Annotated in this window: 49 protein-coding genes and 1 pseudogene (1 of these 50 running past the window's edge); 19 read left to right on the top strand and 31 right to left on the bottom strand. The window is 62.4% G+C overall.

The features are described from left to right. Positions 1-857 precede the first annotated feature (857 nt). The 4 genes from guaA to AB5Y50_RS06565 form a co-directional block, all read right to left on the bottom strand. A complete protein-coding gene (guaA, locus tag AB5Y50_RS06550) occupies positions 858-2,447 on the bottom strand; it encodes a glutamine-hydrolyzing GMP synthase (RefSeq protein ID WP_010674550.1) in 1,590 nt (529 codons plus the stop codon). An 84-nt stretch (positions 2,448-2,531) separates the two neighbouring features. Next, positions 2,532-3,995, bottom strand: coding sequence for an IMP dehydrogenase (gene guaB / locus AB5Y50_RS06555; RefSeq protein WP_010674549.1), 1,464 nt, complete (start codon positions 3,993-3,995; stop codon positions 2,532-2,534). A 265-nt stretch (positions 3,996-4,260) separates the two neighbouring features. Further along, on the bottom strand, positions 4,261-4,896 hold the full coding sequence (locus tag AB5Y50_RS06560; protein ID WP_010674548.1) for a YitT family protein: 636 nt from the start codon (positions 4,894-4,896) through the stop codon (positions 4,261-4,263). A 799-nt stretch (positions 4,897-5,695) separates the two neighbouring features. Beyond that, positions 5,696-8,902 (bottom strand): alpha-amylase family glycosyl hydrolase, encoded by a 3,207-nt coding sequence (locus tag AB5Y50_RS06565; RefSeq protein ID WP_223918102.1) that lies wholly within the window; start codon positions 8,900-8,902, stop codon positions 5,696-5,698. A gap of 376 nt (positions 8,903-9,278) precedes the next feature. Between AB5Y50_RS06565 and AB5Y50_RS06570 the strand changes: the two genes are divergently transcribed. Both AB5Y50_RS06570 and xseA read left to right on the top strand, forming a co-directional pair. Further along, positions 9,279-10,187, top strand: a complete 909-nt coding sequence (locus AB5Y50_RS06570; RefSeq protein ID WP_029314444.1) for a DMT family transporter — start codon at positions 9,279-9,281, stop codon at positions 10,185-10,187. Positions 10,188-10,293: 106 nt separating this feature from the next. Next, a complete protein-coding gene (xseA, locus tag AB5Y50_RS06575; protein ID WP_010674545.1) occupies positions 10,294-11,658 on the top strand; it encodes an exodeoxyribonuclease VII large subunit in 1,365 nt (454 codons plus the stop codon). A 56-nt stretch (positions 11,659-11,714) separates the two neighbouring features. Here xseA and hutW read toward each other — a convergent pair whose 3' ends face one another. The 12 genes from hutW to pspA form a co-directional block, all read right to left on the bottom strand. After that, entirely contained in the window at positions 11,715-13,070 is a 1,356-nt protein-coding gene (gene hutW, locus AB5Y50_RS06580) for a heme anaerobic degradation radical SAM methyltransferase ChuW/HutW (RefSeq protein WP_010674544.1), read from the bottom strand. 276 nt (positions 13,071-13,346) lie between these two features. After that, the gene (locus tag AB5Y50_RS06585; protein ID WP_043156206.1) at positions 13,347-13,835 is read right to left on the bottom strand and encodes an OmpA family protein; all 489 of its coding nucleotides are present in this window, start codon (positions 13,833-13,835) and stop codon (positions 13,347-13,349) included. Between the two features lie 33 nt (positions 13,836-13,868). After that, positions 13,869-15,110, bottom strand: coding sequence for a diguanylate cyclase (locus AB5Y50_RS06590; protein ID WP_043156205.1), 1,242 nt, complete (start codon positions 15,108-15,110; stop codon positions 13,869-13,871). Then, positions 15,107-15,649: a YfiR family protein gene (locus AB5Y50_RS06595; protein ID WP_272865644.1), complete on the bottom strand. Its 543-nt coding sequence runs from the start codon at positions 15,647-15,649 to the stop codon at positions 15,107-15,109. The genes AB5Y50_RS06590 and AB5Y50_RS06595 overlap by 4 nt, the downstream gene beginning before the upstream one ends. A gap of 198 nt (positions 15,650-15,847) precedes the next feature. Continuing rightward, positions 15,848-17,395, bottom strand: a complete 1,548-nt coding sequence (gene tyrR, locus AB5Y50_RS06600; RefSeq protein ID WP_043156202.1) for a transcriptional regulator TyrR — start codon at positions 17,393-17,395, stop codon at positions 15,848-15,850. A gap of 142 nt (positions 17,396-17,537) precedes the next feature. After that, positions 17,538-17,876 (bottom strand): 4a-hydroxytetrahydrobiopterin dehydratase, encoded by a 339-nt coding sequence (locus AB5Y50_RS06605; RefSeq protein WP_010674539.1) that lies wholly within the window; start codon positions 17,874-17,876, stop codon positions 17,538-17,540. Positions 17,877-17,917: 41 nt separating this feature from the next. Beyond that, entirely contained in the window at positions 17,918-18,712 is a 795-nt protein-coding gene (gene phhA, locus AB5Y50_RS06610) for a phenylalanine 4-monooxygenase (RefSeq protein ID WP_010674538.1), read from the bottom strand. Positions 18,713-18,878: 166 nt separating this feature from the next. After that, positions 18,879-19,922: a YcjF family protein gene (locus tag AB5Y50_RS06615; RefSeq protein ID WP_010674537.1), complete on the bottom strand. Its 1,044-nt coding sequence runs from the start codon at positions 19,920-19,922 to the stop codon at positions 18,879-18,881. A 49-nt stretch (positions 19,923-19,971) separates the two neighbouring features. Then, positions 19,972-21,378: a YcjX family protein gene (locus AB5Y50_RS06620; RefSeq protein WP_010674536.1), complete on the bottom strand. Its 1,407-nt coding sequence runs from the start codon at positions 21,376-21,378 to the stop codon at positions 19,972-19,974. A 72-nt stretch (positions 21,379-21,450) separates the two neighbouring features. Further along, on the bottom strand, positions 21,451-21,855 hold the full coding sequence (gene pspC / locus AB5Y50_RS06625; protein WP_010674535.1) for an envelope stress response membrane protein PspC: 405 nt from the start codon (positions 21,853-21,855) through the stop codon (positions 21,451-21,453). Between the two features lie 106 nt (positions 21,856-21,961). Beyond that, positions 21,962-22,198, bottom strand: a complete 237-nt coding sequence (pspB, locus tag AB5Y50_RS06630; RefSeq protein WP_005300084.1) for an envelope stress response membrane protein PspB — start codon at positions 22,196-22,198, stop codon at positions 21,962-21,964. A 3-nt stretch (positions 22,199-22,201) separates the two neighbouring features. Next, positions 22,202-22,882 carry a phage shock protein PspA gene (pspA, locus tag AB5Y50_RS06635; protein ID WP_010674534.1) on the bottom strand — a complete coding sequence of 227 codons (681 nt, stop codon included), beginning with the start codon at positions 22,880-22,882 and terminating at the stop codon, positions 22,202-22,204. A gap of 196 nt (positions 22,883-23,078) precedes the next feature. Here pspA and pspF point away from each other — a divergent pair, with 196 nt between their 5' ends. The 6 genes from pspF (at position 23,079) to AB5Y50_RS06665 (ending at position 29,801) form a co-directional block, all read left to right on the top strand. Continuing rightward, positions 23,079-24,119, top strand: a complete 1,041-nt coding sequence (gene pspF / locus AB5Y50_RS06640) for a phage shock protein operon transcriptional activator (RefSeq protein WP_010674533.1) — start codon at positions 23,079-23,081, stop codon at positions 24,117-24,119. A 136-nt stretch (positions 24,120-24,255) separates the two neighbouring features. After that, complete coding sequence (gene sapA / locus AB5Y50_RS06645; protein WP_010674532.1) at positions 24,256-25,851, top strand: ABC transporter substrate-binding protein SapA; 1,596 nt, start codon at positions 24,256-24,258, stop codon at positions 25,849-25,851. A 61-nt stretch (positions 25,852-25,912) separates the two neighbouring features. Beyond that, positions 25,913-26,872: an ABC transporter permease subunit gene (locus tag AB5Y50_RS06650; protein ID WP_010674531.1), complete on the top strand. Its 960-nt coding sequence runs from the start codon at positions 25,913-25,915 to the stop codon at positions 26,870-26,872. 89 nt (positions 26,873-26,961) lie between these two features. Further along, entirely contained in the window at positions 26,962-27,855 is an 894-nt protein-coding gene (locus AB5Y50_RS06655; protein ID WP_010674530.1) for an ABC transporter permease subunit, read from the top strand. 79 nt (positions 27,856-27,934) lie between these two features. Beyond that, a complete protein-coding gene (locus AB5Y50_RS06660; protein ID WP_010674529.1) occupies positions 27,935-28,933 on the top strand; it encodes an oligopeptide/dipeptide ABC transporter ATP-binding protein in 999 nt (332 codons plus the stop codon). Positions 28,934-29,015: 82 nt separating this feature from the next. Further along, positions 29,016-29,801: an ABC transporter ATP-binding protein gene (locus AB5Y50_RS06665; protein ID WP_010674528.1), complete on the top strand. Its 786-nt coding sequence runs from the start codon at positions 29,016-29,018 to the stop codon at positions 29,799-29,801. 138 nt (positions 29,802-29,939) lie between these two features. Here the strand turns inward: AB5Y50_RS06665 and miaE are convergent, their stop codons facing one another. Next, positions 29,940-30,698 carry a tRNA-(ms[2]io[6]A)-hydroxylase gene (miaE, locus tag AB5Y50_RS06670; protein WP_010674527.1) on the bottom strand — a complete coding sequence of 253 codons (759 nt, stop codon included), beginning with the start codon at positions 30,696-30,698 and terminating at the stop codon, positions 29,940-29,942. Between the two features lie 93 nt (positions 30,699-30,791). Further along, positions 30,792-31,802 carry a LacI family DNA-binding transcriptional regulator gene (locus AB5Y50_RS06675; protein ID WP_029314441.1) on the bottom strand — a complete coding sequence of 337 codons (1,011 nt, stop codon included), beginning with the start codon at positions 31,800-31,802 and terminating at the stop codon, positions 30,792-30,794. 253 nt (positions 31,803-32,055) lie between these two features. Between AB5Y50_RS06675 and ascF the strand changes: the two genes are divergently transcribed. Together ascF and AB5Y50_RS06685 are read left to right on the top strand one after the other, a co-directional pair. Next, a complete protein-coding gene (ascF, locus tag AB5Y50_RS06680) occupies positions 32,056-33,510 on the top strand; it encodes a PTS cellobiose/arbutin/salicin transporter subunit IIBC (RefSeq protein WP_010674525.1) in 1,455 nt (484 codons plus the stop codon). A 31-nt stretch (positions 33,511-33,541) separates the two neighbouring features. Then, positions 33,542-34,972 (top strand): 6-phospho-beta-glucosidase, encoded by a 1,431-nt coding sequence (locus AB5Y50_RS06685; protein WP_319882287.1) that lies wholly within the window; start codon positions 33,542-33,544, stop codon positions 34,970-34,972. Between the two features lie 105 nt (positions 34,973-35,077). Here the strand turns inward: AB5Y50_RS06685 and purF are convergent, their stop codons facing one another. The 7 genes from purF to lrp form a co-directional block, all read right to left on the bottom strand. Then, entirely contained in the window at positions 35,078-36,598 is a 1,521-nt protein-coding gene (gene purF, locus AB5Y50_RS06690) for an amidophosphoribosyltransferase (protein WP_236273504.1), read from the bottom strand. An 18-nt stretch (positions 36,599-36,616) separates the two neighbouring features. Further along, a complete protein-coding gene (locus AB5Y50_RS06695) occupies positions 36,617-37,108 on the bottom strand; it encodes a CvpA family protein (protein WP_010674522.1) in 492 nt (163 codons plus the stop codon). A gap of 175 nt (positions 37,109-37,283) precedes the next feature. Continuing rightward, positions 37,284-38,579, bottom strand: a complete 1,296-nt coding sequence (gene serS, locus AB5Y50_RS06700; protein WP_010674521.1) for a serine--tRNA ligase — start codon at positions 38,577-38,579, stop codon at positions 37,284-37,286. A gap of 280 nt (positions 38,580-38,859) precedes the next feature. Next, positions 38,860-40,197, bottom strand: coding sequence for a replication-associated recombination protein A (locus AB5Y50_RS06705; protein WP_041201597.1), 1,338 nt, complete (start codon positions 40,195-40,197; stop codon positions 38,860-38,862). Between the two features lie 67 nt (positions 40,198-40,264). Next, positions 40,265-40,873, bottom strand: coding sequence for an outer membrane lipoprotein chaperone LolA (gene lolA, locus AB5Y50_RS06710; protein ID WP_039039163.1), 609 nt, complete (start codon positions 40,871-40,873; stop codon positions 40,265-40,267). A 77-nt stretch (positions 40,874-40,950) separates the two neighbouring features. Further along, positions 40,951-43,455 (bottom strand): DNA translocase FtsK, encoded by a 2,505-nt coding sequence (locus AB5Y50_RS06715; RefSeq protein WP_029314440.1) that lies wholly within the window; start codon positions 43,453-43,455, stop codon positions 40,951-40,953. Between the two features lie 189 nt (positions 43,456-43,644). Then, positions 43,645-44,136: a leucine-responsive transcriptional regulator Lrp gene (gene lrp / locus AB5Y50_RS06720; RefSeq protein ID WP_005300047.1), complete on the bottom strand. Its 492-nt coding sequence runs from the start codon at positions 44,134-44,136 to the stop codon at positions 43,645-43,647. Positions 44,137-44,286: 150 nt separating this feature from the next. On the opposite strand from lrp, the gene ald reads away from it, so the two are divergent. The 3 genes from ald (at position 44,287) to AB5Y50_RS06735 (ending at position 47,836) form a co-directional block, all read left to right on the top strand. Next, complete coding sequence (gene ald, locus AB5Y50_RS06725) at positions 44,287-45,402, top strand: alanine dehydrogenase (protein WP_010674517.1); 1,116 nt, start codon at positions 44,287-44,289, stop codon at positions 45,400-45,402. Positions 45,403-45,585: 183 nt separating this feature from the next. After that, entirely contained in the window at positions 45,586-46,536 is a 951-nt protein-coding gene (gene trxB / locus AB5Y50_RS06730; protein WP_010674516.1) for a thioredoxin-disulfide reductase, read from the top strand. A gap of 58 nt (positions 46,537-46,594) precedes the next feature. Next, entirely contained in the window at positions 46,595-47,836 is a 1,242-nt protein-coding gene (locus tag AB5Y50_RS06735) for a diguanylate cyclase (protein WP_029314438.1), read from the top strand. A gap of 83 nt (positions 47,837-47,919) precedes the next feature. On the opposite strand, the gene AB5Y50_RS06740 is transcribed toward AB5Y50_RS06735, so the two are convergent. Further along, entirely contained in the window at positions 47,920-48,390 is a 471-nt protein-coding gene (locus AB5Y50_RS06740; protein ID WP_010674514.1) for a glycine zipper 2TM domain-containing protein, read from the bottom strand. A gap of 17 nt (positions 48,391-48,407) precedes the next feature. On the opposite strand from AB5Y50_RS06740, the gene aat reads away from it, so the two are divergent. From aat to infA, 3 genes are all read left to right on the top strand, one after another. After that, the gene (gene aat / locus AB5Y50_RS06745) at positions 48,408-49,115 is read left to right on the top strand and encodes a leucyl/phenylalanyl-tRNA--protein transferase (protein ID WP_029314435.1); all 708 of its coding nucleotides are present in this window, start codon (positions 48,408-48,410) and stop codon (positions 49,113-49,115) included. Further along, positions 49,112-49,828: an arginyltransferase gene (locus AB5Y50_RS06750; RefSeq protein ID WP_010674512.1), complete on the top strand. Its 717-nt coding sequence runs from the start codon at positions 49,112-49,114 to the stop codon at positions 49,826-49,828. The genes aat and AB5Y50_RS06750 overlap by 4 nt, the downstream gene beginning before the upstream one ends. 68 nt (positions 49,829-49,896) lie before the next feature. Continuing rightward, a complete protein-coding gene (gene infA / locus AB5Y50_RS06755) occupies positions 49,897-50,115 on the top strand; it encodes a translation initiation factor IF-1 (RefSeq protein ID WP_005300033.1) in 219 nt (72 codons plus the stop codon). 69 nt (positions 50,116-50,184) lie between these two features. Here infA and clpA read toward each other — a convergent pair whose 3' ends face one another. Then, positions 50,185-52,437 (bottom strand): ATP-dependent Clp protease ATP-binding subunit ClpA, encoded by a 2,253-nt coding sequence (clpA, locus tag AB5Y50_RS06760; protein WP_010674511.1) that lies wholly within the window; start codon positions 52,435-52,437, stop codon positions 50,185-50,187. A gap of 60 nt (positions 52,438-52,497) precedes the next feature. After that, positions 52,498-52,815, bottom strand: a complete 318-nt coding sequence (gene clpS / locus AB5Y50_RS06765) for an ATP-dependent Clp protease adapter ClpS (RefSeq protein WP_005325410.1) — start codon at positions 52,813-52,815, stop codon at positions 52,498-52,500. Positions 52,816-53,043: 228 nt separating this feature from the next. Between clpS and cspD the strand changes: the two genes are divergently transcribed. Then, positions 53,044-53,262 (top strand): cold shock-like protein CspD, encoded by a 219-nt coding sequence (gene cspD / locus AB5Y50_RS06770; protein WP_010674510.1) that lies wholly within the window; start codon positions 53,044-53,046, stop codon positions 53,260-53,262. A 116-nt stretch (positions 53,263-53,378) separates the two neighbouring features. Here the strand turns inward: cspD and asd are convergent, their stop codons facing one another. Beyond that, positions 53,379-54,491 carry an aspartate-semialdehyde dehydrogenase gene (asd, locus tag AB5Y50_RS06775; RefSeq protein WP_010674509.1) on the bottom strand — a complete coding sequence of 371 codons (1,113 nt, stop codon included), beginning with the start codon at positions 54,489-54,491 and terminating at the stop codon, positions 53,379-53,381. Positions 54,492-54,830: 339 nt separating this feature from the next. Here asd and sugE point away from each other — a divergent pair, with 339 nt between their 5' ends. Next, positions 54,831-55,145, top strand: a complete 315-nt coding sequence (gene sugE, locus AB5Y50_RS06780; protein ID WP_010674508.1) for a quaternary ammonium compound efflux SMR transporter SugE — start codon at positions 54,831-54,833, stop codon at positions 55,143-55,145. 216 nt (positions 55,146-55,361) lie between these two features. Here the strand turns inward: sugE and AB5Y50_RS06785 are convergent, their stop codons facing one another. Further along, a complete protein-coding gene (locus AB5Y50_RS06785; RefSeq protein WP_223918103.1) occupies positions 55,362-55,649 on the bottom strand; it encodes a hypothetical protein in 288 nt (95 codons plus the stop codon). Positions 55,650-55,686: 37 nt separating this feature from the next. Then, positions 55,687-56,046: pseudogene (locus AB5Y50_RS06790) on the bottom strand (phenylalanine--tRNA ligase beta subunit-related protein); the annotation flags it as partial. A gap of 335 nt (positions 56,047-56,381) precedes the next feature. Here AB5Y50_RS06790 and ycaO point away from each other — a divergent pair. After that, on the top strand, positions 56,382-57,671 hold the 5' portion of the coding sequence (gene ycaO, locus AB5Y50_RS06795) for a 30S ribosomal protein S12 methylthiotransferase accessory factor YcaO (protein ID WP_010674506.1). It continues 471 nt past the right edge of the window; 1,290 of the gene's 1,761 nt are visible here — the first part of the coding sequence; the start codon lies at positions 56,382-56,384; its stop codon lies off the right edge, out of view.

The following is a 57,671-nucleotide window of genomic DNA, read 5'->3' on the forward strand; positions in this document are numbered from 1 at the left end:
AACGATAACCAACTGGCGATGTTATTCACGCTGGCCAACCTGTTTCGGGCGGACCAAATGATACGTCAGTGGGAGAGATCTCACTAAAAACTGGGGATAACGCCTTAAATGGCGAAGAAACGGTCTAAATAGGCTGATTCAAGGCATTTACGGGAGAAAAAATCGGCTCAAACATGAAGAAATGAAATGACTGAGTCAGCCGAGAAGAATTTCCCCGCTTATTCGCACCTTCCTTAGGAAATCTACTTTACCACGCAAACGATATGAAAATGAAAAGACACTACTCGGGTGTCTTTCTTATTGTTGGGTGTTGGAGCCAACTGGTTGGAGGCTATGACCCCTCCCCGCTTTGCCCCGTAGCCAAATCAGATCGGGGTGATGGCGGTGATATGGGCCGAACCATCCAGGGATTGGAAGATCTGCACCACGGCTTCCCCGTGGATCGGGTTGGGCAGCGGCACCATGGTTTTGCATTTGAAACGGTAACTGGTACGCCTGCTATCACTTGGGGGGATTTTGAAGGAGTGCTCCCTTCCCATCTTTTGATGCTGGACACAGTGGCACTTAACTTTCTGGGCATAACACTCGTGGATGGCCTTCAGAGGCTATGCAGCAAAGCCTTTCCTCTGCCCGGAGAAACCACAACCTGCCGCCGTGTGTGGATGCGATAGATGAGGTTCTGCCGATCGACTCGGGCACTCACCACGACAACATTGGTAACAGAGCCCTCACCCCTTCGCCAGGAGCAAAATTTTCTCGCAAACGATTGGAAAAAGAAAAGGCGCCTCAAGGGCGCCTTTTTGACAGTTTTGCGTTACCGCTGGGAGAGAGGCGTTAGCCGCTTATTCCCACGCCTTTTATTCCCACTCAATGGTTGCGGGCGGCTTGCCGGAGACGTCGTACACCACGCGAGAGATGCCGTTGATCTCGTTGATGATGCGGTTCGACACGTGGCCGAGGAAGTCGTACGGCAGGTGGGCCCAGTGGGCGGTCATGAAGTCGATGGTCTCGACGGCGCGCAGCGCAATGACCCAGTCGTACTTGCGGCCATCGCCCATGACGCCGACGGAGCGCACCGGCAGGAAGACGGCGAACGCCTGGCTGACCTGGTTGTAGAGGTCGGCCTTGCGCAGCTCTTCGATGAAGATGGCGTCAGCCTTGCGCAGCAGGTCGCAGTACTCTTTCTTCACTTCGCCAAGCACACGCACGCCCAGGCCAGGACCCGGGAAGGGGTGACGGTAGAGCATGTCGTAGGGCAGGCCGAGTTCGAGGCCGACACGGCGCACTTCGTCCTTGAACAGCTCGCGCAGCGGCTCCACCAGACCCATCTTCATCTCTTCCGGCAGGCCGCCGACGTTGTGGTGGGACTTGATGACGTGGGCCTTGCCGGTCTTGCTGGCAGCGGATTCGATGACGTCCGGGTAGATGGTGCCCTGGGCCAGCCACTTGGCGTTCTTGAGCTTCTTGGACTCGTCGTCGAACACTTCGACGAAGACGCGGCCGATGGTCTTGCGTTTGGCTTCCGGCTCGTCAATGCCCGCGAGGGCGGAGAGGAAGCGCTCTTCGGCGTCGACCTTGATGATGTTCAGGCCGAAGTGATCGCCGAACATGTCCATCACCTGCTGGCCTTCGTTCAGGCGCAGCAGGCCGTTGTCGACGAAGACGCAGGTCAGGCGATCGCCGATGGCGCGGTGCACCAGCATGGCGACCACGGAGGAGTCCACGCCGCCGGAGAGGCCCAGGATCACCTCGTCGTCACCCACCTGCTCGCGGATGCGGGCAACGGCGTCGTCGATGATGGTGGCCGGGGTCCAGAGGCATTCGCAGCCGCAGATGTCCTTGACGAAGTGTTCCAGCATACGGGCACCCTGACGGGTGTGGGTCACTTCCGGGTGGAACTGCACGCCGTAGAAGCGCTTGGCCTCGTCGGCCATGGCGGCATGGGGGCAGGTGGCGGTCTGGGCGATGGTGGTGAAGCCGGCGGGGATCTCGGTGACCTTGTCGCCGTGGCTCATCCAGACGTCCAGCAGGGCATTGCCGTTGTCGGCAATGGCGTCTTCGATGTTGCGCAAGAGGGCGCTGGTCTTGCCGGACTGGCCCAGCACTTCGACCTGGGCGTAGCCGAATTCACGCAGGTTGGAGGACTGCACCTTGCCGCCGAGCTGCTCGGACATGGTCTGCATGCCGTAGCAGATACCGAACACCGGCACACCGGCGTTGAACACGTACTCGGGGGCGCGCGGGCTGCCCGCCTCGGTCACTGATTCCGGGCCGCCGGAGAGGATGATGCCGCTCGGATTGAACTCGCGGATCTGCTCTTCGGTTACGTCCCAGGCCCACAGCTCGCAGTAGACGCCGATTTCACGGACGCGACGGGCGATGAGCTGGGTGTACTGGGAACCGAAATCCAGGATAAGGATACGGTGGGCGTGAATGTCTTTAGTCATTTTATTCCTGCATCAGGCTGATGTTGTCACAAAAAGCACGGGATAAAAAAAGGGTGGAAAAACGGGGCGCAGAGCCCCGTTTCATCAGCCCATCCGGTAGTTGGGGGCTTCTTTGGTAATGGTCACGTCGTGAACGTGGGACTCTTTCATCCCGGCGCCCGAGATGCGCACGAACTCGGCCTTGGTGCGCATGTCGTCGATGGTCGCGCTGCCGGTCAGACCCATGGAGGAGCGCAGGCCGCCCATCTGCTGGTGGATGATCTCTTTGAGGCGGCCCTTGTACGGCACGCGCCCTTCGATCCCTTCCGGCACCAGCTTGTCGGCGGCGTTGTCGGTCTGGAAGTAACGGTCGCTGGAGCCCTTGGACATGGCACCCAGAGAGCCCATGCCGCGGTAGGACTTGAAGGAGCGGCCCTGATAGAGCTCGATCTCGCCCGGCGCCTCTTCGGTACCGGCAAACATGGAGCCCACCATGACGCAGCTTGCGCCCGCGGCGATGGCCTTGGCCACGTCGCCGGAGAAGCGGATGCCGCCATCGGCAATCACCGGCACGCCGGTGCCTTCCAGGGCGTCGACGGCGTCGGAGATGGCGGTGATCTGGGGCACGCCCACGCCGGTCACGATACGGGTAGTACAGATGGAGCCCGGGCCGATACCGACCTTGACGGCGTTGACACCCGCTTCCACCAGCGCCTTGGCGCCAGCGGCGGTGGCGACGTTGCCGCCGATGATCTGCAGGTCAGGATAGGCTTCACGGGTCGCCTTGATGCGATCCAGCACGCCCTGGGAGTGGCCGTGGGAGGAGTCAATCAGCAGCACGTCCACACCGGCTTCCACCAGGGCGGCGACGCGCTCTTCGTTGCCGGCACCGGCACCGACGGCGGCACCGACCCGCAGACGGCCACGCTCGTCTTTACAGGCGTTGGGCTTGCGCTCGGCTTTCTGGAAGTCCTTCACGGTGATCATGCCCTTGAGCTTGAAGTCGCCGTTGACCACCAGCACCTTCTCGATGCGGTGCTTTTGCATCAGAGCCACCACCTCTTCACGAGGGGCCCCTTCACGCACGGTCACCAGACGATCTTTCTGGGTCATGATCTGTTCGACGGTCTGGGAGAGATCGATGACGAAGCGCACGTCACGGCCGGTGATGATACCCACCAGCTGGTTGCCGTCAGTCACCACGGGGTAACCGGCGAAACCGTTCTTGTGGCTCAGCTCCTTGATCTGGGCGATGGTCATGTCAGGGCGCACGGTAACGGGGTCGCTGACCACGCCGCTCTCGTACTTCTTGACCTTGCGCACTTCGGCAGCCTGCTGCTCGATGGACATGTTCTTGTGAATGAAGCCGATGCCGCCTTCCTGGGCCAGTGCGATAGCCAGACGGGCTTCGGTCACTGTGTCCATGGCAGCGGAGATCATCGGAATATTCAGCGTTATCGCAGACGTGAGCTTGGTACGCAGGTCGGCGGTATTGGGGAGAACAGTGGAGTGGGCTGGAACCAACAGTACATCGTCGAAGGTCAGCGCTTCTTTGGCAATCCTGAGCATGGCAATATCTCACCGTTGAGGAGTGGGGGTGTAAAATATTGCCGACAAATTTTACTCATGCATTGGGCAGTGGTAAAGAAGTTTTTTGAATTTTTTATGGCGTAGCCCGATTTAACGCCACCAACAGGGCAAAAAACCAATAAATTCAGCCGTAACCATGCCGTTTTTCCCGACAAGATGATCTTTTTTGCCGTTGAGCCCCTTTCTGCCGCCAGTCTCCCGGAACGGCCTTTTTTCCACTCACAGCCGTCAGCCAGACCGGCGGTCAGTTCCCCTGATAGCGGCCCGGCTTGTGCCAGTTCATCAGCATGGCGTTCATGGCCAGCGCACTCAGGGTTGACCAGAGCAGCAGGGGAAGCGGCAGGGTGAGCAGAGAGAGCGCAAACACCAGCACATCCAGCACCATCTGGCTCTTTCCTGCATTGATGCCGGTGCGCCGTTGCAGCCAGAGCGTCACCACGCCGGTGCCCCCCACGGAGGCATTGTGGCGCGCCAGAGACAAGACCCCCATGCCGAGGAAGGTTCCCCCCACCAGGGCGGCAAACAGGGGATGGACATAGCTCACCGTCAGCAGCAGCGGCACCGCCTGGGTGGCCGCCGAGAGGGCGACGTTGACGATCAGCGTCTTGAGGGTGAAGGCGCGCCCCATGGTGACGTAGCAGAACACCATGAAGGGCAGGTTCACCAGGAAGAAGAGCACGCCGATGGGCAGGGTGCTGACATGGGCGATCAGCAGGGCGATGCCCGCGATGCCGCCGGTGATCATGCCGGAACACTTGAGCAGATTGAGCCCCACGGCGATAAACATGACCCCGAGCACCATGCCGTAGACATCGTCCTTGAGGGTATGGGCCAGCCCCCTGCCCGCGGCCGCTGGCTGCATGGTCATTTCACCTTCCATATGACTCCTTAGATCCGATTTGATGGTGGCATCCGTTGCCCGACAACCAGGCCGCATTGGGGCTGATGGCGGCGACCCATTCACCTTGCCGTCCCAACCCCCAATCTTGCGCTCCCCCGCCCCCTGATGTCGCCATCATGGGGATGACAAGGCACAGCAAAAAGAGCGCCAATCAAAACAAGAGTCCGCGACACCATAAATAATCGGATTTAAATTCTGATAAATACGCAATGTGCAGACCGAATGCACTACTTCAGTGATCGGCCATCATGGTGGCGCAGCATGTTTACCCGAGTCACCGAGAAAGGCCTCGTGGTATCCCCTTCACAGTCCGGTTTTTCGGCAGATCATGTCGATACGATGCCGCTTTTCAGCATGGATGATGCCTGTCATGGGGTAAGCCCGAGGGCTATACGGCGTGTTTCTTCGGGGCGGGCTCCAGGGGCGGATGTGGATGGATCGCACCAATAAAGTGCAATTGCACCAATATAGATCAACCGAGTGGCACAGTTTGCCTTGCACCGCGGCGCAAAGGCGGTATGGGCACCGCTTTGCTCACTGCCATGAGCACTGCAATATGCAGAGCATGGAGTGACTCGGGCGGCGGATGCACCACTCCCCTTCCCTCTAGCCCCCTGCCCATGAGCGTGCTGGTCGCGAGTCCACAGGTCTGCCCATTCACCAGCCCCTCCGCAGCCAGAGTCCCATCAGGATGGGGCATCCATTCAGGCATAGGCAGAAGGCAGAATAAAAAAGTCGGCCCGAAGGCCGACTCGCTGCTCCCTGTGACAGGGCTTCCTTACTTGAGGTATTTGCCGTCCGCGCCCACCTTGCCCGGGCCGTTCAGTACCCAGACCCGCGCCGAATAGGCGGGCACCGCAAAGCTCAGGCTGCCGTTGCTGACGCTCTGGCTCGCACCGGTTACCGCGTCCGTGTAGGTGCCGTTCTTCAGGCCACTCAGGTTTATCTGCTGGGCCGAGTTGGCCGCAAGGCCCACGGCAGCGTAGCTCCCTTGGGCGCTCAGATCACGCACGAAGCTGATGCCGCTCCCCCACTCGTTCACCTGGCTCATGGGCGCCTTTTGCAGGGCGGGCACCGCCTTGCGGATCTGGTTCAGGCGCTTGATGTGCTGATAGAGCGGGTGGCTCGGGGTGGCGGGGTTGTCCAGCACCTCCCCGTAGTAGGCACGACCGGTCTGATCCACCGTCATGGTGGCCCCGTCGATGTCCTGGGGCTTGCCCGCCTGGAACATCACCTCCTCCCCGTAGTAGAGGGTCGGGATCCCCCGCGCCGTCCAGAGCAGGTTGTAGGTCATGGCCGCATTCCCCTCTTCCCCGCCGTAGCGGTACTTGAAGTCATTGTCCGGCCCCACGTCGTGGTTCTGGAAGAAGGTGATGAGCTTGGTGGCATCCCCATAGACCCAGTCCATGGCGAAGATCCCCCCTACCCCGCCAAAGTTCCCCCGGGTGACGTTGTCACGGAAGGTGGAGAAGAGGGAGAAGTCCAGCACCGAGAGGCCGGAATCACCCCCTGCACGGGGATTGGCCGGGTTCGGCGTGGTGCGGGTATACCACCAGGGGCGGATCACCGCCGAGGCATTGTCGTTGGCGAGCTCAGAGCCCCAGCCGGTGCCCTTGACCAGGTTTTCGCCAAAGACGAACAGCCCCGGCTTGTGGGCCTGCCAGTCATGGACATAGGTCAGCAGTTCGTCCCGCTCGATGTGCTTCAAGGTATCGATACGGATGGCATCGACCCCCATGTCGAGGTACTGACGAATGGCGCCGTTGAGGTAGTCCTTGACGTTCTGGTTGCCGGTGGCGAGATCGATGCAGTCCCCCGCCATGTGCTTGCGCTGCAGGGCGAGCGGGCTCTCCCAGTCACCGCCTGACATGAAACCGTCCAGGTGATACCAGGCGGGATCCAGGGTCTGGGCGTCGATGCCGAAGAAGCGGTTTGGGTTGTAGCCTGCGCTCGGCACGGTGGCGCCGGTCTTGGGGTCTACCAGGGGCTGGGTGCCCGCCGGATCGGACTGGCAGCGGGCCTTGTACCAGTCGGGCGCCGCCGGGTTGTCGTCGTCACAGCGATTGGCGCTGGCGTAATCCCCGAGATTGCCCTGATAGGGACCATTGTTGATGAGCCCCTGGCTCGACCCCGCCGGTACGTAGTATTTGACGGGCAGGCGATCGATCCAGGTCTTGCCGCGCAGGCCGTACTGGCTCGAGTGGTTGAGCACCACATCCTGGATCACCTTGAGCCCCTTGGCGTGAGCCGCCTGGATGAACTCCCGGTAACCCGCCCCCGGCGACTCCAGACGGGGATCGACCCGGTAGAAGTCGTAGGCATGGTAGCCGTGGTAGTCGAGGCCGGAGCGGTTCTCCACCGGCGGCGTCACCCAGATGGCGGTGAAGCCGAGATCCTTGATGTAGTCGAGCTTGGCGATCAACCCCTTGAAGTCGCCACGCCACTGGGGATCCCCCGCTTTGTAGCGATCCCGGTTGTAGTAGTTGTTGCTGGCATCGCCATCATAGAAGCGGGCAGTCAGCAGGAAGTAGATGCTCTCGGCGCGAAAATCGCCGCTCGCCACCCCCTGCTCGCCGATACGGTACTCGAAGCGCTGCTCGCGCTGATTGCCGCTGGCGTCGATGGCAAAGGTGCGGATCACCAGATCGGTGCCGCTCCCCTTGTCACTCGCCACCAGGGGCTGGCCTGCATAGCGGGCCGATGCCGTGGTGGGCTGGCTGCCGTCCGTCGTGAAATGCACGGCGGGGGCGCTGTCCTGATCGTCGCTCACTCCCAGGGTGATGGACTGACTGTCCACATAACTCCCCGGAGACGGGGTGGCCGTCACCGTGGGGGCCTGCAGATCGGCCCCGGCCAGCGTCTCCACCTCGATGGCCTTGCGCAGGCTGTCAAAGCAGATGCGATAACTGGTGTTGGCGCTGACCAGGTAATCCTGGGCCGGATACGCCTCGCTCCAGTCCCCCTTGTGGTCAATCTTGAAGCGGGGGTTGTTGCTGCCAAAGGCCTGCTCGGTGCAGAAGGTGGTGCCATCCTCGCTGGTCATGGGGGTGAGCCCCCAGTTGTTGGCCGTGCCCCGGAAGTACCAGCTGTCGCTGCTCTGTCCTGCCCCGACCACCACACTCACGCTGCTGCTGCCCTTGGCGCCCTGATCGTCGGTGACAGTGAGGCCATAGGTGAAGGTGCCGGTCTGGGTGGTGTTGACGACGATGCTCTCCGTGGTCTCGCCGCTGCTCCACAGATAGCTCGCGATCTGGCCGTCGGGATCCGTGGAGTCGCTGCCGCTCAAGGTGAGCGACGCCCCCTGGGTCACGTTCACCGTCCCCCCCGGGGTGATGACCGCGAGCGGCGGCTGGTTGTCATCCCCGAGGGGGGTGATGCTGTAGGCCAGGGTCTGATCGTTGACCTGGATGCGCACCGTGCCCACGGCGCTCCAGAAGATGTCGCCGCCACTTTTCTCCAGCACGCCGTCGCCGTTGCTGTCGCCAAAGTTGACGGCCCAGTCGCCAGCCTGATCAAACTTGAGGCGCTGGCTCGCCTTGCCATCCAGGTAGGCTTCCACCTGCCACAGGTGATCCCCTACCAGGGTCATGGGGAGGCTGGCCCAGCCGTTGAAGGTGCCGCGCACGTTGAGCTGCGGCAAGGTGCTGGCAAACCCCGAAGCCTCGCAACTGGCCACCGCCGTCACGCTCACCGCCTGGGTGCTCGCGTTGATGCGGATCTGGTACGCCGTGTTGGCATTGACCCCGTAGTCGGCCGCCGGGTAGCTCTGCTGCCAGTTGCCGTACCTGTCTATCTTGAAGCGCGGGCCGCCGCTGGCATCCCCGCTCACGAAGCGCTGACAGGTATCAAAATTGACGCCGTCCGTCGACGTCATGGCGGTCGCCGCCCATCCATTCGCGGTGCCCCGGAAGAACCACTCCGCCGCCGTGCTCGGCGCCGTGATCAGGGTTCCCAACAATCCGGCCGCGAGTATCCATCTAGCCATTGATAGTCCTTTATTTTCATTGTTTGTGTGTGATGCCGGTGTGTCCCGGCATTCCCCCATCCGCAACGTCCCGCCTTCAGATGAGCCCGACCAGTCTAGAGTCCCCCATGGCCAATTAATGGCCAGCACGCGCAAAATGTGACCACTGTCGACCTCGTCATGGGCTGTATGTGATTGATAGCGCTTTCATTTCCTGGCGCAGAAGTGAGGGGCACCCCCATCGGGGAGAGCAAGATGGCCGCCCTCCGCGACCACCTCGGGCACAGGGTCAGCCCCTGCCTCCTGCACGGCGCCGTTGCCACCGGGGACACTTGCCCCCATGATGCAATCCCCCTTGCCATCTCGGGCAACAGGGCGGTTCATTCAGGGAGAAACGATGAGACCATCGGATTACGGGAGATTGCTCGCGCTGGCAGCCATCTGGGGTGCCAGCTTTTTGTTCATGCGCATCGCGGCGCCGGCGTTCGGCTCGGTCAACACCACCTTCCTGCGGGTCTTCTTCGCCCTCGTCGGGCTCGCCGCCATGCTCCTGCTGCTGCGCACCCCCATGCAGTTTCAGGGCAAGCTCAAATCCATCATGGTGCTTGGCATCATCAACTCCGGCGTCCCCTTCCTGATGTATGCCGTGGCGGCCCTCTGGCTGCCCGCAGGGTATTCCGCCATCCTCAACGCCACCACGCCCCTGATGGGCGCCCTCATCGGCTTCTCCTTCTTTCACGAGACGCTGACCTTGCGAAAGTGGGCCGGGGTCATGCTGGGGCTGGTGGGCATCGGGCTCATCACCACCACCGGGGAGGTCGACCTGAGCGGCCAACTGGCCATCGGGGTGCTGGCCTGCCTCATCGCCACCGCCTGCTATGGCTGCGCCGGCTTCCTGACGAGACGCTGGGTCACCGAGCGGGGAGGCCTGGACGCCAAACTGGTGGCCTTTGGCAGCCAGATAGGGGCCGTCCTCTTCCTGCTTCCCTTCTTCGGCTACACCCTGGCGACCGGCCCCGCCGTCGACTGGGCCCAGCCTGGGGTCTGGGCCAGCGTGCTGGCGGTCGGCTTCCTCTGTACCGCCTTCGCCTATCTTCTCTATTTCAGGCTGATCGCCGACATCAGCCCCCTGCGAAGCCTCACTGTCACCTTCCTCATTCCGCCCTTCGGCATCCTGTGGGGCTATCTGGTGCTGGGGGAAACCCTCACCGGCGGCTTCGTGTTCGGCGGCGCCGTGGTCTGCCTCGCGGTCTGGCTGGTGACCAGCCCCGCCAGAGCCGTCAAGTCGGCCAAGGCACAAGCCTAGGCTCCGCGTCATCTGCCGGGCCCATGGCTCGGCAGATGGGCGCAACTGGGGTAAGATGACCCCCATCGTTTCTCCCGCCCCGGCGGACACCACAGCAGGGCCAGCCTTGAATCACCTCGAACCCGCCAGTCAGAGCAGACAACAGCAGATCTTCACCGTCACCCGCCTCAACAGCGCCGTGCGCATGATCCTGGAGCAGGATCTGGGGCTGGTGTGGCTCACCGGCGAGCTCTCCAACCTGGCGATGCCAAGTTCCGGCCACTGGTACTTCTCCCTCAAGGACATGTCGGCCCAGGTGCGCTGCGCCATGTTCAAGGGCAACAACCGCCGGGTGCCGTTCCGTCCCCAGGATGGCATGCAGGTGCTGGTGCAGGCGCGAGTCTCCCTCTATGAACCCCGGGGCGACTACCAGCTCATCATCGAGTCCATGCAGCCCGCCGGGGATGGCATGCTGGCCCTGCGCTTCGAGGAGCTCAAGCGCCGCCTCGGGGCCGAAGGGCTCTTTGACGAAGGGCGCAAGCGCCCCTTGCCCCGGGAACCCCGCGCCGTCGGGCTGGTCACCTCCGCCACAGGCGCCGCCCTGCACGACATGCTGACGGTGCTTGAACGCCGCGCCCCGGACTTGCCCGTTTTCATCTACCCGACCCAGGTGCAGGGGAGCGCCGCCACCGCCCAGATCGTCTCGGCCATCATGCTTGCCAACCGCCGCGCCGAGGTGGATGTGCTCATCGTCGGACGCGGCGGCGGTTCCCTTGAAGATCTCTGGTGCTTCAACGAAGAGGCGGTGGCACGGGCCATCGCAGGCTCCGCCATCCCCGTGGTGAGCGCCGTAGGACATGAGGTGGACGTCACCATCAGCGACTTTGCCGCCGACCTTCGTGCCCCCACCCCCTCTGCCGCCGCCGAGCTGGTCGCGCCGGACAGGAGCACCCGCGCCCAGCGCCTCGTGCACCTGCGCCAGCGGCTCACCCAGGCCATGAGCCGTCACCAGGTCGCCGCCCGCCATGGCTTCGTCCTGCTGCAGAAGCGGCTCGATCATCAGGATCCCAAGCGACGGCTGGAGCAGCAGTCCCAGCGCCTCGACGAGCTCGACCGCCGCTTGCAGCAGCACCTGCGTGATCGCCTGCACCAGGGGGAGCGGCGCCTCGCGGGCCTCGCCATGCGCCTGCAGGCCAGAAGCCCCGAAAAGCGGCTGGCCATCGGCAAACGTCGTCACCAGCTGGCCGAGGAGCGCCTCCATGCCCTCATCGCAAAACGCCAGGATCTCGCCCGCCACAGCCTCGCCATGCTGGGAGCCCGCCTCGACGGCATCAGCCCGCTGGCCACCCTGGGGCGCGGTTACGCCATCGTGCGCACCCCCTCCGGGGAGGTGATCCGCCGCGCATCCCAGGTCAATGCAGGCCAGACCCTGATCACCACCCTCGCAGAGGGAGCGCTGCGGGTACGGGTGGACGAGGTCGACAACCGCTGACAAAAAGCGGGGGCCTGCACCAGGCCCCCGCCTCCTTTCTGTGCTCCGATAGCCCGTTATACCAGGGCATGACCGGCCATCTTGCCCGGGTGGCCGGATGGTTTCTCGCCCCCCTTGATCCCCCCCGGTGGATTGCACCTCAGATACTCGAACAACCCGGCCTGCAAATTCACGTTCCAGAAACGCCCCGCCAGGGTGAGGGCGAGACGCTCGGCCGAGAGCCGTGCCAGCCCGTGTCGCTGCCAGGCCTCAAAGAGCGGCATCAGGTGGGAGACCAGCCCCTGTGGCAATTGCGACAACGCCAGCCATCCGGTATCGAGCCCCCCTCGCAGCAGCCCGTCGAGACGGGCATCGGGATTGGGCCTCATCACCATGCCGGGAGCACGCACGCCCCCCGCCTGCGCCTCATGCCAGGGCGCCAGATCCCGGCCATACATGAGGCCGTGGCCGTGAATGTTGCCCCCCGCCCCTGCGCCGAAGGGCAGGATCTCGGCGCCCCACTTGGCCATCTGGTTGTAGCGGCTCTGCTCGGCATCGATGCGCCGCCAGTGGCTGCAGGAGAGCCGCTCCCAGCCCCCCGCCTCCAGCGTCCGTGCCCCGTCGGCATACATGACTGCCCGCTGCTGGCCATCGGCGGCCCAGCCCTGGGTGCCTTTCTCGTCGGCGCGCGCCAGGTTGGTGCCCGCCATGGAGAAGAGTTGATAGAGATCAACCCCGTGCACCCCGCTCGCCATCACATCCGCGATATCCTGGCGCCACACGGCCTCATCCTGCCCCGGCAGACCGAAGATGAGATCCGCCACGATCACCGCCTCGTTGTGGCGGGTCAGCGCCGCCAGCCGGGACAGCAAGGTCTCCCTGTCATCGAAGCGGGCCGCCTGCTGGCGCACGCGGGTATCAAAACTCTGCACGCCGAACGAGAAGCGGTTGAAACCGCCCGCCAGGGCCGTCTGCCACTTCTCGTCATCAAAGCCGTTGAGTCGCCCCTCCAGGGTCAGTTCCGCATCCACGGTCAGGGGAAAACGGCGGATGACGCTGGCCAGGCGGGCGAGATCGCCCGCCGCCATGTCGGTTGGCGTACCGCCCCCCACATAGACCGCCGAGAAAGGCCGGCTCTGGACAAGCGGCGTCTCGGCTGCCTGGCGCAGCGACCCGCAGAGTGCCTCCATGTAGCGGCTCATGCGCGCCGGATTGGCGCCGTTTTCGAAGAAGTTGCAAAAACTGCAGCGCTTGCGGCAAAACGGGATATGGATATAGAGCGCTCGGGCCTTGGCCTCGCTCTCCTGCTGCCACCAGGCTTGCCAGCCGGCATCGTCCAGCATCAGGGGGGCGGTCCCTCCCCGGCTGGCATGGGCCGACGTCTTGGCGGTGAAGGCGAATTTGAGGGGATCCGGGGTACAAAGCCCCGTCATGGTCGAAGAAAGCTGGAGAGTCGTCACTGGGGTTACCCTGCTCAAATAACGCAAATGATAACCAATATCAGTTGCAGGTATTTGTGCTGGATCAAGTCGGGAAGGATTGAGCCGTCACTCTGTCACCATCAGGGCAACAGCGCGTCAGGCAAGGAAGGCGTGAAACAACAAGGGAAGAGAGCCACTCTCCCACTGGAGAGTGGTGGCACACACAGGATCAGGCGGTTGATTCAAGGCTCCTGACGGGAGCGCCGCGCCGATACCGGCTGACGGGGGTCAGCCATTGCCGATGATGATGGCAACCCGGCGATTTTCCGCTCGCCCGGCAGCGGTCGCGTTGTCGGCGATGGGCGCCTCTTCTCCGCGGCCGCGGATATCCAGGTTCCCCTGTGGCATACCCACCGACACCAGGACATCGGCCACCGACCGTGCCCGCTTGAGGGAGAGTTGCTGGTTGTAGGCCTCATCACCGTTGGAGTCGGTATGACCGTCCACCCGGGCCCGGTTCAGTCCTACCTCAATCAGGGCCTTGCCGAGTTTTTCCACCACCTGGCGGGTCTCGGGGTTGAGGGCCCCCACATTGTTGGCGAACAGCACCTTGTTGGAGATATCCAGGGTCCATCCTTCGTCGGTCAGGTGAAATCCCTGCTCCTTCAAGGCGGCGATCTGCTCCGCCGTGAGCCCCTGGGGAGGGCTCTGGCACGCCGCCAGCACACTCAGCAACAGTACCACCAGGCCCGCTTTGATCGGGTTCAACATGCGCATTCTTATCATCCTTTCACTATTTCCGGTTCAACTTCACGTGCTCGTTTTTCGTGTTTCTCTCTCCTCCCTGCGTTGTCGTTTGGCTTGATACATGGCGTCGTCTGCCCATTGCAGCAGGGCATCCGCCGTCTTCCCCTGCTCGGGATAGCGGGCAGAGCCGATGCTGATCCCCACCCCGAGATGGCGACCGTCACTCAATACCACGGGGGTGTTCATGGCCTGCTGCACTCGCCCTATCACCTCGCGCACCTCGTCCTCCCCCTGGATCGGGGTCAGGAGGATGACGAACTCATCTCCCCCCAGCCGGCAGACCAGATCCAGGGGCCTGAGCTGATGCTGCACCCGCCGCGCCACGGCGATCAGCACTTCGTCGCCGATGCTGTGGCCCAGGTTGTCATTGATCTGCTTGAAACGATCGCAATCCAGATAGAGCAGGGCAAAACCTTCATGCCCCTTGTTGCCTGCCAGGATGGCCTGCTCCATGCGAGCCTCGAACAGAGCGCGGTTGGGCAGACCGGTCAGGGGATCATGGGTTGCCTGATGCAGCAGGCTGGCGTTCTCCCGCTTCTGGTGGGCCTGCCAGGCTTCCAGCTCATCGAGCAGCGAATTGAAATCCTCGCCCAGCTCGTGCAGCTCGGCGATATTGGCCGCCGGCACCCGCTCCTTGAGGGCCCGCTGGCGGCTGACGTTGTAAGCCACCTCGGTCAGGGCCTTGAGGGGTGCCGTGATGGAGCGTTGCATCCGGCGCGCCACATGGAGTGCCCCGAGAATACTGATGAGCAGGCACACCAGGGTAGCCAGCAAGGTCTGCAACAGGAATCGCAACAGGTACTGGCCGTGACCGACCAGATGCACCCTGGCTATCTCCTTGTGCTCGCGCACCATGGGGAGCGCCACGGGCCCCGGCAGGATCAGGCGGGCCAGGTGCTGCTCCAGGGTGGTCCAGGGGGTAGTGATGTCCCGGCGCCAGCTCGCCAGCACCTGGCCGTCCGGCAGCACTATGCTGGCGCTGGCTATGTCTTCCTGGGAGGTGATGGTCTCCAGGGCATCCAGTGCCGCCTCCTTGTCATGGAAGACCACGGCCGCCTCAGTGGTGTAGCTGATGGCCCGCGCCACCAGCTTGAGGTTGTGATCCGCATAAAGGCGCAGCGCCAGCAACGCCGTGACGGTCAGAAACAGCCCGGCCATGCAGACGGCAGTCAGGGAGATCATCATGTGGGTGCGCCCCAGACTCTGTCGCAGGGTAAGCCGGGGAGTGGCGTGATGGACCGTCATCGCAGCTCCTCATCGGCTCGCGCGAGCTTGAGCACGGCCGGGTGCACTCGCACACCGCTGCGGGCCAGCGCATCCAGATTGACCCGAAAACGCACCCTCTCCTCCCCGGCCTGCAGACAGAAGACCGCATCGGCGATGCATTCGCGGCTCTGCTCACTGATGCTGAGGATGGCGTGACCGCGCAGGCGCTCGAACAGGGAGAGGCGCTGTGCCGGTGCCAGCACCCCCAGATAGATGACATCGCAGCGCTGGATCAGCGCCTCATCGTCCATGTCGTAGCGATGGACCTCCACCGGTCGGCCATTGGCCTGCCGTTCGATGGTCAGAAGGGATGACGCATATTCCGTCGGCGCCGTGATGCAGAGCCGAAGTCTGGCGGGCTCGCTGGGCCAGCGGGTGTAACTGAGGATATCGAGCACGGTCTGGCGCACCATGTCACTGCGCGCCTCGGCGGAGGTCGCCGCCATGGCCTGGTTTGCCAGCATCAGCATGCAGCACAGTGGCGCCAGCCACATCAGTAACCGGAGGTAACAAAACATCTGCATGGTGCCCGCGAGAGTGTCCAGGTCGGCGCCGGGGTCACCCGACGCCCATGATGAGAGTGCCTGCATGGCACAGCACCGAGCTTACCAGCCGGGTGGCCAGCCCCCAGAGGCAAGTGGCACGGTTGCGTCACCGGGCGTCGCAGCCGTGCCTGCAAGGCGCTCAATGCCCCAGGCAGACACCGTCCATCGACACTACTTCTTGCCAATCCCATATTCGCGCAGCTTGTTGGCGATGGCGGTATGGGAGACACCGAGCCGCTTGGCCAGTTGGCGGGTGGAGGGGAACGCCGGGTAGAGCCGCTCCAGCAGGCGGCTCTCGAAACGCTTCACCGCCTCGTCGAGCCCCCCTTCGAACCACTCGTCGATGAGCGGCATGGCATCGGCCGCCACCGGCAAGTCCACGTGCTCGGGTCCAATCTCGTCCCCTTCCAGCAGGGTCATGGCCCGATAGAGGCAGTTGCGCAGCTGGCGCACGTTGCCGGGCCAGCGGTAGGCGGTGAGGTACTCGGCCATGTTGCGGGTAAAGCGCGGACGCGGGCGCTGCAGTTCGCTGGCAAAGCGCGACACGAACTGCTGGGCCAGGGCCATGATGTCCGCCTTGCGCTCGCGCAGCGGCGGCAGATTGAGGCTAAGCACATTGAGGCGGTAGTAGAGATCTTCGCGAAACTTCCCTTCATGGACCAGATCCAGCAACTGCTTCTGGGTGGTGCAGATGAAGCGCACGTTGACCCTCACCTCCTGCTCGTCACCGACCCGGCGAAACACGCCATCTTGCAGCACCCGCAGGAACTTGGTCTGCAGATGGGGGGACATGTCGCCGATCTCGTCCAGCATCAGGGTGCCGCCGCTGGCCAGCTCCAGCACCCCGCGCTTGCCCTCGGTGTTGTTGCCAAAGGCGCCGGGGGCATAGCCGAACAGCTCGCTCTCGGCCACGTTGTCCGGCATGGCCGCGCAGTTGAGCGCCATGAAGGGGTGGCTGGAGCGCAGGCTGGCGCCGTGGCAGGCCCGGGCCAGCAACTCCTTGCCGGTGCCGGTCTCCCCCACGATGAGCAAGGGAGCGTCCTGCATCGCGAGCTTGGCAGCCTGGGCCAGCACCTCTTTCATCTTCTGGCTCTCGGCCTGGAGGTGCTCAAAGCCCCCCACTTCCACCGCGTGCAGGGCACTGAAGTGCATGCCGACCCGGCGGGCGGATTTGAGCACCACCACGGCGCCGGCCAGAGCCTGCTTGCCCTTCTCTTCGGCCACGAACAGCGGCATCAGATCGCCCAGGTACTCTTCGCCACCGAGGCTCAGCTTGCAGGTCTGGGGCTTGATCTCCCCCGACTCCAGCCAGCGGCCAAACGAGAAGCCCTTGACCAGGGAGGAGATCGCCACGCCGCGCACCTCGTCCGGTGGCAACGCCAGGGTGGTGAGGGCGGCCTGGTTGGCCTGGGTCACCCGCCCCTTGCTGTCGAGGGAGAAGACCAGGTCCGGCAGTGCCTTGAGCAGGGCCTCTATCTCGTGGTGTTCCCGCTCGGAGGGCATGTAGGGGATGGTCTTGACGTCATAGACGCCGGGAATGCGGCGAATTTCCGGCATCAGATGCTGAAAGTCACGAAACTCCAGCTCGGGGAAATTGAGATAGATGATGCCTGAGGTATCGATTTCGATGCCGCGCAGATCGATGTTGTGCTCCACCAGTCGGTCGAGCAATTCCCGGGTCAGGCCCAGACGGTCTTCACAGCTGACTTCAAGACGCATTCGGCACACACTTCCTAGCTAACATTCTGAATAACGGGATAATACAGACTCGATCCCGCCAGTGCGAGCGCTCCCCCACAAAAATGCGGGCCTGCCCCGCTTTCACCGGGCAGGCCCTGTCTGCGTTGGCGCCAGACGGCGGTTACTTCATCAGACCGTCGGTGCGGGCTGCCATGATGAAATCGTTGCGATGCAAGCCGCCTATCTTGTGGGTCCACCAGCTCACGGTCACCTTGCCCCATTCAAGCAAGATCGCCGGATGATGGAACTCCGCCTCCGCCAGTTCTCCGAGGCGGTTGGTGAACGCCAGCCCCTCCTTGAAGTTGCGAAACACAAATTCACGGCGCAGTTGCAGCTCGCCGTTGACCACCAGGGGCTGCCAGTCGGGGATGAGGTGCATCAGCTCCCCCAGCTCCTGATCGCTCACCCTGGGGGCATCGGCGCGGCACGCCTCGCATCGTTGACTCGCCAGTTCAGTCATTCGGGACTCCTTTCATGAAACATCGTGGGAATGAATTCGGGTTAGCTCGCCTGCTTGCCGGCAACGGGGGCAAAGCGGGGTGGACGCAAGCCAAGACGACGGGCCTCGGCCACGGCCGCCATGATCCCCTGCCCCTCCAGACCATAGAGGGTATCGAGACGAGGCAGCACGAAATAGGTCGGCTGCATGATGTCGATGCGATAGGGGGTACGCAGGATCTCCAGCAGATCGAAGGGTTGCAGCTCGGGCTTGCCCGAGAGGGCATAGGCGGTCTCGCCGATGGAGGAGAGAATGCCGCCGCCGTAGATACGCAGCCCCTCCTCCCCCTGCAGGAGACCGAACTCCACCGTGAACCAGTAGAGCCTCGCCAGATAGACCCGCTCCTCCTTGCTGGCATGGAGTCCGAGCCGACCATACAGGTGGGTGAAGTGGGCAAAGGCCGGGTTGGTCAGCATGGCGCAGTGGCCGAAGATCTCGTGGAAGATGTCGGGCTCTTGCAGGTAGTCGAGCTCGTCCCGGCGGCGAATGAAGGTGGCGACGGGAAAACGGCGATCAGCGAGCAGCGCGAAGAAGTGATCAAAGGAGATGAGGGCCGGCACCGCCGCCACCGACCAGCCGGTGGCGGGCATCAGGGCGGCGTTGATCTCGCCCAGCTGGGGGATACGGTTCAGAGGCAGGTCGAGGCGTGCCAACCCGGCCTGGTATTCGTCGCAGGCCTTGCCATCGAGCGCCGCAAGCTGGCGTGCAATCAGGATCCGCCAGGTGCCATGCTCCTCGTCCGTGTAGTGGATCCGGCCCTGCCCATCCGGTTGGCGGGCCGTGTAGAGACTTGCCATGAGTGCTCCCATCCTTCGGGTGCCAGCCGCCATCCGGGCGGTCACTGGCCGTTGAGTCATGGGATCACTGTAACGGTTTGCCCCTCAAAAAAGCAGCCGACCCCGGGGTCGGCTGCTTTTGACAATTGTAAATAATTTGTGACATCCATGTCGGGTGCCAGCCACCTCACGACTTGTTGAGATAACCCGCCAACTGGCCGATCAGCCGCTTGCGCAACTCCCCCAGTTTCGGCTTCTCGTCGGCACACCAGGGGAGCGGACGACAGGCTTCCATGGTACGCATCCCGAGGCGCGCGGTGAGCAACCCGGCCCCGACACCTTGGGCGGCGCGGGCGGAGAGCTTGGCGGTCAGCTCGGCCCCCAGCAGATCCATCCCTACCTCGGTCACCAGCTCGGTGGCCCCCGCATAGAGCATGTTGCGAAACACCTTACGAATGAGGCGGATGCGGCTCCAGTAGCCGAGCTCGATGGCGTAGACATCGGCGATGTCCTCGATCATCCGCAGGTTGCGCCAGAGCATCAGCATCATGTCGACCGTGGCGAGCGGGCTCAGGGCCACCAGCACGGCGGCCTCCCCCGACCATTTGGCGACGCGGGCCTGGGCCAACTTGTCCCGCTCGGTGAGCACCAGCTGGCTGTAGAGGGTCAGCACTTCCCGATCGCTGTGGCTCTCGTCAAGCTGGGATAACCAGGTGCGATACCCTTCCCGCCCCTTGTCACCGCTCTTCTCGGCCAGGGCCTCGCAGAAGGCCTGCCCCTGACCGACCCCCTGGTGGGCCAGCAGATCCTCGGCTCTTGAGCGCACATCCTGGCGCCGCTTCAAGGTGCGCAGCCGCAGCCATTCGCGCCCCGCTACCCCGGCGGTGCCTACCGCCACCAGGCCGGAGGCAAGCAGCCAGGCGCCGCCCCAGAAGGGGGAAGCGGCAAACTGATCCACCAGAAAAGCGCCAAACTGGCCAAGCGACAGCAGCCCCACCCCGCCCAGCCCCCAGGCCAGCAGACGATGGCGGCGCCGAGGCCTGACGTGAAGCGCGGGTTCCACCTCGGTGAGCTCGTCCAGCGCGTCCAGAGGCTCGAAGCTCTCCTCTTCCAGCCGCCGGGCCGGGGCCGGTGGCTGCGCTTCGTTTGCCACCGAGGGCGCGGGCTCCAGCGTCACCTTGCCTTGCAGGGGAGCGGCGTCATCGGTGCGCCATCTTGTCTGATCGTTCATCGCATTCTCTCCTGTGGGCGCCCCTCGAGCACAGCGGGCCACCCACCCGTTATTCGAGGTGATCCCCGAGCAGGAATTCCAGCGCCGCATCGAGCCGGATATGGGGGAGCGCCTGATGGGCGCTCATGGGCAACGGGCGAAAGGCCTGAAAATCAAACCCTTGAGTTTTCCACCACTGCGCAGGCGGGATCTGGGCAGGCACCTCCCCCGGGAAGAGCAGCAAGGGCTCGCCCGAGAGGGTAGTGCCACGAATGGCGGGAAATTCCCGTCCGTCTGCCACCCCCTTGCCCACCTCGGTGGCCTTGATGGCGGCCAGCGCCAGGCATTCGGTCTCTATCCCCTCGAAGCGGGCCTGACCCCGGCCACGGCTCACCAGGTGCTGCAGGAGCGACACCAGAGGCCCGTGCTGCTCCGGCGTGACGTGATCGGCCTTGCTCGCCACAAACAGCAGCTTGTCGATGCGCGGGGCGAACAGACGGCGCCACCAGTTGCTCTTGCCGTAGGCGAAGCTCTCCATGATGCGGGCGATGGCCTGCTGCATGTCACCAAAGCTCGCGGCACCGGCATTGAGGGGCGCCAGGCAGTCCACCAGCACGATCTGGCGATCAAAGCCTGCAAAGTGCTGCTCATAGAAGCCCTGTACCAGATGCTGCTTGTACTGCTCGAAGCGCTGCTTGAAGGTGGCGTAGAGGGTGCCGTCTTCGGGGGAGTGTGTGGGCATCTCCCATACCCAGGGCACGAATTGCAGCAGCGGCGCACCGGCATACTCGCCGGGCAACACGAAACGCCCGGGCTGGATGAGGTGAAGCCCGAGCGCCTGCTTGCAGGCGTGCAGATAATCGGTGTAGCGGGCGGCCAGTTCGCTGGCGGCCCGCTCCTCGAAGGCTTGATCCGCCTGCCAGTGCGGCGTCAACCAGCCTGCCGCCAGGGCTTGCAGCTCGGGGCGGCACAGTTGCTCCCGCACCTGCTCGCTCCACTGCTCGTAGTTCAGATCCAGCAGCGGCAAATCCAGCAGCCACTCCCCGGGATAATCCACCAGATCCACATAGAGGGTGGAGATCTCCCCCAGGTGCCGACGCAGCGGATGGCGGGTGCGATAACGGATCTCGAGGCGTACCTCGGCCACCCCCCGGGTCGGCGCGGGCCAGGCGGGCGGATCGCCAAACAGGGCATCGAGGCCCCGTTCGTAGGGAAAGGTGGGAATGTGGACGTTTTGCTGGGGCACCCGGCGAGCACCAAGGATGCGTCCCTGGCGCTGGGCGTCCCAGAGTGGCAGACGACCGTCGATGGCCGCGTGCTCCAGTTGATTGACCAGCGCCGTGATAAACGCGGTCTTGCCACTGCGAGAGAGGCCGGTGACCGCCAGCCTGATGTGGCGATCCCGGGCCCGGTTCACCGCGTCAACGGCCTTGTGCTGGAGCACCGACCAGGAGTGTTCGAGTTTGTTGCGTATCAAGGCGGGTCTTCTTCTCCTTGTGATCACATCAGAGAGACGGCCGCGAGGCAGTATCCTCGCGGCCCGGCACGATTAGAGCTTGCTGAACTCCCGTTGCAGGGTGAACTCCTTGGAGGTCACCAGCTTCTCGATGCGCTGCACCCTGGGCTCCAGTGCATCCAGCTCCTGGCCGATGCGGGCAAGGGCCTGATGAGGTGTGACGCCAGCCTGCCAGCTGCGCGCCTTCATCCGCACCTCGGCGAACTCGGCATCTTCCTGGGAGTAGAGGGTGACCGGCTTCTTGTCGAGCAGGAACCAGGCGGCAATATAGGCGGTGAAGGTGATGAAACCGGCGAAGATGAGACCACTGATGGCCAGCAGCCGCACGATCCAGGTCTCCACCCCGAAGTACTCTGCCAGACCGGCACAGACCCCGGCAATCTTGCCTCGCTGGGGATCCCGGTACAGGTTGCGCCCTTCACGACTGACACTGTTCATACCTTGTTCCTCCAACCGGGGACTTCCGCATCCAGAATCGACGCCAATACGGTTTCGGCCCGCTCCGGCTTTTTGCCACGGTCATGACATCTCTCATTGAAAACCGTCATACCTTGTTTCTCCAACCAGGAACCTCGGCATCCAGAATCGACTCCAGGGCACCGACCCGTTCCTGCATCTTCTCGGCACGCACCAGCAAGCCCTGCAGCTGTTCACGCTCACCATCGGCAAGACCGGCGCCAATGCGTCCCTTGGCGCGGTAGTGCAGCACCAGCCAGATGGGGGCCACCACCACCATGAAGACCACCATGGGAACCATCAATACACCCAGCAGATCTTCCATCTGTTACTCTCCCTGTTTCGGTGCCGGATTGTGCTGGCCCAGCTTCTGGCGCATGGCTTCCAGCTCGCGGCTGATCTGGTCGTCCGCTTCCAGCTCGGCAAACTGCTGGGCGAGCGCCTTGTCGGACTGCCCCAGATCGGCGCGGGCTTCCATCTCGTCGATGCGGCGCTCCATGCGCTCGAACTTGCTCACCACGGCCTGACTGTCGCCACGAGCCACCTGGCTTTGCACGTTGAGGCGGCTGCTGGCGGCTTCGCTGCGAATGGCCATCGCCTTCTGGCGGGCACGGGCGTCTTCCAGCTTGGCTTCCAGCTGGCGGATCTCCTCCCCCAGCTTCTCGATGCCGCTGTCCACCGCCTGCTGTTCCCGAGACAGGGCGTCGGCAAGCTCCGCCTGTTTGCTCTTCTCGATGAGGGCGGCCCGGGCCAGATCTTCGCGCCCCTTGGTCAGGGCCAGCTCGGCCTTGCCCTGCCACTCGGCGACCCGCTCCTGATGGCGGCTCACCTGACGGCCGATCTCTTTTTGATTCGCGAGGAAGCGGGCCAGGTTGGAGCGCTCCTTCACCAGTTCATCTTCCATCTCCTGGATGATCAGACGCACCATCTTCTGGGGATCTTCCGCCTTGTCGAGCAGGGCCGTCAGATTGGAATTGATGATGTCGGCCAGGCGAGAAAAAATGCTCATGATTGTACTCCTGTGATAGGCATCGGGTTGTGTCTCCATTGACAATGGCAACTTGTGTGCCAATCTGGAACAATATTTAACTTGTTGATTTATATGGGCACTCAGAATGCAGTTCAAGTCCCTGGGAAACAAGTGATGATTAAAATAACCAACTTTTGGTAAGATTAACCAGATTTTTCAACTCACAGGGGCAGGGATGACCACGGCCACGGAAAGTCTGTTGGGTGAATCCAACGCATTTCTAGAAATCATCGAGCAGGCATCGCGCCTCGCGCCGCTGCGCAAGCCCGTACTCATCATCGGCGAGCGGGGGACCGGCAAGGAGCTCATCGCCCACCGCCTACATTATCTCTCGGATCGCTGGGATCAAAGCTTTGTCACCATCAACTGCGCCACCTTGAGCGAGAGCCTGCTAGAGACCGAGCTGTTCGGCCACGAGGCGGGCTCTTTCACTGGCGCCGCCAAGCGTCATCAGGGGCGCTTCGAGCGGGCCGACGGCGGCACCCTGTTCCTCGACGAACTGGCCACCACCAGCGCCCGGGTGCAGGAAAAACTGCTGCGGGTCATCGAGTACGGGGAGTTCGAGCGGGTGGGCGGCGCCAAGCCCCTCAAGGTGGATGTGCGGCTGGTGTGCGCCACCAACGAGGATCTGCCAGCACTGGCACAGAAAGGACGGTTTCGTCACGACCTGCTGGACCGGCTCGCCTTCGACGTCATCACCCTGCCCCCCCTGCGGGAGCGGCGCGAGGACATCCTGATGCTGGCGGAGCACTTCGCCCACGGCATGACCCGGGAGCTGGGGTATCCGCTCTTTGCCGGCTTCTCGCGCAAGGCGACCCAGCTGCTGCAAGATTACCCCTGGCCGGGCAACGTGCGGGAGCTCAAGAACGTGGTGGAGCGCAGCCTCTATCGCCAGGGCAACCCCCAGCTGCCGCTGGCGGAGCTGGTGCTCAATCCCTTTGACTCCCCCTGGCGCCCCCGTGCCCGAGGTGACGCCGCCCCTTCCACCGACGCGCCGACCTCGGCAGAGACGGCCCCGACCCTGCCGCTGGATCTCAAAGGGGCGGTGGCGGAGTACGAGATTAATTTACTCAAGCAAGCGATGCAGCAATCCCAGTATAATCAGCGCAAAGCAGCCCAGTTGCTGGCCCTGAGCTATCACCAGTTCCGGGGGATGCTGCGCAAATATCAATTGCTGGACGGGGATGACAACAGTGGCAACCAGGAGGCGGGCTGATGCCTGGCACCGGGTCTGTGCGCGCGGATAACGCGGCGCACGTCACCCCCGACGGGAGCGCCTGCCCGGCCGCCCCCCGCAACGCGCCCGCCCCCTGGCGGGCAACTTTGTCTGAAAACATGGTTCCAACATGAGAATGCTCACCCCCCTGCTGCTTGGTCTCCTGGTCCTGGTCAGCGGCTGTCAGAAACGCGATGAAGCCTCCAAAACCGGGCTCATCTATTGTGCCGAAGGGGCACCCCGAACCTTCAACCCGCAGCTTGCCAATTCGGATGCGACCCTGGATGCCAGTGCCCGTCCCATCTACGATCGCCTGCTCGAGGTCAATGCCAACACCCTCGGCATCGAAGGGGGGCTCGCCACCCGCTGGCAAAGCAGCGAGGACGGCCTCTCCTATACCCTAACCCTGCGCAAGGGAGTGACCTTCCACCGTACCCCCTGGTTCAGCCCGACCCGTCACTTCAATGCCGACGACGTCCTGTTCACCTGGCAGCGTCTGCTGGACGAACACCACCCCTTCCACGCCGTCTCCGGCGGCGAGTACCCCTATTTTTACAGCCTGGGGCTCGGCAACCTCATCAAGCGGGTCTACAAGAAGGGGCCCTATGAGGTGGTGTTCGAGCTGAACCGCCCCGATGCCTCCTTCCTCGCCACCCTGGCCAGCGACTACGCCATCGTGCTCTCCGCCGAGTACGGGGAGCAGATGCTAAAGGCCGGCACCCCGGCGCTGCTGGACAGCCGCCCCATCGGCACCGGCCCCTTCAGCTTCAAGGAGTATCGCCACAACGAGTTCGTGCGCTACCTGCGTCACCCCGGCTACTGGGGCGGCGAGGCCAGAATGGAGCAGCTCATCTACGACATCACGCCCAAATCCTCCAAGCGCCTTGCCAAGCTGCTGACCGGCGAGTGCGACGTGATGAGCACTCCCTCTGCCAGCCAGCTGTCGGTGATCGACAAAGACTCCCACCTGGATCTGTCGGTGCAGTCGGGGATGAACGTCGCCTTCCTCGCCCTCAATACCCGCAAGGCCCCGTTCAACAAGGTGCAGGTGCGCCAGGCCCTCGCCAGCGCCATCAATGTGCAGAATCTGCTGCAGGCGGTCTATTTCGAGACCGGCCAGAGCGCTGCCAGCCTGCTGCCGCCCCTCTCCTGGGGTTACAACCCCTCCCTGCCCCAGCGCAAGCCGGATCTCAAGCTCGCTCGCCAGTTGCTCAAGGACGCGGGCTACCCCAACGGCTTCGAGATGCAGGTGCTGGTGCAACCCGGCGCCCGTCCCTACAACCCGGACGGCCTCAAGACGGCGCAACTGATGCGCAGCGATTTCGCCAAGATAGGGGTGAGCCTCAAGATAGTGCAGCAGGCCTGGCCGGTCATCGAGACCCGGCTCGCCCATGGACAATATGACAGCCTGCTCTCGGGCTGGATCGCCGACAACGCGGATCCGGACAACTTCTTCCGCCAGTTGCTGAGCTGCGCCGCCGTCGAGCGGGGCAACAACTACAGCCGCTGGTGCAGCCCCGCCTTCGATCAACTGCTGGACGATGCGGTGACCACCCCGCAGCTCGCCTTCCGCCTGCGCAACTATTACTATGCCCAGTCCCTGCTCAACGAGCAGTTGCCGCTCATTCCCCTGGCCCATGCCCTGAGAACCCAGGTGAGTCGCAGCGACATTCAGGGGCTGACCCTGATGCCCTTTGGTGGCACCACCTTCAACCAGGCCCATCGGGAGTGACCATGACAGATAACCACTCCATCGTCGGGCCATCGGCGCACCGTCCCCAGGAGGCATAACCATGTTTTTCTATATCCTGCGCCGCATCACCCTGCTGGTGATCACCCTCCTGGTGCTGACTCTGGGGGCCTACCTCCTGGAGTTTCGCCTCATCACCCAGGTGCTGGATTTCTGGCACGGCTATCCTGACTTCCTCCAGCGCATCGCCGCCGGGGATTTCGGGCTCTCCAGCGTCTCCGGCCAACCGGTCCTCGACGAGATCCGTCACTACTTCCCGGCGACCCTGACCCTCTGCCTCGCCGCCTTCGCCATCTCGCTGCTGGTGGGCATCCCTCTGGGCACCCTCGCGGCCCTCTATCAGGGGCGCAGCCCGGACCTCTCCATCATGGCCGCCGGCCTCGTCGGCTATGCCATCCCGGTCTTCTGGCTGGGGCTGCTGATGGTGATGTTCTTCTCCCTGGATCTTGGCTGGCTCCCCTCCTCCGGCCAGATCAGCCTGCTCTACGACGTGCCCTCCATCACCGGGATCGCCATCGTCGATGTGTTGATGAGCCAGGAGCCCTGGCGGGAGGCGGCCCTGCACGATGCCCTGCGCCATCTGGTACTGCCTTCCCTGGTGCTGGCCGTGGTGCCCACCACCGAGGTGATCCGCCACGTGCGCAGCTCCCTCATCGACGTGATGAAACAGAACTACATCAAGGCTGCCGCCAGCCGCGGACTTTCCCGCCGCCAGATCGTCTGGCGTCACGGGCTCAAGAACGCCCTGCCCCCGGTGTTGCCGCTGCTGGGGCTGCAACTTGGCAGTGTGCTCACCTCCGCCATGATCACCGAGGTGGTGTTCGACTGGCCCGGCATCGGCCGCTGGCTGGTGAGCAGTATCGCGCTGCAGGACTATGCCGCCATCCGCGGCGCCTTCCTGGTGGTGGCGAGCTTCGTCATCTTCATCAGCGTCAGCACCGATCTGCTGACCACCATCATGTATCCGGCACGGCGTAAAGAACTCTATGCAAGACAAGATTGATTGCGGTCTGTGGATGAGCCACGGCGGCCCATGGGCCACCGGCGCACAGGCGTGCCCATCCCCTTGCGACCAGCACGGGAGCCTGCATCATGCACGATAAATCGAACATCTATCCGGAGCTCAAGATCCTCTCCCCCCTGGAGCAGACCTGGGCTTCCTACCGGCGCAACCCGCTGGCCATGGCGGGGCTCTGGTGCTTCGGTCTGCTGCTGCTGGTGACCCTCATCGGTCCCCTGGTGATCCCCTACGGCATCGACGATCAGCACAGCAACCACCTGCTGCTCGCCCCCTCCTGGGCCAACAGCGGCAACATCGATTACTTCCTGGGGACCGACGATCTGGGGCGCGACATCCTCTCCCGTCTGGTGGCCGGGGCCAGGCTCACCTTCGGCAACGCCCTGCTGGTGGTGCTCATCGCGCTGGTCATCGGCTCGGCCATCGGCATCCTCGGCGGCATGAGCAAGGGGGTGAAGTCGAGCGTGCTCCATCACCTGCTCGATACCCTGCTCTCCATCCCGTCCCTGCTGCTGGCCATCATCGTCGTGGCCATCCTGGGGCCGGGTCTGTTCAACACCCTGATCGCCATCACGCTCGCGTTGATACCGCCTTTCATCCGGGCCACCTACAACGCGGTCCACGCCGAGATGCAGAAGGAGTACATCATCGCCAGCCGCCTCGACGGCTCTCCGCCCCAGCGGATCATGCGTCTGGCCATCTTGCCGAACATCGTCGAGACCCTGGTGACCCAGACCACCCGCACCCTCTCCGCCGCCATCCTGGACATCTCGGCGGTAGGCTTCCTCGGTCTCGGGGCCCAGTCTCCCCAGCCGGAGTGGGGGGCCATGCTGGCCGATTCGAGCGATCTTATCTATCTGGCCCCCTGGACGGTGACCCTGCCCGGGATGGCCATCCTGTTCAGCGTGCTGGTGACCAACCTGGTGGGCGAAGGCATTCGCGAAGCACTCAAAGAGGGGAACGACTGATGTTGCCAGCCTTGTTATCTATCCCCGCCCCCGGACGCCCTGAGCGACCCGGCTGCGCCCTGAACGGGGGACGTTGCTGATGCCCCTGCTCGACATACGCAACCTCACCATCGAAATCGACACCCCCCAGGGCAAGGTCAAGGCGGTGGACAGAGTCAGCCTAACCCTGAACGAGGGGGAGATCCGCGGGCTGGTGGGGGAATCCGGCTCGGGCAAGAGCCTGGTGGCCAAGGTGATCGTCGGCATCCAGAAGGACAACTGGACGGTGCGCGCCGACCGGATGCGCTTCAACGACATGGACCTGCTGACCATGGCGCCCAAGGAGCGGCGCCGCATCATGGGGCGGGAGATAGCGATGATCTTCCAGGACCCTATCAGCTGCCTCGACCCCTCCGAGGAGATAGGCACCCAGCTCGAAGAGGCCATCCCCACCAGCGCCTTCACCGGCAAGTTCTGGCAGCGTTTCCAGTGGCGCAAGAAGCGGGCCATCGCCCTGCTGCACCGGGTTGGGGTCAAGGATCACCGCAAGGTAATGCGGGCCTATCCCCACGAACTGTCGGACGGCATGTGCCAGAAGGTGATGATCGCAATGGCCATCGCCAACCAGCCGCGCCTGCTGGTGGCGGACGAGCCCACCAGCGCCATGGAGTCCACCACCCACTCCCAGATCCTGCGGTTGCTGGACAAGATGAACAAGCTGGGCAATACCACCATCCTCATCATCAGCAACGACATCGCCGCCATCGCGAACCTGACCGACACCCTCAACATCATGTATTGCGGCCAGATGGTGGAAGTGGGGACCCGGGACCAGATCCTGGAATCCCCTCACCACCCCTATACGGATGCCCTGCTCAAGTCCATCCCCGACTTTGACAAGCTGGTGCGCCACAAGTCCCGGCTCGAGACCCTGCCCGGGGTGATACCGCCGCTGCAACATCTGCCCATCGGCTGCCGCCTCGGCCCACGCTGCCCCTACGCCCAGAAGCAGTGCGTGCAGACGCCGCTGATGAGCAAGGTCAAGGGGCATCAGTTCAGTTGCCACTTCCCGCTCAACATGGAAGAACCGAAGAAATGAACCGGCACCAGACCCTGATCCGGGGCACCTGCCCGCCCCGTCAGCCCCTCTATCCGGCGAGCACACCCAAGGAGACCACGTCGTGACCGAACCTTCCCTGTTGCAGGTCAGGGGCCTGTGCAAGACCTACCAGAACCGCACCGGCCTGTTCAGGCGCCGCGCGGTGGAGGCGATAAAGCCCCTCTCGTTCGATCTCGAGGTGGGCCAGACCCTGGCCATCGTCGGGGAGGCGGGCTCGGGCAAGAGCACCCTTGCCCGCATTCTGGCCGGCATGATTGAACCAAGCGGCGGGGAGATCACCATCGAGGGGCAACCCATGGTCCACGGCGATTACCAGACACGCTGCAAGCTGCTGCGGATGATCTTCCAGGACCCCAACACCTCCCTTAACCGGAAAATCCGGGTCGGCCAGATCCTGGAGACCCCCCTTCGCCTCAACACGGCCCTGAGCGAGGAGGAGCGCCGGGAGAAGGTGATCCAGACCCTGCGCATGGTGGGCATGCTGCCCGACCACGCCCTCTTCTATCCGCAGATGCTCTCCGCCGGCCAGCAGCAGCGAGTGGGGCTGGCACGGGCGCTCATCCTCAATCCCAAGATAGTGGTGGCTGACGAGGCACTCTCGACCCTGGATATTTCGGTACGCTCCCAGATCATCAACCTGCTGCTGGAGATGCAGGAGACCATGGGGCTGAGCTATGTGCTGGTGGCCAACGATCTGGGGATCGTCAGCCACATCAGCGACGAGGTGCTGGTGATGCACGAAGGCCGTGTGGTGGAGCGCGGCAAGACCTTGCGGGTCTTCGCCGATCCCCAGCACGACGTCACCCGCCGCCTCATTCAGAACTACAACAACGAATACCGCCGCTGATCCCGCGGCGCGTTTCCCCTTGCGCCAGACATAAAAAAACCCGGCCTGATGTCTCATCAGTCGCCGGGGGATTGCGCTCAAAAAGTGATTGCGTCGCTCGTAGTAGGAACAGGGGAATGGTAGGCAGCCCCCGTCACCTCAACAACTGTCAGATCTGACAGGCAGTCCGCTATGGAACCGGAATTGCGGATCCGGCGAACAGATGAGCTCGGCCTCCAGGCGACCGAAGAAGGCCACCCGCTCGCTGATGTCTTCGTCTGCGAACGTCTGTGCCAGGGCCAGGTAGTCCTGATAGTGACGCGCCTCCGAGCGCAGCAGGGAGACATAGAAGCGGCCAAGCTCCTCGTCCAGATGAGGGGCCAGCCTGGCAAAACGCTCGCAGGATCGCGCTTCGATATAGGCACCGATGATCATCTTGTCCACCACGGCCGCCGGCTCGTAGGTGCGCACATGGGTCAGCAGGCTGCGGGCATAGCGGGAGGCGGTGACGGGACCATAGGGGATGCCCCGTGCGGCCATGATCTCCAGCACCTGCTCGAAGTGGTGCAGCTCCTCCTGGATGAGGCGCACCATGGGGAACAGCAGGGGATTGCGCTCCAGCTCGGCAAACACGCTCCTGTCTGATTCGCCCATGGTGCGCTTGCCGAGGATCTCCGCCTTCTCCGGCAAGGCATCGAGCTCCCGGTAGAAGGTCAGCTTGGGCAACAGGTGACGCTTCTCCTTGGGCAGGCAGTAGCGGCGCACCAGGCTGTGGGCGGTGAGTGCCGCCTTGTTCTCGCAGTTGGCGTGATCGATAAGCAGGGTCTGCAACTGGGCGGGATCCCGCGCCATTTCCACCCACTCATCCGGGGTCTCGCAATGCAGGAACTGGCGAACGGGGGCTAACAGGTCATCCATCTGAACTCTCATCTGTTGATACGACACGCGGCGCCTGGCGCCGGGGGGCCTATGCTAACGGATCCCGCCCGGCCTGCCCACCGCCATCATGGCTCAGCCCGTCAGACGCCTGAGGGAGTCGCGGCGGATCAGGGTGCCGCTGAAGGCGGGCAGTGCGTCCCGGCTCCCCTCCTCCACCATGGTGATCAGGCGGTTGATGGTCTCCTGGATCATCCCGTTCACCGGCATCTTGACGCTCGACAGCGCGGGAATGACGTAAGGGGCCAGGGGGATGTCGTCAAACCCCACCACCGAAACCTCGTCAGGCACCATCACACCGGCTTCGTGCAGCCGTTTGATGGCCCCGATCGCCATGTCATCGTTGCTGGCCACCAGGGCGCTGAAGCGAGCGCCTCGCGCCAGCAAGGTCGAGACGGCGGCCGCGCCACAGGCGGGGGTCCATTTGCCGGGGGCGATCAAGGTCTCCTGCACGGGGATGCCGTGCCGGATCAGCGCCTGCCGGTAACCGGCCAGGCGCTCGGCGCCGGTGGGGGAATCCGCAGAGCCTGCAATGAAGGCGATCTCCCTGTGCCCCATGGCCACCAGCTTGTCCATCACCGCCTCCGCCGCCGCCTGCTGATCCGCATAGACGCAGTGGGCCGGATGGCGGCTCAGACGCCGGTTGAGCACCATGATGGGCTGCTCATGCTGCTCGATGATCTCGTCCATCTCCTCCACCCCAAGAAAGCGCGGATAGATGATGACGCCATCGCAACGGGAATCGAGCAGATACTGGATGGCCTGGCGCTCCTCGTCGGCGCTGTGCTTGCCGTCCGCTAGTATGAGCTGGCGCCCGCGATCCTCGGTCATCCGCGCCACCTGGGAGAGCAGCTCGCCGAAGTAGACGCCGTGGTAGAGGGTGTTGGTGACCACCAGTCCCAGGGTCCGGGTGTGCCTGGTCGCCAGCTGCCTCGCCACCAGGTTGGGGCGATAGCCGCACTCCTCGATGGCCTGCTGCACCCGGTCCCGGGTCTCCTGGCTGGTGTAACCATTGCCCGACAACACCCGGGAGACCGTCGCCTTCGACACCCCTGCCCGCCTTGCCACCTCCAGCATCGTCGTCATTGTGTTCTCCCTTGCTCGTCACGGGGCGCAGTGTACTGCACCGCCCCCGGCTTGTCGTCGCACGAATGGCGTGCTGGCCCGGGTTCAGTGATCCCATTCACGGATCCGGACGCTCGCTGCACAAGGTGCTTGTCTCCCGCGCTCAGGCCGCGCACTCTATGTGGAACCGGTTCCACATTCAGTTTCATGCGCGTTCCCGCCCTTCGCGGCGGCGGGGGCGAGCAGGCCCACTTGGTGAAAAGGATCTACCTCGATGTCAAAAAACTATGCGGCTCTGGCCGGTACCGTCATCACCGCACTCGGCGGCGCCGACAACGTCGTCGCCGTGACCCACTGCATGACGCGGCTGCGCTTTGTGCTCGGCGATCCCGCCCGGGTCAATGGCCCTGCCCTCAAGGCCATCACGGGCGTGCTCGGGGTGGTGCAGGCGGACAACCAGTGTCAGGTGATCATCGGCAACACCGTCTCCCACGCCTATCGCGAGGTGCTGGCCCTGCTGCCCCAGGGCGGCGGGCAGACTCCGCTTCCGGAGGCTTCCGCTGGCTGGAGCCTGCGCCGCATGGGCGCTGCCATCCTCGACGCCCTGATCGGCACCATGTCCCCCCTCATCCCGGCCATCATCGGCGGCTCCATGCTCAAGCTGCTGGCCATGGTGCTGGAGATGACCGGCGTGCTGGAGAAAGGCTCCTCGACCCTCACCATCCTCACGGTGGCCGGGGATGGGGCCTTCTTCTTCCTGCCCCTGATGGTGGCCGCCTCCGCCGCCGTCAAGTTCAAGACCAACATGTCCCTGGCCATCGCCATCGCAGGCGTGCTGGTGCACCCCAGCTTCATCGAGCTGATGGCCAGAGCCGCCGAAGGGGAGCAGGTGACTTTCGCCCTGGTCCCGGTGACCGCGGTCAAATACACCTACACCGTCATTCCGGCGCTGGTGATGACCTGGTGCCTCTCCTACATCGAGGGCTGGGTCGACCGCATCACCACGGCGGTCACCAAGAACTTCCTCAAACCCATGCTGATCGTGCTGATCGCGGCGCCGCTGGCCATCCTCTTCATCGGCCCCGTCGGCATCTGGATTGGCACCGCCATCTCCGGCCTGGTCTACACGGTCCACGACTACCTGGGCTGGCTGTCGGTGGCCATCATGGGGGCGCTCTGGCCCCTGCTGGTGATGACCGGCATGCACCGCGTCTTCACCCCGACCATCATCCAGACCATCGCCGAGACCGGCAAGGAAGGCATGGTGATGCCCTCCGAAATTGGCGCCAATCTCTCTCTTGGCGGCTCGTCCCTGGCGGTGGCCTGGCGCACCCGAAACCCGGAACTGCGCCAGACGGCGCTCGCGGCGGCCGCCTCCGCCATCATGGCGGGGATCTCCGAACCCGCGCTCTACGGTGTGGCCCTGCGCCTCAAGCGTCCGCTCATCGCGAGCCTCATCAGCGGCTTTGTCTGCGGTGCCGTCGCCGGCATGGCGGGGCTCGCCAGCCACTCCATGGCCGCCCCCGGGCTCTTTACCAGCGTGCAGTTCTTCGATCCGGCCAACCCCATGACCATCGCCTGGGTGTTCGGCGTGATGGCCCTCTCGGTGGTGCTCTCCTTCGTGCTGACCCTGGTGATGGGGTTCGAGGACATCCCGGTCGAGAGCCCGGCCTCCCGCGCCGAGCCCGTGCAACCCGTCGCCACCAGCCAGGCGCAGGCCGGGCTGTGACACCCCATTCAGACATGACAAGAGGTAACCAATGTCGTTAGCAAGATTTCCCCAGGGCTTCCTGTGGGGGGGGGCCCTGGCCGCCAACCAGGCGGAAGGCGCTCATCTCGAGGGGGGCAAGGGGTTGACCACGGTGGACATGATCCCCCATGGCCCGCACCGCATGGCAGTCAAACTCGGCCAGGAGAAGCGCTTCTCCCTGCGGGAGGACGAGTTCTACCCGAGCCACGGGGCCATCGACTTCTATCACCGCTATCGGGAAGACATCGCCCTGATGGCCGAGATGGGCTTCACCGTGTTTCGCACCTCCATCGCCTGGGCCCGTCTCTACCCCAGGGGGGACGAGCGCGAGCCCAACCCCGAGGGCATCGCCTTCTATCGCGCCCTGTTCGAGGAGTGCAAGAAGCACGGTATCGAGCCCCTGGTGACCCTGTGCCACTTCGACGTGCCCATGCACCTGGTGACCGAATACGGCTCCTGGCGCAACCGCCAGATGGTGACCTTCTTCACCCGCTATGCCCGCACCTGCTTCGAGGCGTTCGACGGCCTGGTGAAGTACTGGCTCACCTTCAACGAGATCAACATCATGCTGCACAGCCCCTTCTCCGGGGCCGGGCTGGTGTTCGAGGAAGGGGAGCACCAGGATCAGGTGAAGTATCAGGCCGCCCACCACGAGCTGGTGGCCAGTGCCCTGGCGACCCGGATTGCCCACGAGGTGAACCCGGCCAACCGGGTGGGCTGCATGCTGGCGGGGGGCAACTTCTACCCCTACTCCTGCAAGCCGGCCGATGTCTGGACTGCCCTTGAGAAGGATCGCGAGAACCTCTTCTTCATCGACGTGCAGGCGAGAGGCGCCTACCCGGCCTATGCGGCCCGCGTGTTTCGCGACAAGGGGGTGACCCTGGTCAAGGAGCCGGGGGATGACGAGATCCTCAAGCACACCGTCGATTTCGTCTCTTTCAGCTATTACGCCTCCCGCTGCGCCGCCGCCGACATGAACCAGGGCAACACCAGCGAGGCCAACGTGGTCAAGTCCCTGCGCAACCCCCACATCGAGGTCAGCGAATGGGGCTGGGGCATCGATCCCCTGGGCCTGCGCATCACCATCAACACCCTGCACGATCGCTACCAGAAGCCGCTGTTTCTGGTGGAGAACGGCCTGGGGGCGGTGGACGAGGTGAACGAACAGGGGGAGATCGAGGACGACTACCGCATCGCCTACCTGCGGGAACACATCCAGGCCATGGGGGACGCCATCGCCGACGGCATACCGCTCATGGGCTACACCAGCTGGGGCTGCATCGATCTCGTCTCCGCCTCCACCGGCGAGATGAGCAAGCGCTACGGCTTCGTCCATGTGGACAGGGACGACGCCGGCCATGGCACCCTGGCACGCCGGCGCAAGAAGTCGTTCTGGTGGTACAAGAAGGTGATCGCGAGCAACGGGGAGGATCTGGCCTGAGCGCCCCTTGCCCGGGTCATCGCCAGGCTCTGCGCCGGATGCACAAAAACAAGATGGGGGCCTGGGCCCCCATCTTGTTTCATCGCGATGACAATCTGAAAACGTTTAACTGCCTTCGTTGAAAATTTCCAGGTTGCTGGTCCCTTCCTGCCACTCGCGCACCGCCTTGTTGTCGTCGCTGCGCAGGGCATTCAGGTGGTCCAGGTAGCCCTGATCCACGTCGGAAGTGACGTAGTGGCCGTTGAACACCGAGGTCTCGAAGTGGCGCAGCTCGGGGTTGATCTCCCGCACCGCCGCTTCCAGATCTTCCAGATCCTGGAAGATGAGACCGTCGGCCCCGATCAGCTTGCACACCTCCTCCACTTCACGGCCATGGGCGATCAGCTCGTTGGCGGTGGGCATGTCGATGCCGTAGACGTTGGGGAAGCGAATTTCCGGCGCCGCCGAGGCGAAGTAGACCTTGGCCGCACCCGCTTCGCGGGCCATCTGGATGATCTGCTCGGACGTGGTGCCACGCACGATGGAGTCATCTACCAGCAACACCTTTTTGCCCTTGAATTCGGAGCTGATGGCGTTGAGCTTGCGGCGCACCGACTTCTTGCGCTGGGTCTGGCCCGGCATGATGAAGGTACGGCCGATGTAGCGGTTCTTCACGAAGCCCTGGCGATACGGCAGGCCCAGGGTGTGAGCGATCTCCAGCGCCACATCGCAGGAGGTCTCGGGGATGGGGATGACCACATCCACGTCGAGATCGTCCCACTCGCGGGCAATTTTCTGGCCCAGCTTGCGACCCATGTTGAGGCGGGCGGCGTAGACGGAGACCTTGTCGATGAAGGAGTCGGGGCGGGCGAAGTAGACGTATTCGAAGATGCAGGGGTTCATCTGCGGGTTCTCCGCACACTGCTCGGAGAAGAGCTGGCCCTGCTCGGTGATGTAGATGGCCTCGCCCGGGGCGACGTCACGCACCGTCTCGAAGCCGATGGCGTCGAGGGCCACGCTCTCGGAGGCGAGCATATACTCCACCTGCCCCTGCTCGTCGACCCGGCGACCCAGGATCAGCGGGCGAATACCGTTGGGATCGCGGAAACCGATGAGGCCGTGACCGATCACCAGAGAGACCACGGCATAGGCGCCGCGGATCTGCTGGTGCACTTTGCGCACCGCCGAGAAGATATCTTCCGGGCGCAGCGCCATCTTGTCGCACAAGTCCAGCTCGTGGGCCAGCACGTTCAACAGCACTTCGGAGTCCGAGGTGGTGTTGATGTGGCGGCGGGCCACCTTGAACTGCTGCTCCTTGAGCTCCTTGGCGTTGGTGAGGTTGCCGTTGTGGGCCAGCACCATGCCGTAGGGGGAGTTCACGTAAAACGGCTGTGCCTCTGCCGCGCTGGAGCTGCCTGCGGTGGGATAACGGACGTGTCCGATGCCGATATTCCCTTTCAGGCGCTGCATGTGGCGCACTTCAAACACATCCTTCACCAGACCGTTGGCCTTGCGTTGCCGGAAGTTTCCACTGTCAATGGTCACGATCCCGGCGGCATCCTGTCCCCTGTGCTGCAACACCGTCAAGGCGTCGTAGAGGGCCTGATTGACGGGGGTGGTGCCAACTATACCGACAATACCGCACATGTCTTTGCTACCTCGAAGTCACTGTACCTGTTGAAGAAAACTGGACGAGTTCATCATGAACCCGAAAAACCACTGGATCACCGGCTTGAACTCCGGCACCAGCCTGGACGCCACCCACCAGTCGCTCTGGGAGAGGCTGGTGAAGGTATCCATGAAAAACAGCAGGGCGCTGACGATCAGCACCCCGCGAATGGCGCCAAAACAGACCCCGAGCACCCTGTCTGTGCCGGAAAGCCCGGTCTTTTCCACCAGCAGGCCCACCACGTAGTTCACCACGCTCCCCAGGATCAGGGTCGCCACGAACAGGGCGGCGATGGCCAGACCGTTGCGCACCATGGCATCGGAGAAAGAGGTGAAATAGACGGCGAGATCGGGATAGAAATGGCTGGCAATGAAAAAGGCGACGAACCAGGTGACCAGAGACATGGCCTCCTTGAGAAAGCCGCGCACCAGGCTGATGAGGGCGGAGAAACCGACGATGCCGATGATGGCGTAATCAATCCAGACCATAGAAAAAGATGTCCTGCGAAATTGCGGCGCAGTCTAACAAAAACGATTGCGCAATGCTTGATAAAATTGTGTTACAGGCCCGAAGGGAGCTATCCCTTCCCCTTGCGGCGGGTTTCCCGGGCCCAGAATGCACAACGCCATGGCATGCCATGGCGTTGTCGTCTGCAACGAGCGCTTACCCGATGTGGGTCAGGCCGCCCATGTAGGATTGCAGCGCAGCCGGGATGGCGATGCGGCCATCTGCCTGCTGGTAGTTCTCGAGCACGGCCACCAGGGTACGACCCACCGCCAGACCGGAACCATTCAGGGTGTGAATGAGCTGCGGCTTGCCGTCGATGCGCACGCGAGCCTGCATGCGGCGCGCCTGGAAGTCGGTGCAGTTGGAAACGGAGGAGATCTCGCGATAGGTGTTCTGGGCCGGCAGCCACACTTCCAGATCGTAGGTCTTGGCGGCGCAGAAGCCCATGTCACCGGTGGAAAGCGCCATCACGCGATACGGCAGCTCCAGCAGTTGCAGCACCTTCTCGGCGTGACCCACCATCTCTTCCAGGGCATCCCAGGATTTTTCCGGGTGCACCAGTTGCACCATCTCGACCTTGTCGAACTGGTGCATACGGATGAGGCCACGGGTATCACGACCGTAGGAGCCCGCTTCGGAGCGGAAGCAGGGGCTGTGGGCGGTCATCTTGATGGGCAGCTCCTGCTCGTCGAAGATCTCGTCACGGGCCATGTTGGTGAGCGGCACTTCGGAGGTCGGGATGAGGGAGAACTTGCGCACCTTGCCTTCGTCTTCCCCTTCCCCTTCGATGCCGGTATTGAAGAGATCCTGGGAGAACTTGGGCAGCTGGCCGGTGCCGTACAGGCTGTCCGGGTTGACCAGATAGGGCACGTAGCACTCGGTGTAGCCGTGCTGCAGGGTGTGCAGGTCCAGCATGAACTGGGCCAGGGCGCGGTGCAGACGGGCAATCTGGCCCTTCATGACCACGAAACGGGCGCCGGAGAGCTTGACGCCGTTCTTGAAGTCGACCCCCTTGGCCGCCTCACCCAGATCGATGTGATCGCGTACCGGGAAATCGAACTCACGCGGGGTACCCCAGCGGCGGACCTCCACGTTGTCGTTCTCGTCACGGCCCACCGGGGCGGTCTCGCTCGGCAGGTTGGGGATGGCGTCGGCGATCCCCTTGAGCTGGGCCAGCAGGGCCTCCAGCTCGACCTTGCTGGTCTCGAGCTCGTCGTTGATCTTGGTCACCTCGGCCTTGAGGGGGGCAACATCTTCACCACGACGGGCAGCCTCACCGATGGACTTGGAGCGGGCGTTGCGCTCGGCCTGCAGCTCCTGGGTGCGGGACTGCAGATCCTTGCGTTTCTCTTCCAGAACATTGACCGCCGCTACGTCCAGAACGTAGCCACGTGTCGCCAGACGAGCGGCAGCTTCGGTGATGTCGCTGCGCAGATATTTGGGATCCAGCATGGTTTACCTACTTTTTTTAATGGGATCTGGGCCCGGGTCATCGTGACCGGGTTGGGAAACAGATCCGGAAGTTAACATCGGTTGGCGCACCCCTTTGCCTTCGGAATCGGGCCTTCGAAATCAAGAAGATGGTGCAAGGCCAAGACAACCGGGGTCAGACGGGCAGTGTAGCAGACCGCCCCCCCGCCCGAACAGGGACTATTACGCCCGTTTTTGCCGGGCCCCCCTCCCCTGATGCCTTTGCCGTGCGCTTTCCGGGCAAGGGGCTTGAAGGTCTTTCCTATCGCTTGCGCGGGCTCTGCTTGTCCAGCTCGTGCAGATAGTCGAGCTTCTGGGCTATCTGCTTCTCAAGCCCCCGCTCGGTGGGTTGATAGTACTGCTTGCCGGCAAGCTCCGGGGGGAAGTACTGCTCGCCGGCGGCATAGGCCCCCGGCTCGTCGTGGGCGTAGCGATATTCGGCGCCGTAGCCCAGCTCGCTCATCAGCTTGGTCGGTGCATTGCGAAGGTGCGGTGGCACCTCGAAGTCCGGCAGGTTCTTGGCGTCGTGAAGCGCCGCCTTCCAGGCGGTGTAGACCGCATTGCTCTTGGGGGCACAGGCGAGGTAGACGATGGCCTGGGCGATGGCCCGCTCCCCTTCCGCCGGGCCGATGCGATGGAAGCAGTCCCAGGCCGAGAGCGCCACCTGCATGGCACGGGGATCGGCGTTGCCCACATCTTCCGAGGCAATGGCCAGCAAGCGGCGGGCGATGTAAAGGGGATCGCAGCCGGCGCTCACCATGCGGGCATACCAGTAGAGGGCCGCATCCGGTGCCGAGCCGCGAATGGACTTGTGCACCGCCGAGATGAGGTCGTAGAAGTGATCGCCGCCCTTGTCGAAACGGGCCACGTGCTCCCCCACCACGGCGGCGAGCAGGGTACTGTCGATCACCCGCGCCCCTGAGCTGTCGGCCTCGGCCATGTCGGCCAGGAGCTCCAGATAGTTCAGAGACTTGCGCCCGTCCCCGTCCACCGCTTTCGCCAGCGCCTCCTTGGCCCCGGGGGCAAAGCGCAGGCTAGGGTCATTGAGGCCGCGCGGGTCCTGCATCGCCTGATCGATCATGGCGAGGATGTCATGCTCCTCCAGCCTCTTGAGCAGATAGACCCGGGCCCGGGAGAGCAGCGCATTGTTGAGCTCGAACGAGGGGTTCTCGGTGGTGGCGCCGATGAAGGTGATGGTGCCGTCTTCGATGTGGGGCAGGAAGACATCCTGCTGGCTCTTGTTGAAGCGGTGGACTTCATCCACGAACAGGATGGTGCGCACCCCGCGCCACCCGTTCTCCTTCGCCTTGTCGAGGGCGGCGCGGATCTCCTTGATGCCGGAGGTGACCGCCGAGAGCCGCTCCACCTCCGCCTGGCAGTAGTGGGCAACCAGTTCTGCCAGCGTGGTCTTGCCGGTGCCGGGGGGGCCCCAGAGGATCATGGAGTGGCAGTGCCCCGCCAGGATCGCTTTTCGCAGGGGCTTGTCCGGCCCCAGGATATGCTGCTGGCCGATGTACTGCTCGAGGGTTTGCGGCCGCATCCGGGCCGCAAGCGGACGAAAGTCCGAGGAGAAATCCAGGGATAAATTGCTCATCTGCATTGACCTTGCATCTGACCGGTCATAAACAACGCCCGGTCAGACGATAACGCCGGTAACGGCTGGCTCATCAGCGCTGGTCGTCCAACTCGACCCCCTTCGGGATCTTGAAGACAAATTCGTTGCCCTTGAGCACCGGCTTGCGGTTGAAGCTGCTCAGGGTGAACTCGCTCCACTGGCCCTGGGCCTCTTTCACGTCGAAGCGACTGATGTTGTTCTGACGGTCGAAGGTGATGCGAAAGGAGGCGATCAGCTCGTCCTTGTTGCGGCTGGTGACGGTATAGACATCCCCTTCCTGGGTCACGTCATAGTTCTTCCAGAGGCTGTTGTCGTTGCCCGCGATGAGCACGAAGGGGGTGTTGAGCACCGCATCCTTCATCTTGAGAGCGGTGACCTGCTCGACGAAGGGGTCGTACACCCACACATCCTTGCCATCGGCCACGATCAGGCTCTCGTCCGGGGAGGTAGTGTGCCAGTTGAAGCGGTTGGGTCGCTGCACCAGCAGGGAGCCGCTCGCCTTTTGCAGCTCCTTGCCCTTGCTGTCATAAACGGTCTGGGCAAATGTCGCGGAGAAGACATTGACGGAGGAGAGCTTCTCCTTGAGATCGCTGGCCGCATCGGCCCACACCTGGCTGCTGGCAACCAGCAGAATGGAACCCATCAACAGTTGTTTTTTCATCAGGCTCTTCATAGGGAGGTTCTCGATAAAAGGCCACGCCCGCAAAGGGCATGGCCAGAATGATACAGGAGTTAGGCTTAGTCACGAACCGGCGGCGGTGCCAGCACGTCGCGCTGGCCGTTGCCACCCGGGGCGCTGACGATGCCCTGGTTTTCCATCTGCTCGATGAGACGGGCCGCCCGGTTGTAACCGATCTTGAACTTGCGCTGGACGCTGGAGGTGGAGCCACGGCGGGATTCCACCACGAAGGCCACCGCCTCGTCGAACAGGGGATCGAGCTCTTCATCGCCGCCCCCGCCGAAGTCGCCACCGCCGCCCTCGCCGTCCGACTCGCCGGAGAGGATCTCGTCGATGTAATCCGGCTCACCACGCAGTTTCCAGTCCGCCACCACCTTGTGTACCTCGTGGTCATCGACGAAGGCACCGTGGACACGGGTGGGGTTGGAGGTGCCGGCAGGCATGTAGAGCATGTCACCCATGCCGAGCAGGGATTCGGCGCCCCCCTGGTCCAGGATGGTGCGCGAATCGATCTTGCTCGACACCTGGAAGGAGATACGGGTCGGGATGTTGGCCTTGATGAGGCCGGTAATGACATCCACCGACGGACGCTGGGTCGCGAGGATAAGGTGAATACCGGCCGCCCGCGCCTTCTGGGCGATACGGGCGATAAGCTCCTCCACCTTCTTGCCGACGATCATCATCATGTCGGCAAACTCGTCCACCACCACCACGATGTGGGGCAGCTTTTCCAGCTCCGGCGGCATCTGATCCATGGAGTCGCCCGGACGCCACAGGGGGTCGACCAAGGGATCCCCCGCCTCGATGGCGGCCAGCACCTTGTCGTTGTACCCCTTGAGGTTGCGCACCCCGACCGCGGACATCAGCTTGTAGCGACGCTCCATCTCGCCTACGCACCAGCGCAGGGCGTTGGCGGCATCCTTCATGTCGGTGACCACCTCGGTCAGCAGATGCGGAATCCCTTCATAGACCGAGAGCTCCAGCATCTTGGGGTCGATCATGATGAAACGCAGATCCTCGGGGGAGGATTTGTAGAGCATGGAGATGATCATGGTGTTCACCCCCACCGACTTGCCCGAGCCCGTGGTACCCGCCACCAGCAGGTGGGGCATCTTGGCGAGGTTCACCACCACGGGTTCCCCCGCGATGTCCTGACCCAGCCCCATGGTGAGCGGATTGCGGCTGGCCGCGAACGCCTCGCAGTCCAGGGTCTCCCGCAGGTAGACGGTCTGGCGTACCCGGTTGGGCAGCTCGATCCCGACGAACGTCTTGCCCGGGATCACTTCCACCACCCGCACGCTGCTGGCAGAGAGAGAACGGGCGAGATCCCGGGAAAGATTGGTGATCTTGCTCGCCTTCATGCCCGGCGCCAGGTCCAGTTCGAAGCGGGTAATGACGGGACCGGGATAGACGCCCACCACCTTGGCCTGCACGTTGTAATCGGCGAGCTTCGCCTCCACCAGCCGGCCCATGCGCTCCAGCTCGTCCTTGCTCATCATCTGGGTCTTGGCGGGCGGCCTGTCCAGCAGATCGATGCTCGGCAAAGGGGCCAGACCGGGCTGGGGACGGCGCTTGGCTTTCACCGGAGCAGCGGCAACGGGAGCATCGGGTTCGTCATCCCCCTCCGCCCAGGGCAAGTCGAGGTCATCTTCTTCCTGGCGCACGGCGGGACGCGGACGGCCATTGGCCACGCGCTTGCCCTTGGCGGCAGGCGCCGGAGCCTCGTCCTCTTCGTCGTCAAACTGCGGATCGAACTGGAAGGTGTCTTCGTCAAGCTCCGGCAGCCATTCGTCAGCTTTTGTCTTTTGAGCGCGATTCTTCGCCTTGGGGTTGCGTGTCCAGCTGCTGTGGGGGTCTTCGTCATCCTCTTCCTGATCGAAGCTACCCACGCCCCCTTCCAGCAGGGGATCCGGCCCCTCATAGCGAGGCTGGCGCCAGCCACCGGTGAGCCAGCGGCCCAGAGTGGTGGGGAAATGGTAGATGGCGCTGACAGAGCCGGTGCAGGCGGCACCGATGCGCTCGACAATGGTGAGCCAGGACCAGCCGGTAAAGAGGGTGATGCCGGTCGCCACGAAGCAGAGCAGCATCAGGTTGGCCCCCACGCCGCCAAACAGCGGCACCACGGCGGAGGCGATCACATCCCCCACCAGGCCGCCGGCGGAAAAGTTCTGCAAGTCGTTGAAGTTCATGCTGGCGATGGCGGACATGCCAAGCACCGTCAGCACGAAGCCGATGATCCGTACCGACAGGGTGAGGTAATCCACTTCCAGCAGCTTGCTCGGGCGCCAGAACAGGCTCCAGCCAAGCAGCACCACCAGAGGGGGCACCAGATAGGAGAAGGCCCCGAAGGTAAACATGGTGATGTCGGCGAGCCAGGCACCGGCGCTGCCCGCGAGGTTTTTCACCTCCCCTTGCCAGGAGGTTTGCGACCAGCCGGGATCGGCGGGATGGTAGGTCAGCAGGGCAAGCAAAAGATAGGCAGCCATCAGGGTGATGGCGATCAAGACGGCCTCGAAGATCCGTTGTGTACCTGATAAAGGAGTAAACAGCTTTTTATCGGCCAAACTCCGGCTCCTTTGTGAAAACATGAATGCGGGGATAGGGGGCCTAGTATCCCTGAAAAGCCCACCGATTGTCAGCCAGTGCCTGAGGGCGGGCCTGAAACTCTCTATAAGAAGAAACGAGCGGACCGGCCGCTCGTTTCTGACTATCGTGACTCGTCATGGAACTTGCAAGTCACAGCACAACCCCGCTTATCGGGTGCTGATCACCAGACGACTGCTCTGTTTGACCTCTTCCATCACCACGTAGGTGCGGGTGTCGTTGACGCCCGGCAGACGCAGCAGGGTTTCACCCAGCAGGCGGCGGTAAGCGGACATGTCGCTGACGCGGGTCTTGAGCAGATAGTCGAAATCACCGGACACCAGATGGCACTCCTGGATCTCTTCGAGCACCTGAACAGCCTTGTTGAACTGCTCGAACACATCGGGGGCGCCACGATTGAGGGTAATTTCCACGAACACCAGCAGAGACGCGTCCAGATAATGAGGGTTCAGAATGGCGGCATATCCTTCGATATACCCTTGTCGCTCCAGGCGACGAACCCGTTCCAGACACGGTGTGGGACTCAGGCCAACTCGTTTGGACAACTCAACGTTCGAAATCCTGCCATCCTTTTGCAGTTCATTCAGAATGTTGCGGTCAATCCTGTCCAAATCCTTTAGCCGACTCTTAGCTTCCATCATTTAATTCCATCCTTTGGCTATTTTTTGGTAAGAATCACCAGTCATTTTATAATAATGGTCACAAATCCTGTCAATACCTGAATATACTAGGCGCAAATGTCGCTTAACATCTAGGCAACATAAACCACCAATCGATAGACGAGGGATAGCATGATTATCGGTGTACCTAAGGAAATAAAAAACCATGAATATCGCGTAGGCATGGTTCCGGCCAGTGTACGTGAACTGACAGCACGAAACCATACTGTTTTCGTCCAAAGCGGCGCAGGAAATGGCATTGGGTTCAGTGACGCAGATTATCTGGCTGCCGGAGCCGAGATCCTAGCCTCCGCTGCCGAAGTTTTCGCCAAGGCGGAGATGATCGTCAAGGTCAAGGAACCCCAGGCAGTGGAACGGGCCATGCTGCGTCCCGGCCAGACCCTCTTTACCTATCTGCATCTGGCGCCGGACCTGGCCCAGACCCAGGATCTCATCGACAGTGGTGCCGTCTGCATCGCCTATGAAACCGTCACAGACGGTCGTGGCGGTCTGCCCCTGCTGGCCCCCATGTCGGAAGTGGCCGGACGCATGTCTATTCAGGCCGGAGCCCAGGCACTGGAGAAATCCCGTGGCGGCAGCGGCGTGCTGCTCGGCGGTGTGCCCGGTGTGGAACCGGCCAAGGTGGTGATCATCGGTGGTGGTGTGGTGGGCTCCAACGCAGCCCGCATGGCCGTCGGCCTGCGTGCCGACGTCACCATCCTCGACAACAACGTCGATACCCTGCGCCGTCTCGACAGCGAGTTCCAAGGGGCTGCCAAGGTGGTCTACTCCAACCGCGAGACCCTGGAGCGCCATCTGCTGGCGGCGGACCTGGTCATCGGCGGCGTGCTGGTACCTGGCGCCACTGCGCCAAAACTTGTCAGCCGTGACCACATTGCTCGCATGAAACCCGGTGCAGCCATCGTGGACGTGGCCATCGACCAGGGCGGCTGTGTCGAGACCTCCCATGCCACCACCCATGAAGATCCCACCTTCATCGTCGACGAGGTGGTGCACTACTGCGTGGCCAACATGCCGGGTGCCGTGGCGCGGACCTCCACCGTGGCCCTGAACAACGCCACCCTCCCCTTCATCATCAAGCTGGCCGAACAGGGCTATCGCAACGCTCTGCTCGCCGATCCCCACCTGTTGCACGGCCTGAACGTGATGGCGGGCAAAATCACCTGCAAGGAGGTTGCCGTGGCCCACAACCTGGCTTACACGGATCCCCTGACCCTGCTGAACTGATCGCGTCCCTGCAAAGGGAGGTAGATGAGTGAAAATCCGCCCGCGATGGGCGGTTTTTTTATGCCTGCCATCCCCGGCTCACCCCTCTTGCTGGCGATTGCCCCAATCGATGCGCTGGCCTTTGACCACGGATCACGAATTACCTACAATCGCGCAAACTCATCACGTCTCGGAAATCACATCATGAGCCAAGTCACTCACAGCAAACTGCTGATCCTGGGATCCGGTCCGGCAGGTTACACTGCGGCCGTCTATGCCGCTCGCGCCAACCTCAATCCCCTGCTCATCACCGGCATGCAGCAAGGTGGTCAGCTGACCACCACCACCGAAGTGGAAAACTGGCCAGGGGACGCGGAAGGGCTGACCGGCCCGGCCCTGATGGAGCGCATGAAAGAGCATGCAGAGAAGTTCGATACCCGCATCCTCTTTGATCATATCAATGAAGTGACGCTGACCGAGCGTCCCTTCCGCCTCAAGGGGGACAACGGTGAATACACCTGCGATGCGCTGATCCTCGCCACCGGTGCCTCCGCCAAATATCTGGGTCTGCCCTCCGAAGAGGCTTTCAAGGGCCGCGGCGTCTCCGCCTGCGCCACCTGTGACGGCTTCTTCTACCGCAATCAGGAAGTGGCAGTGGTCGGCGGCGGCAACACCGCCGTGGAAGAGGCACTCTATCTGGCCAACATCGCCAAAAAGGTGCACCTCATCCATCGCCGCGACGAGTTCCGCGCCGAGAAGATCCTGATCAAGCGCCTCAACGACAAGGTCGAGAGCGGCAATATCGTCCTGCACACCCATCAGACCCTGGACGAAGTACTGGGTGACGACATGGGCGTCACCGGCGTGCGCCTGCGCAGCACCCGGGATGACACCACCTCCGAGCTGCCGCTGATGGGGGTCTTCATCGCCATCGGTCACCAGCCCAACACCCAGATCTTCGAAGGGCAGCTGGCGATGGAAAACGGCTATCTGAAAGTGCGTGGCGGACTGGAAGGGTTCGCAACCCAGACCAGCATCCCGGGCGTGTTCGCCGCCGGCGACGTGGCCGACCACGTCTACCGCCAGGCGATCACCTCCGCAGGGACCGGCTGCATGGCCGCCCTCGATGCTGAGCGATATCTGGACGCACAATAATCGGAAGGATATAAAGGGCATGCCAGTTGGCATGCCCTTTTTTATTGCAAGGAGCAGGATGAAACGAAAAATAATGATAGTGGAAGACAGCCTGACGGTACGCCGCATGCTGACCCAGGCCATTGCGCAGCAGACCGGGCTGGAAATCGACGCGTTCGATACCCTTGAAGGGGCTCGCGATTGCCATGGGGAAGATTATGTGGTCGCCCTGGTGGATCTCACCCTGCCGGACGCCCCCGGCGGAGAGGCTGTCAACGTGCTGAGGGAGCGTGGGCTGCCGGTGGTGATCCTGACGGCCGACATCAGCGAAGAGAAGCGGGAAGCCTGGCTGGAGGCCGGGGTGCTGGACTACGTGATGAAGGATTCACGTCACTCCCTGCAATATGCTGTCGGTCTGGTGCACCGCCTCTACCTCAACCAGGCCATCGAAGTCTTGGTGGTCGACGATTCACGCACCTCCCGTCACCGTACCGCGGCCCAGTTGCGCAAGCAGTTGTTGCAGGTGCACGAGGCCAATTCTGCCCGCGATGCGCTGGCGCAGCTCGAGCAGCACCCCGCCATTCGCCTGATGCTGGTGGACTACTATATGCCGGAGATCGACGGCATCAGCCTGGTGCGAATGCTGCGCGAGCGCTACAGCAAGCAGCAGCTCGCCATCATCGGCATCTCGGTATCGGACAAACACGGCCTCTCGGCACGCTACCTCAAGCAAGGGGCGAATGATTTTCTCAATCAGCCCTTTGAACCCGAGGAGCTGCAGTGCCGGGTCAGCCACAACCTGGAGGCCCTTGAGCAGTTCAACAACATCCAGGAATCGGCCAACCGAGACTACCTGACCGGACTTTACAACAGACGCTACTGGTTCAACGAGGGTCAAAAGTGGTTCGAGGAGCATCAGCGCCATCAGGCGCAGCTCTCCCTGTGCGTGCTCGATGTGGATCACTTCAAGCAGGTCAATGATCACTGGGGGCACGCCATCGGCGATCAGCTGCTCTGTCATCTGGCCAGGCTGCTCACCCAGTTCTTCCCGGATGCCATGATAGCCCGATTCGGTGGTGAAGAATTTGCCCTGATGGTGCCACACTGCCCCGTTCCCGTGCTGCTCAAGCGGCTGGAAGGGCTTCGTCTGCAAATGCGCCAGCAACCGCTGTCCCGGGAGATATCGCTCTTTGTACGCGCCAGTTTCGGCGTCATCAATGTCGGGCGGCTCTCCATGGACGAGGCGCTGAGCGAGGCAGATCGCCAGTTGTATCAGGCAAAGAATACCGGGCGAGACAAGATAGTCTGTCAGGACGTCTGAGCAAGCATCAGCAGAGACACTCCGTGTAGTACCGCCCGGCGCCCCTTGTGTGGCGGCCGCCGGGTCAATCCCTTCTTCACCGTTCAATAGGTCTTGTCGACCCGCACTCCATCGTTGAAATAGAGGATGCGTACCTTGTCGCCCTGCGCAAAGACCATGGCCGGATCGTAATCCTGGATCACGTTGATGAGCCCATTCTGCTCGTTGCGGATCAGCAGCTCCACCAGCTTGTTCTCCACCACGCTGCCCCCTGACTGAAACTGCTGCACCGCCGCCGCTCCCGCCAGTGCCCCGACCGCAGTGGCAATCTCCCGCCCGTGCCCACCGCCAAACTGGTTGCCGAGCAGCCCGCCAAGCACGGCCCCTCCCAGAGTTTTCCAGCCGGAATGCTCTGATTCCACCATCTGGCGCTGGGTGATGTTGCGCACCGCATCCACCTGGCCGAAGACCACCTGCTCCACCGGACGCGCCGTGTTGCGTTCATACACCGCACTCCAGGCCGGTGCCGTGACAAAGCCAAGCAAGCTGGATACTATCAGGATAATGGCCTTCATCTATGAACCTCTGCCTTATGTCTCGCTATCTTACCGAACTGGATGATGAGCTGTGCTGGTTTCCCTCCCCCAGCCATGCGCTGGAAGAGCCCAACGGGCTGCTCGCGATTGGGGGAGATCTCTCCCCCACTCGATTGCTGGCAGCTTACCACAGCGGGATCTTTCCGTGGAATGAACCCCATCAGCCACTGCTGTGGTGGTCACCGGATCCCAGGGGAGTCATCGTGCCCGAGGAACTCCACATCGGCCGCAGCCTGCAGAAGTGTTTGCGCCGCACCCCCTTCGAGATTTACATCAATCGCGCCTTTGATGACGTCATTGCAGCCTGCGCCGCCCCCCGTCGCACCGCCAGCGGCACCTGGATAAGTGCCCCCATGATCGACGCCTATCGGCGCCTTCATCGCCTCGGTCATGCCCACTCCATCGAGATCTGGCAGGATGATCAGTTGCAGGCAGGTCTCTATGGCCTCTCCCTGGGCCGACTCTTTTGTGGTGAATCCATGTTCAGCCGCATCGACAATGGCGCCAAACTGGCCATGGTGGCCCTCTGTCGCCACTTTGCAGGGCACGGCGGTGCCCTCATCGACTGCCAGATGCAAAACGACTTTCTGGCCACACTGGGCGTTCAGGAGTGGCCAAGGCAGCGCTTTCTGACCACCCTGGCCACCCTGACCCGGCAACCGTTGCAAGAGGGATGCTGGCAACCGAGGAGAATCAGCCTATGAGTGAAGAAGTGATCCTCAAGGTCGGGCTGACCCCCAGGCACCCGTGCAGCTACCTCGGTCACGAGCAGGAGCAGTTGCTGGTCCTGATGGACCATGAATTGCTCAACGCCGCCGGGTACGAACGGCTGCTGACGGCAGGATTCCGGCGCAGTGGCAACGACATCTATCGTCCTCACTGCCCCGCCTGCAGCGCCTGCCAATCCTTGCGCATACACAGTGAACGCTTCACCCCGAGCCGTGGGCAGAAACGCATCCGCCAGTTGAACCGAGATCTCGAACTCGTACTGAGCTATGACGACAAGCCCGAGTATTACCAGCTCTATGAACGCTATATCCGTGAACGTCATCGGGATGGCAGCATGTATCCACCGAGCCGGACCCAATACAAGGGATTCCTGCACTGCGACTGGATGCCCCCCCTCTATCTGGAGATGCGCAAGGAGGGACGCCTCATCGGCGTGGCCACCACGGACCTGCTTCCCCACTCTCTGAGCGCCATGTACACCTTCTTCGACCCCGACTATGCCGATCGGTCGCTCGGCACCTTCGCCATCCTGAGCCAGTTGGAACTGGCCAGACGTACCGGTCGTCAGTGGCTCTATCTGGGGTATCTGGTGGAGGAGTGCCGCAAGATGAATTACAAGCGCCAATACCTGCCCCATGAGCTGCTGGTACAGGGCGAATGGAAAAAAATCGACACCAAGCCCGAGTAAACTTTACACATAGCCTTAAATCCGGCATGATCCAGCGGTTTTTTGTTGTGGCTTATCAAGAGGATTCAATGGCTAAAGAAGACAGTATTGAGATGCAGGGTACCATTCTCGAAACCTTGCCCAATACCATGTTCCGTGTGGAACTGGAAAATGGTCACGTGGTTATCGCTCATATTTCCGGCAAGATGCGCAAAAACTACATCCGTATCCTGACTGGGGACAAAGTAACGGTGGCTCTGACTCCGTACGATCTCTCCAAGGGACGTATTGTTTTCCGCTCTCGCTAAGCCAGGAATTCAGCAAAAAACCCCAGCCTCTCGGTTGGGGTTTTTTGTCATTTCCGGCCTTGCTCACAGTCAGTGAGAGACAGCTTCAACGTTGACCTGAAAATCAAAGCTGAGGCTGTTGTTCACCAGCTCGACCTTCACAATGCCGCCATCGACCAGGGAACCGAACAGGATCTCGTTGGCCAGGGGCTTCTTGAGGTGCTCCTGAATGACCCGGCCCATGGGTCTTGCTCCCATTGCCCTGTCATACCCTTTCTCTGCCAACCAGTGGCGCGCCTCTTCAGACACCTCCAGTGAAACGCCCTTGGCATCCAGCTGAACCTGCAGCTCGACGATGAACTTGTCGACCACCTGATGGATCACTCCCATGTCGAGATGGTTGAACCAGATGGTGTGATCGAGCCGGTTGCGGAACTCCGGACTGAACGTCTTGTTGATCACCGCCATGGCATCATGGCTCATGTCCTGCTGCTGGAAGCCGATGGACTTGCGCTGGGTCTCCTGAACCCCTGCGTTGGTGGTCATCACCAGGATCACATTGCGAAAATCTGCCTTGCGCCCGTTGTTGTCCGTCAGGGTACCGTTGTCCATCACCTGCAGCAGCAAGTTGAAGACATCCGGGTGCGCCTTCTCGATCTCGTCAAGCAGCACGACGGAGTGCGGATGCTTGAGGACGGAGTCGGTCAACAGCCCTCCCTGTTCGAATCCCACGTAACCGGGAGGAGCCCCGATCAACCGGGACACGGTATGGCGTTCCATGTATTCCGACATATCAAATCGCAATACCTCGACCCCGAGCGCCTTGCCCAGTTGCTGGGTCACTTCGGTCTTGCCCACCCCGGTCGGGCCGGCAAACAGGAAGCAGCCCACAGGTCGGCGTTCGTTGCCAAGCCCTGAACGTGACAACCGAATGGCATCGGTCAGCACCTCGATGGCCTTGTCCTGCCCGAACACCACCATCTTGAGATTGCGCTCCAGATTCTTCAGCACCTCCTTGTCGGAGGAGGAGACAGATTTCTCGGGAATACGAGCAATCTTGGCAACAATGGCCTCGATTTCCGGCACATTGATCACCTTCTTGCGCTTGCTGACGGGCAAGAGGCGTTGCCCTGCACCCGCTTCGTCGATGACGTCGATGGCCTTGTCAGGCAGATGGCGATCATTGATGTACTTGGCGGAAAGCTCCACCGCCGCCCGGATCGCCTTGACGGTATAACGCACGCCATGGTGAGACTCATAACGGCTCTTGAGTCCCATCAGAATGCGAGTGGTGTCGTCTACTGTGGGTTCGACGATGTCGATCTTCTGGAAGCGACGAGCCAGAGCCCTGTCCTTCTCGAAGATCTGGGCATATTCCTGGTAGGTGGTGGAGCCCACGCAGCGCAGCAAACCATTGGAGAGCAGCGGTTTGATGAGGTTGGCCGCATCCAGCTGGCCACCGGAAGCCGCACCAGCGCCAATGATGGTGTGGATTTCGTCGATGAAGAGGATGGCTCCTTCCTGACGTTCGATCTGCTTGAGCAGCACCTTGAGGCGCTTCTCGAAGTCACCACGATACTTGGTGCCCGCCAGCAGGGAGCCCATGTCCAGGGAGTAGATGGTGCTACCCGCAATCACCTCGGGCACATCCCCCTTGACGATACGGTAGGCAAGCCCTTCGGCGATGGCGGTCTTGCCCACCCCGGCTTCCCCGACCAGCAAGGGGTTGTTCTTGCGACGGCGGCACAATACCTGAATGGTGCGATTGAGCTCCTGATCACGGCCGATGAGCGGATCGATGCGCCCCTCCAGCACCAGCTGGTTGAGGTTGGTGGCAAAGCTTTCTATCTGGGCAGAGGATACCTCGTCATCAGATTCCGCATTGTTGCCACCACTCTCGGGCTTGTTGTCCTTGCGCACCCCGTGGGACAGGAAGTTCACCACATCCAGGCGGCTTATTTCGGCTTTTTTCAGGAAGTAGGCGGCCTGGGACTCTTGTTCGCTGAAGATGGCGACCAGGACATTGGCACCGCTCACCTCGGTATTGCCGGACGACTGGACATGGAAGACGGCACGTTGCAGCACGCGCTGGAAGCCCAGCGTCGGCTGGGTTTCCCTGTCTTCGTCGTCACGGGGGATGAGCGGGGTCGTTTGATTGATGAAGGCGCGGATCTCTTTGCGCATCTGTTCCACATCCGCACCACATGAACTCAGCGCCTCATGGGCTGAGCTGTTATCCAGCAGGGCCAACAACAGGTGCTCGACGGTCATGAATTCGTGGCGCTCGTCACGGGCCAGCTTGAAAGCCTCGTTCAGCGTCTTTTCTAGATCTTTGTTCAACATAGGCACCTCCCCTCAGTACAGCAACAATGCGGTGTCGTTATCGCCATCAAGTCATCAGATTCAAGCCTTTTCCATGGTACATAGCAGTGGATGTTCGTTGTTACGTGAATAGGTGTTGACCTGGACCACTTTGGTCTCGGCAATCTCGGCGGTAAATGTGCCGCAGACCCCCTTACCACTATAATGCACGCTCAGCATCACCTGAGTGGCCTTCTCCAGATCCATACCAAAGAACCTTTGCAGCACCTCCACCACGAACTCCATCGGTGTGTAGTCGTCGTTGTTCAGGACGACCTTGTACATGGGTGGCGGTTGCAGCTTCGTTTTCTCTGCCTCTGCAATCTCTTCATTAGCAAAGAGTTCTTTCTGCTTGCTCATAGTTGCGCTTTGGTACCTCTAGATTACTACCGTGTCGCTCAAGATTGTCAATAGACTTGTTAACCAGATCACATCGGTTGTTAACAACTTCTTGACTCGCTTAAAAGTTGGACTAGATTGGTTACTTGCTAATCGGCGCCCGTCTGCTACGGGGTCATGCCCTAGTTATATAAGGCTGGCGCAGGTTACTCAACGACTTCAGGGTAATCAATAAAAGGATGTAGATGTATGGCAACCGGAACAGTCAAGTGGTTCAACAACGCAAAAGGATTTGGGTTTATCTGTCCGGAAGGCGGTGGTGAAGACATCTTCGCTCACTACTCCACGATTCAAATGGAAGGTTACAAGACCTTGAAAGCAGGTCAGGCAGTCAACTTTGAACTGCAGCAGGGGCCGAAAGGAAATCATGCCTCTGTCATCGTGCCAAACGAAGCACAGAACATCTAAGAGTCAAACTGGATAAATTAAAAAGCGGCATCCCAAGGGATGCCGCTTTTTTATGGACAGGCACGAAGAGGGGAACAAGAAAGGCCAGGCCTTCCCTGTTCCCTGCTGCAGCTACCTCAGCGGGCCAGCAGGATGTTCAGCATGCGACGCAGCGGCTCGGCGGCGCCCCACAGCAGCTGGTCACCCACGGTAAAGGCGGCCAGGTACTCCGGACCCATATTGAGCTTGCGCAGACGACCCACCGGGATGCTGAGGGTGCCGGTGACGGCAGCCGGGGTCAGCTCGCGGGCGGTGATGTCGCGATCATTCGGGATCACCTTGACCCAGTCGTTGTGGGCGGCCAGCAGGGCTTCGATCTCGGCCAAGGGCACATCTTTTTTCAGCTTGATGGTGAAGGCCTGGCTGTGGCAGCGCAGGGCCCCGATCCGCACGCACAGACCATCCACCGGAATGGCGGCGTTTTCGATACCCAGGATCTTGTTGGTCTCGGCCTGGCCCTTCCACTCTTCACGGCTCTGGCCGTTGTCGAGCTTGGTGTCGATCCAGGGAATGAGGCCACCGGCCAGCGGTACGCCGAAATTGTCCACCGGCAGGGTGCCGGAGCGGGTCTTCTCGGTGATCTTGCGCTCGATGTCGAGGATGGCGGAGGCGGGATCCGCCAGCTCCACCGCCACTTCATCCCGCAGCATGCCCATCTGGGTGACCAGCTCGCGCATGTGGCGGGCACCACCACCGGAGGCCGCCTGATAGGTGGCCACGCTCACCCACTCCACCAGATCGGCCTTGAACAGGCCACCCAGGGCCAGCAGCATCAGGCTGACGGTGCAGTTGCCGCCAACGAAGGTCTTGATGCCGTTGTTCAGGGCGTGTTCGATGACGTCGCCGTTGACCGGATCCAGGATGATGACAGCGTCCTTCTCCATGCGCAGGAAGGAGGCGGCGTCAATCCAGTAGCCCTGCCAGCCGGCGGCTTTCAGACGCGGATAAACATCCTTGGTGTAGTCGCCGCCCTGGGCGGTGATGATGACGTCCTGCGCGGCCAGCGCCTCGAGATCGAAGGCGTCCTGCAAGGTGCCGGCATCGACACCAAAATTGGGGGCGGCCTCACCGGCCTGGGAGGTGGTGAAGAAGGTGGGTTGAATGCGGGCAAAATCCTTCTCTTCCTGCATCCGGCTCATCAAGACCGAACCCACCATGCCACGCCAACCGACCAAACCTACTTTTTTCATAATGTCCTACCCTGGATAGCTGCTTATAGAAATCGTGTGTGGTACCCGTGACCCCTGCCTTGGCGCCAGCCGTTTACAAGGGATTCACAATATATGAGTTGCAAAAAATGCGTCTGTCCACATTACGGATTGTGACGGCGGGCGCAAGTCGAATTGCGCAATATTCTGTGCCATTCGCTGCAATATCCGTCGGCCTGGCCGACCTGCGGGCAGCCGGTTGGCATCCTGCCTCCAGTTGGGGCATCATTGAGACCGACCGGCAGCCCCGCTGCCCCTCGGGGACGGCCCCGAGGCCTCCTGATACGCAGGGACGACCCTGCTTCCTGCGGAATCTGCCTTATGTCGTGGTTGCTCCTGCTGTTGGCCGGCCTGTTCGAGGTCGCCTGGGCCATTGGCCTCAAGTACACCGACGGTTTCAGCCGTCCCCTCCCCACCCTGCTGACCCTGAGTGCCATGGCCGTGAGCGTGCTGCTGCTCGCCATGGCGGTCAAGCAATTGCCCCTTGGCACCGCCTACGCGGTCTGGACCGGTATCGGCGCGGTCGGCACCGTGCTGATGGGGATCTGGCTGTTCAACGAACCGGCCACCCTGGCCCGGGTGCTCTGCCTGCTGCTCATCATCGTCGGCATTCTGGGTCTGAAATTCATCGGTTAGGCGCGCTGAAAGGGCCGGGTACACCGGCCCCGACGTGGCAAACTCCAGGGGGCGATGTCAGCCCGGCGTGTTGCTGTGTTCCTCTGCTTGCTGATGTGTTCGCAGGCGGTGGGTAAAGGCGGGTGGCACAGACGTGACATGGCGAGCAAGATCCGCCCCATGACCGCCCGGGCGAGCATGGGGCGCCTCCTTTTATCTTTTCGTCTGCTCCTTCAATCACTCCACCAGCGTCTGCTCGATGCGGGCCCCAGGCATCATCTGCGTGAGACCGGCAATCAGCCTGTCGCCGGCCTCCCACAAGGCCGTGCGCGGCATCGGCGGCAGACACTCCAGAATGAACCACATCCGGGGGGAAGAGAGGCTCAGGCGAGTGCGGATCCCCTGGCGCCAGTTCCAGCGGCGACAGGTGACGCCGAGATCGTCCCGCCACACCACCTCTCCGGGAGCCGGTGCCTCCTGGATTGGCAGCCCTTCTTTGAGGGGTGTCAAAGCATTCGCTGCCATCGGCAATCACCAGGCGCGGCGCTCCCACATAGGCCGCCAGATCCTCCCCGCCCACGGGAATGGCATACTCGATGCTGATGGCGTTGTAGAGATCCACCACAGGATCGATGGCGGGCAAGACGCCATCGCGCAGCACCCGCTTGCGCAGTGCCTGGGCCGAGCAGGGCGTGCGGGCAGGCTTGGCGCCAAACCCCTTGAACACCTGATCCCAGGCGGCCAGATGTTCAAGGGCCCAGGGGGCCTCGTCGGTGCCAAGGGCCGCACATGCCCGGGCCAGGGCCCGCTCCCCCACCAGAGTGTCAATCACGGGGGCGGCTTCCACCACGATGCTGAGGGCACAAAAACCCGGCGCCAACCTGGCTATCTCGGGGTCGATACGGGGGATCATCGGGAACATTCAGCACTCCTGGTCAAGGCTCATCAAGACGGGGTGGCGGAACGGGCACGGGCGTTCCCCTCTTTTCCTTCCCCCGCCAACGGTTGACGCCATGATGAAGGGCACAGGGTCATAATAAAATTTACTTTATCTTAATTATGTTAAGTAAAACTGATGACCCAACCCTCTTTCCCATGAAAAATCGCCGCCCCGCAGCGCACCGTCCGGCCCCACTACCACACCCCGCCCATCCAATGCAGACCTGGGCAAGCCCACACCATTGCCCTGGCCGCTTTCCCCGTCACTCATGCTATTATCTGCGTCCAAACATGAGCCCATAAAATCAGGACATTGTGATGACCGACCACACTTTTATTCCCGGCAAGGACGCAGCGCTGGAAGATTCCATCGAACGCTTCCAGACCAAGCTGCAAGCCCTGGGGTTTGATATCGAAGAGGCCTCCTGGCTCAACCCCGTGCCCAACGTCTGGTCCGTGCACATCCGGGACAAGGAGTGCGCTCTCTGCTTCACCAACGGCAAGGGTGCCAGCAAGAAGGCGGCGCTCGCCTCCGCCCTTGGCGAGTATTTCGAGCGTCTCTCCACCAACTACTTCTTCGCCGACTTCTACCTGGGCGAGCAGGTCGCCAATGGCGACTTCGTCCACTACCCGAACGAGAAGTGGTTCCCCATCGAGGGGGATCAGCTGCCCGCCGGTCTGCTCGACTCCTTCACCCGCAAGTTCTACAACCCGGACGGTGAAGTGACCGCCGACATGCTGGTGGACCTGCAATCCGGCAACGAGGAGCGCGGCATCGTCGCCCTGCCCTTCGAGCGCCAGTCCGACCACCAGACCGTCTATATCCCGATGAACATCGTCGGCAACCTGTATGTTTCCAACGGCATGAGTGCCGGCAACACCCGCACCGAGGCCCGCACCCAGGGGTTGTCGGAGGTGTTCGAGCGCCACGTGAAGAACAAGATCATCGCCGAGGCCATCAGCCTGCCCCAGATCCCGGGCGAGGTCATCGCCCGTTACCCGGGCATCAAGGCGTCCATCGATGCACTGGAGGCCGAAGGCTTCCCCATCTACAGCTTCGATGCCTCCCTCGGCGGCCGTTATCCGGTCATCTGCGTGGTGCTGCTCAACCCGAGCAATGGCACCTGCTTTGCCTCCTTCGGCGCCCACCCGCGCTTCGAGGTCGCCTTCGAGCGTACCGTCACCGAACTGCTGCAAGGGCGCAGCCTCAAGGATCTGGACGTCTTCGTGCCGCCGTCGTTCGACAACGAGCAGGTGGCGGATCACCACAACCTGGAGACCCACTTCATCGACTCCTCCGGCCTCATCAGCTGGGATCTGTTCAAGGAAGAGTCCGACTTCGAGTTTGCCGACTGGGACTTCCGTGGCACCTCGCAAGAGGAGTTCGACCACCTGATCGGCATCTTCCACGAGCTGGAGCAGCCGGTCTACATCGCCGACTACGAGCATCTGGGTGTCTACGCCTGCCGTATCCTGGTGCCCGGCATGTCCGACATCTATCCGGTGGAAGATCTGCTGCTGGCCAACAACACCATGGGGGCCCACCTGCGGGAGACCATCCTGGCGCTGCCGGCGCTCGAGTGGGACGCAGAGCAGTACATGGCCCTG

The organism is Aeromonas sp. s6 (assembly GCF_040907815.1).
Taxonomy (GTDB): domain Bacteria; phylum Pseudomonadota; class Gammaproteobacteria; order Enterobacterales; family Aeromonadaceae; genus Aeromonas; species Aeromonas caviae.

Bases quoted from the DNA above. Each gene is read 5' to 3' on its own strand.
- guaA (WP_010674550.1), bottom strand. From the start codon at position 2,447: ATGACTAAAGACATTCACGCCCACCGTATCCTTATCCTGGATTTCGGT.
- guaB (WP_010674549.1), bottom strand. From the start codon at position 3,995: ATGCTCAGGATTGCCAAAGAAGCGCTGACCTTCGACGATGTACTGTTG.
- AB5Y50_RS06560 (WP_010674548.1), bottom strand. From the start codon at position 4,896: ATGGAAGGTGAAATGACCATGCAGCCAGCGGCCGCGGGCAGGGGGCTG.
- AB5Y50_RS06565 (WP_223918102.1), bottom strand. From the start codon at position 8,902: ATGGCTAGATGGATACTCGCGGCCGGATTGTTGGGAACCCTGATCACG.
- AB5Y50_RS06570 (WP_029314444.1), top strand. From the start codon at position 9,279: ATGAGACCATCGGATTACGGGAGATTGCTCGCGCTGGCAGCCATCTGG.
- hutW (WP_010674544.1), bottom strand. From the start codon at position 13,070: ATGACGGGGCTTTGTACCCCGGATCCCCTCAAATTCGCCTTCACCGCC.
- AB5Y50_RS06585 (WP_043156206.1), bottom strand. From the start codon at position 13,835: ATGCGCATGTTGAACCCGATCAAAGCGGGCCTGGTGGTACTGTTGCTG.
- AB5Y50_RS06590 (WP_043156205.1), bottom strand. From the start codon at position 15,110: ATGACGGTCCATCACGCCACTCCCCGGCTTACCCTGCGACAGAGTCTG.
- AB5Y50_RS06595 (WP_272865644.1), bottom strand. From the start codon at position 15,649: ATGTTTTGTTACCTCCGGTTACTGATGTGGCTGGCGCCACTGTGCTGC.
- tyrR (WP_043156202.1), bottom strand. From the start codon at position 17,395: ATGCGTCTTGAAGTCAGCTGTGAAGACCGTCTGGGCCTGACCCGGGAA.
- AB5Y50_RS06605 (WP_010674539.1), bottom strand. From the start codon at position 17,876: ATGACTGAACTGGCGAGTCAACGATGCGAGGCGTGCCGCGCCGATGCC.
- phhA (WP_010674538.1), bottom strand. From the start codon at position 18,712: ATGGCAAGTCTCTACACGGCCCGCCAACCGGATGGGCAGGGCCGGATC.
- AB5Y50_RS06615 (WP_010674537.1), bottom strand. From the start codon at position 19,922: ATGAACGATCAGACAAGATGGCGCACCGATGACGCCGCTCCCCTGCAA.
- pspC (WP_010674535.1), bottom strand. From the start codon at position 21,855: ATGAACAGTGTCAGTCGTGAAGGGCGCAACCTGTACCGGGATCCCCAG.
- pspB (WP_005300084.1), bottom strand. From the start codon at position 22,198: ATGGAAGATCTGCTGGGTGTATTGATGGTTCCCATGGTGGTCTTCATG.
- pspA (WP_010674534.1), bottom strand. From the start codon at position 22,882: ATGAGCATTTTTTCTCGCCTGGCCGACATCATCAATTCCAATCTGACG.
- pspF (WP_010674533.1), top strand. From the start codon at position 23,079: ATGACCACGGCCACGGAAAGTCTGTTGGGTGAATCCAACGCATTTCTA.
- sapA (WP_010674532.1), top strand. From the start codon at position 24,256: ATGCTCACCCCCCTGCTGCTTGGTCTCCTGGTCCTGGTCAGCGGCTGT.
- AB5Y50_RS06650 (WP_010674531.1), top strand. From the start codon at position 25,913: ATGTTTTTCTATATCCTGCGCCGCATCACCCTGCTGGTGATCACCCTC.
- AB5Y50_RS06655 (WP_010674530.1), top strand. From the start codon at position 26,962: ATGCACGATAAATCGAACATCTATCCGGAGCTCAAGATCCTCTCCCCC.
- AB5Y50_RS06660 (WP_010674529.1), top strand. From the start codon at position 27,935: ATGCCCCTGCTCGACATACGCAACCTCACCATCGAAATCGACACCCCC.
- miaE (WP_010674527.1), bottom strand. From the start codon at position 30,698: ATGGATGACCTGTTAGCCCCCGTTCGCCAGTTCCTGCATTGCGAGACC.
- AB5Y50_RS06675 (WP_029314441.1), bottom strand. From the start codon at position 31,802: ATGACGACGATGCTGGAGGTGGCAAGGCGGGCAGGGGTGTCGAAGGCG.
- ascF (WP_010674525.1), top strand. From the start codon at position 32,056: ATGTCAAAAAACTATGCGGCTCTGGCCGGTACCGTCATCACCGCACTC.
- AB5Y50_RS06685 (WP_319882287.1), top strand. From the start codon at position 33,542: ATGTCGTTAGCAAGATTTCCCCAGGGCTTCCTGTGGGGGGGGGCCCTG.
- purF (WP_236273504.1), bottom strand. From the start codon at position 36,598: ATGTGCGGTATTGTCGGTATAGTTGGCACCACCCCCGTCAATCAGGCC.
- AB5Y50_RS06695 (WP_010674522.1), bottom strand. From the start codon at position 37,108: ATGGTCTGGATTGATTACGCCATCATCGGCATCGTCGGTTTCTCCGCC.
- serS (WP_010674521.1), bottom strand. From the start codon at position 38,579: ATGCTGGATCCCAAATATCTGCGCAGCGACATCACCGAAGCTGCCGCT.
- AB5Y50_RS06705 (WP_041201597.1), bottom strand. From the start codon at position 40,197: ATGCAGATGAGCAATTTATCCCTGGATTTCTCCTCGGACTTTCGTCCG.
- lolA (WP_039039163.1), bottom strand. From the start codon at position 40,873: ATGAAAAAACAACTGTTGATGGGTTCCATTCTGCTGGTTGCCAGCAGC.
- lrp (WP_005300047.1), bottom strand. From the start codon at position 44,136: ATGATGGAAGCTAAGAGTCGGCTAAAGGATTTGGACAGGATTGACCGC.
- ald (WP_010674517.1), top strand. From the start codon at position 44,287: ATGATTATCGGTGTACCTAAGGAAATAAAAAACCATGAATATCGCGTA.
- trxB (WP_010674516.1), top strand. From the start codon at position 45,586: ATGAGCCAAGTCACTCACAGCAAACTGCTGATCCTGGGATCCGGTCCG.
- AB5Y50_RS06735 (WP_029314438.1), top strand. From the start codon at position 46,595: ATGAAACGAAAAATAATGATAGTGGAAGACAGCCTGACGGTACGCCGC.
- AB5Y50_RS06740 (WP_010674514.1), bottom strand. From the start codon at position 48,390: ATGAAGGCCATTATCCTGATAGTATCCAGCTTGCTTGGCTTTGTCACG.
- aat (WP_029314435.1), top strand. From the start codon at position 48,408: ATGTCTCGCTATCTTACCGAACTGGATGATGAGCTGTGCTGGTTTCCC.
- AB5Y50_RS06750 (WP_010674512.1), top strand. From the start codon at position 49,112: ATGAGTGAAGAAGTGATCCTCAAGGTCGGGCTGACCCCCAGGCACCCG.
- infA (WP_005300033.1), top strand. From the start codon at position 49,897: ATGGCTAAAGAAGACAGTATTGAGATGCAGGGTACCATTCTCGAAACC.
- clpA (WP_010674511.1), bottom strand. From the start codon at position 52,437: ATGTTGAACAAAGATCTAGAAAAGACGCTGAACGAGGCTTTCAAGCTG.
- clpS (WP_005325410.1), bottom strand. From the start codon at position 52,815: ATGAGCAAGCAGAAAGAACTCTTTGCTAATGAAGAGATTGCAGAGGCA.
- cspD (WP_010674510.1), top strand. From the start codon at position 53,044: ATGGCAACCGGAACAGTCAAGTGGTTCAACAACGCAAAAGGATTTGGG.
- asd (WP_010674509.1), bottom strand. From the start codon at position 54,491: ATGAAAAAAGTAGGTTTGGTCGGTTGGCGTGGCATGGTGGGTTCGGTC.
- sugE (WP_010674508.1), top strand. From the start codon at position 54,831: ATGTCGTGGTTGCTCCTGCTGTTGGCCGGCCTGTTCGAGGTCGCCTGG.
- AB5Y50_RS06785 (WP_223918103.1), bottom strand. From the start codon at position 55,649: ATGGCAGCGAATGCTTTGACACCCCTCAAAGAAGGGCTGCCAATCCAG.